The sequence below is a fragment of the Streptomyces sp. NBC_01515 genome, from assembly GCF_045040345.1.
Lineage (GTDB): Bacteria > Actinomycetota > Actinomycetes > Streptomycetales > Streptomycetaceae > Streptomyces.
The window spans coordinates 4,853,195-4,910,055 of sequence record NZ_CP109416.1; the positions used below are offsets into that span (position 1 = coordinate 4,853,195).

General features: G+C 70.2%; 52 protein-coding genes (1 of these 52 cut by a window edge). 22 read left to right on the forward strand and 30 right to left on the reverse strand.

All coding sequences use genetic code 11. The annotated features are described in order from the left end of the window. Nucleotides 1-46: 46 nt before the first annotated feature. Entirely contained in the window at nt 47-496 is a 450-nt protein-coding gene (locus OG407_RS21545; protein WP_033286654.1) for a metallopeptidase family protein, read from the forward strand. Nucleotides 497-525: 29 nt separating this feature from the next. On the opposite strand, the gene OG407_RS21550 is transcribed toward OG407_RS21545, so the two are convergent. The 3 genes from OG407_RS21550 to OG407_RS21560 all read right to left on the reverse strand — a co-directional run bounded on the left by OG407_RS21550 (nt 526) and on the right by OG407_RS21560 (nt 6,230). Beyond that, the gene (locus tag OG407_RS21550) at nt 526-2,016 is read right to left on the reverse strand and encodes a DUF5719 family protein (protein ID WP_405860319.1); all 1,491 of its coding nucleotides are present in this window, start codon (nt 2,014-2,016) and stop codon (nt 526-528) included. Further along, nucleotides 2,013-5,756, reverse strand: coding sequence for a glycosyltransferase (locus OG407_RS21555; RefSeq protein ID WP_405860321.1), 3,744 nt, complete (start codon nt 5,754-5,756; stop codon nt 2,013-2,015). Before OG407_RS21555 ends, OG407_RS21550 begins: the two co-directional genes overlap by 4 nt. 210 nt (nt 5,757-5,966) lie before the next feature. After that, entirely contained in the window at nt 5,967-6,230 is a 264-nt protein-coding gene (locus OG407_RS21560) for a WhiB family transcriptional regulator (RefSeq protein WP_003975777.1), read from the reverse strand. A 607-nt stretch (nt 6,231-6,837) separates the two neighbouring features. Between OG407_RS21560 and OG407_RS21565 the strand changes: the two genes are divergently transcribed. From OG407_RS21565 to OG407_RS21580, 4 genes are all read left to right on the forward strand, one after another. Then, entirely contained in the window at nt 6,838-7,347 is a 510-nt protein-coding gene (locus OG407_RS21565; protein WP_405860323.1) for a cysteine dioxygenase, read from the forward strand. A 101-nt stretch (nt 7,348-7,448) separates the two neighbouring features. Continuing rightward, nucleotides 7,449-8,408 carry a 2-phospho-L-lactate transferase gene (cofD, locus tag OG407_RS21570; RefSeq protein WP_403603350.1) on the forward strand — a complete coding sequence of 320 codons (960 nt, stop codon included), beginning with the start codon at nt 7,449-7,451 and terminating at the stop codon, nt 8,406-8,408. Then, nucleotides 8,405-9,721: a coenzyme F420-0:L-glutamate ligase gene (locus OG407_RS21575; RefSeq protein ID WP_405860326.1), complete on the forward strand. Its 1,317-nt coding sequence runs from the start codon at nt 8,405-8,407 to the stop codon at nt 9,719-9,721. Before cofD ends, OG407_RS21575 begins: the two co-directional genes overlap by 4 nt. 142 nt (nt 9,722-9,863) lie before the next feature. Then, a complete protein-coding gene (locus tag OG407_RS21580; RefSeq protein ID WP_405860328.1) occupies nt 9,864-10,871 on the forward strand; it encodes a DNA-3-methyladenine glycosylase family protein in 1,008 nt (335 codons plus the stop codon). 155 nt (nt 10,872-11,026) lie between these two features. Here OG407_RS21580 and OG407_RS21585 read toward each other — a convergent pair whose 3' ends face one another. Together OG407_RS21585 and OG407_RS21590 are read right to left on the reverse strand one after the other, a co-directional pair. Further along, a complete protein-coding gene (locus OG407_RS21585; RefSeq protein ID WP_405860330.1) occupies nt 11,027-12,109 on the reverse strand; it encodes a sugar phosphate nucleotidyltransferase in 1,083 nt (360 codons plus the stop codon). 92 nt (nt 12,110-12,201) lie between these two features. Beyond that, nucleotides 12,202-13,533: a peptidoglycan recognition protein gene (locus tag OG407_RS21590; RefSeq protein WP_405860332.1), complete on the reverse strand. Its 1,332-nt coding sequence runs from the start codon at nt 13,531-13,533 to the stop codon at nt 12,202-12,204. A 138-nt stretch (nt 13,534-13,671) separates the two neighbouring features. On the opposite strand from OG407_RS21590, the gene OG407_RS21595 reads away from it, so the two are divergent. The 3 genes from OG407_RS21595 to OG407_RS21605 all read left to right on the forward strand — a co-directional run bounded on the left by OG407_RS21595 (nt 13,672) and on the right by OG407_RS21605 (nt 17,741). After that, complete coding sequence (locus OG407_RS21595; RefSeq protein ID WP_405860333.1) at nt 13,672-14,409, forward strand: TIGR03089 family protein; 738 nt, start codon at nt 13,672-13,674, stop codon at nt 14,407-14,409. Nucleotides 14,410-14,614: 205 nt separating this feature from the next. After that, a complete protein-coding gene (locus OG407_RS21600) occupies nt 14,615-15,799 on the forward strand; it encodes an LCP family protein (RefSeq protein WP_405860335.1) in 1,185 nt (394 codons plus the stop codon). A gap of 214 nt (nt 15,800-16,013) precedes the next feature. After that, complete coding sequence (locus OG407_RS21605; RefSeq protein ID WP_405860337.1) at nt 16,014-17,741, forward strand: LCP family protein; 1,728 nt, start codon at nt 16,014-16,016, stop codon at nt 17,739-17,741. A 53-nt stretch (nt 17,742-17,794) separates the two neighbouring features. On the opposite strand, the gene OG407_RS21610 is transcribed toward OG407_RS21605, so the two are convergent. Continuing rightward, on the reverse strand, nt 17,795-18,013 hold the full coding sequence (locus OG407_RS21610) for a hypothetical protein (RefSeq protein ID WP_405860339.1): 219 nt from the start codon (nt 18,011-18,013) through the stop codon (nt 17,795-17,797). Here OG407_RS21610 and OG407_RS21615 point away from each other — a divergent pair. Then, a complete protein-coding gene (locus OG407_RS21615; protein ID WP_405860341.1) occupies nt 18,003-19,448 on the forward strand; it encodes an LCP family protein in 1,446 nt (481 codons plus the stop codon). The two genes, OG407_RS21610 and OG407_RS21615, sit on opposite strands and share 11 nt — an antisense overlap. Nucleotides 19,449-19,475: 27 nt before the next feature. On the opposite strand, the gene OG407_RS21620 is transcribed toward OG407_RS21615, so the two are convergent. Further along, a complete protein-coding gene (locus tag OG407_RS21620; protein ID WP_405860343.1) occupies nt 19,476-20,525 on the reverse strand; it encodes a glycosyltransferase family 2 protein in 1,050 nt (349 codons plus the stop codon). A gap of 126 nt (nt 20,526-20,651) precedes the next feature. Here OG407_RS21620 and OG407_RS21625 point away from each other — a divergent pair, with 126 nt between their 5' ends. After that, nucleotides 20,652-22,109, forward strand: coding sequence for an LCP family protein (locus tag OG407_RS21625; protein WP_403603370.1), 1,458 nt, complete (start codon nt 20,652-20,654; stop codon nt 22,107-22,109). A 33-nt stretch (nt 22,110-22,142) separates the two neighbouring features. Here OG407_RS21625 and OG407_RS21630 read toward each other — a convergent pair whose 3' ends face one another. Further along, nucleotides 22,143-22,667, reverse strand: coding sequence for an acyl-CoA thioesterase (locus OG407_RS21630; RefSeq protein WP_328682873.1), 525 nt, complete (start codon nt 22,665-22,667; stop codon nt 22,143-22,145). Nucleotides 22,668-22,787: 120 nt separating this feature from the next. Here OG407_RS21630 and OG407_RS21635 point away from each other — a divergent pair, with 120 nt between their 5' ends. Beyond that, nucleotides 22,788-24,083 (forward strand): LCP family protein, encoded by a 1,296-nt coding sequence (locus OG407_RS21635; protein WP_403603372.1) that lies wholly within the window; start codon nt 22,788-22,790, stop codon nt 24,081-24,083. Nucleotides 24,084-24,105: 22 nt separating this feature from the next. On the opposite strand, the gene OG407_RS21640 is transcribed toward OG407_RS21635, so the two are convergent. Both OG407_RS21640 and OG407_RS21645 read right to left on the reverse strand, forming a co-directional pair. After that, a complete protein-coding gene (locus tag OG407_RS21640) occupies nt 24,106-24,876 on the reverse strand; it encodes a class I SAM-dependent methyltransferase (RefSeq protein WP_405868527.1) in 771 nt (256 codons plus the stop codon). Nucleotides 24,877-25,059: 183 nt separating this feature from the next. Beyond that, on the reverse strand, nt 25,060-26,217 hold the full coding sequence (locus OG407_RS21645) for an acyl-CoA dehydrogenase (protein ID WP_405860346.1): 1,158 nt from the start codon (nt 26,215-26,217) through the stop codon (nt 25,060-25,062). Between the two features lie 178 nt (nt 26,218-26,395). Between OG407_RS21645 and OG407_RS21650 the strand changes: the two genes are divergently transcribed. Beyond that, nucleotides 26,396-27,739, forward strand: coding sequence for a UDP-glucose dehydrogenase family protein (locus OG407_RS21650; RefSeq protein WP_405860348.1), 1,344 nt, complete (start codon nt 26,396-26,398; stop codon nt 27,737-27,739). 124 nt (nt 27,740-27,863) lie between these two features. On the opposite strand, the gene OG407_RS21655 is transcribed toward OG407_RS21650, so the two are convergent. Beyond that, on the reverse strand, nt 27,864-28,373 hold the full coding sequence (locus OG407_RS21655) for a CGNR zinc finger domain-containing protein (RefSeq protein ID WP_405860350.1): 510 nt from the start codon (nt 28,371-28,373) through the stop codon (nt 27,864-27,866). 101 nt (nt 28,374-28,474) lie between these two features. On the opposite strand from OG407_RS21655, the gene OG407_RS21660 reads away from it, so the two are divergent. Then, nucleotides 28,475-28,864, forward strand: a complete 390-nt coding sequence (locus OG407_RS21660) for a VOC family protein (RefSeq protein WP_405860352.1) — start codon at nt 28,475-28,477, stop codon at nt 28,862-28,864. Between the two features lie 52 nt (nt 28,865-28,916). Then, nucleotides 28,917-29,300, forward strand: a complete 384-nt coding sequence (locus tag OG407_RS21665) for a VOC family protein (RefSeq protein WP_403603396.1) — start codon at nt 28,917-28,919, stop codon at nt 29,298-29,300. Nucleotides 29,301-29,327: 27 nt separating this feature from the next. On the opposite strand, the gene OG407_RS21670 is transcribed toward OG407_RS21665, so the two are convergent. The 4 genes from OG407_RS21670 to OG407_RS21685 form a co-directional block, all read right to left on the reverse strand. Next, nucleotides 29,328-30,470 carry a dipeptidase gene (locus OG407_RS21670; protein WP_403603398.1) on the reverse strand — a complete coding sequence of 381 codons (1,143 nt, stop codon included), beginning with the start codon at nt 30,468-30,470 and terminating at the stop codon, nt 29,328-29,330. 119 nt (nt 30,471-30,589) lie between these two features. Then, nucleotides 30,590-31,768 carry a dipeptidase gene (locus tag OG407_RS21675; RefSeq protein WP_405860355.1) on the reverse strand — a complete coding sequence of 393 codons (1,179 nt, stop codon included), beginning with the start codon at nt 31,766-31,768 and terminating at the stop codon, nt 30,590-30,592. Between the two features lie 5 nt (nt 31,769-31,773). Beyond that, nucleotides 31,774-32,313, reverse strand: a complete 540-nt coding sequence (gene purE, locus OG407_RS21680) for a 5-(carboxyamino)imidazole ribonucleotide mutase (protein WP_405860357.1) — start codon at nt 32,311-32,313, stop codon at nt 31,774-31,776. Next, nucleotides 32,310-33,449, reverse strand: a complete 1,140-nt coding sequence (locus tag OG407_RS21685; protein ID WP_405860359.1) for a 5-(carboxyamino)imidazole ribonucleotide synthase — start codon at nt 33,447-33,449, stop codon at nt 32,310-32,312. Before OG407_RS21685 ends, purE begins: the two co-directional genes overlap by 4 nt. A 163-nt stretch (nt 33,450-33,612) precedes the next feature. On the opposite strand from OG407_RS21685, the gene OG407_RS21690 reads away from it, so the two are divergent. Continuing rightward, nucleotides 33,613-34,158, forward strand: coding sequence for a GtrA family protein (locus OG407_RS21690; RefSeq protein WP_405860361.1), 546 nt, complete (start codon nt 33,613-33,615; stop codon nt 34,156-34,158). Between the two features lie 22 nt (nt 34,159-34,180). On the opposite strand, the gene OG407_RS21695 is transcribed toward OG407_RS21690, so the two are convergent. Next, complete coding sequence (locus tag OG407_RS21695; RefSeq protein WP_405860363.1) at nt 34,181-35,458, reverse strand: ATP-binding protein; 1,278 nt, start codon at nt 35,456-35,458, stop codon at nt 34,181-34,183. A gap of 164 nt (nt 35,459-35,622) precedes the next feature. Next, nucleotides 35,623-36,300, reverse strand: coding sequence for a response regulator transcription factor (locus OG407_RS21700; RefSeq protein WP_174447603.1), 678 nt, complete (start codon nt 36,298-36,300; stop codon nt 35,623-35,625). A 459-nt stretch (nt 36,301-36,759) separates the two neighbouring features. On the opposite strand from OG407_RS21700, the gene OG407_RS21705 reads away from it, so the two are divergent. Beyond that, complete coding sequence (locus tag OG407_RS21705; protein WP_405860365.1) at nt 36,760-38,256, forward strand: oligopeptide:H+ symporter; 1,497 nt, start codon at nt 36,760-36,762, stop codon at nt 38,254-38,256. 1,777 nt (nt 38,257-40,033) lie between these two features. Here the strand turns inward: OG407_RS21705 and OG407_RS21710 are convergent. The 6 genes from OG407_RS21710 to OG407_RS21735 form a co-directional block, all read right to left on the reverse strand. Continuing rightward, nucleotides 40,034-41,374 carry a hypothetical protein gene (locus OG407_RS21710; protein ID WP_405860367.1) on the reverse strand — a complete coding sequence of 447 codons (1,341 nt, stop codon included), beginning with the start codon at nt 41,372-41,374 and terminating at the stop codon, nt 40,034-40,036. Beyond that, nucleotides 41,371-42,483: a hypothetical protein gene (locus OG407_RS21715; RefSeq protein ID WP_405860369.1), complete on the reverse strand. Its 1,113-nt coding sequence runs from the start codon at nt 42,481-42,483 to the stop codon at nt 41,371-41,373. Before OG407_RS21715 ends, OG407_RS21710 begins: the two co-directional genes overlap by 4 nt. After that, nucleotides 42,480-43,349: a hypothetical protein gene (locus tag OG407_RS21720; protein WP_405868529.1), complete on the reverse strand. Its 870-nt coding sequence runs from the start codon at nt 43,347-43,349 to the stop codon at nt 42,480-42,482. The genes OG407_RS21715 and OG407_RS21720 overlap by 4 nt, the downstream gene beginning before the upstream one ends. A 33-nt stretch (nt 43,350-43,382) precedes the next feature. Then, the gene (locus OG407_RS21725; protein WP_405860371.1) at nt 43,383-44,129 is read right to left on the reverse strand and encodes an LPXTG cell wall anchor domain-containing protein; all 747 of its coding nucleotides are present in this window, start codon (nt 44,127-44,129) and stop codon (nt 43,383-43,385) included. A gap of 590 nt (nt 44,130-44,719) precedes the next feature. Continuing rightward, nucleotides 44,720-45,247: an ATP-binding protein gene (locus OG407_RS21730; RefSeq protein ID WP_366497067.1), complete on the reverse strand. Its 528-nt coding sequence runs from the start codon at nt 45,245-45,247 to the stop codon at nt 44,720-44,722. 229 nt (nt 45,248-45,476) lie between these two features. Next, nucleotides 45,477-45,854, reverse strand: a complete 378-nt coding sequence (locus OG407_RS21735) for an STAS domain-containing protein (protein ID WP_033284379.1) — start codon at nt 45,852-45,854, stop codon at nt 45,477-45,479. Nucleotides 45,855-46,179: 325 nt separating this feature from the next. On the opposite strand from OG407_RS21735, the gene OG407_RS21740 reads away from it, so the two are divergent. From OG407_RS21740 to OG407_RS21750, 3 genes are all read left to right on the forward strand, one after another. Next, the gene (locus tag OG407_RS21740) at nt 46,180-47,061 is read left to right on the forward strand and encodes an RNA polymerase sigma factor SigF (protein ID WP_329350575.1); all 882 of its coding nucleotides are present in this window, start codon (nt 46,180-46,182) and stop codon (nt 47,059-47,061) included. A gap of 199 nt (nt 47,062-47,260) precedes the next feature. Then, nucleotides 47,261-48,751: a ricin-type beta-trefoil lectin domain protein gene (locus tag OG407_RS21745; RefSeq protein WP_405860374.1), complete on the forward strand. Its 1,491-nt coding sequence runs from the start codon at nt 47,261-47,263 to the stop codon at nt 48,749-48,751. 104 nt (nt 48,752-48,855) lie between these two features. Beyond that, nucleotides 48,856-49,698 (forward strand): DUF5995 family protein, encoded by an 843-nt coding sequence (locus tag OG407_RS21750; RefSeq protein ID WP_405860376.1) that lies wholly within the window; start codon nt 48,856-48,858, stop codon nt 49,696-49,698. Here OG407_RS21750 and OG407_RS21755 read toward each other — a convergent pair. Both OG407_RS21755 and OG407_RS21760 read right to left on the reverse strand, forming a co-directional pair. Continuing rightward, nucleotides 49,682-50,581, reverse strand: coding sequence for a hypothetical protein (locus OG407_RS21755; protein WP_405860378.1), 900 nt, complete (start codon nt 50,579-50,581; stop codon nt 49,682-49,684). The genes OG407_RS21750 and OG407_RS21755 overlap by 17 nt on opposite strands. 42 nt (nt 50,582-50,623) lie before the next feature. Continuing rightward, nucleotides 50,624-51,037 (reverse strand): ATP-binding protein, encoded by a 414-nt coding sequence (locus OG407_RS21760; protein WP_405860380.1) that lies wholly within the window; start codon nt 51,035-51,037, stop codon nt 50,624-50,626. Nucleotides 51,038-51,233: 196 nt separating this feature from the next. On the opposite strand from OG407_RS21760, the gene OG407_RS21765 reads away from it, so the two are divergent. The 3 genes from OG407_RS21765 to OG407_RS21775 are packed head-to-tail and all read left to right on the forward strand — an operon-like array spanning nt 51,234 to nt 52,530. Next, on the forward strand, nt 51,234-52,085 hold the full coding sequence (locus OG407_RS21765) for a helix-turn-helix domain-containing protein (protein WP_405860382.1): 852 nt from the start codon (nt 51,234-51,236) through the stop codon (nt 52,083-52,085). Between the two features lie 8 nt (nt 52,086-52,093). Beyond that, the gene (locus tag OG407_RS21770; RefSeq protein WP_405860384.1) at nt 52,094-52,291 is read left to right on the forward strand and encodes a DUF397 domain-containing protein; all 198 of its coding nucleotides are present in this window, start codon (nt 52,094-52,096) and stop codon (nt 52,289-52,291) included. Between the two features lie 38 nt (nt 52,292-52,329). Continuing rightward, the gene (locus OG407_RS21775) at nt 52,330-52,530 is read left to right on the forward strand and encodes a DUF397 domain-containing protein (protein WP_405860386.1); all 201 of its coding nucleotides are present in this window, start codon (nt 52,330-52,332) and stop codon (nt 52,528-52,530) included. Here OG407_RS21775 and OG407_RS21780 read toward each other — a convergent pair. The 5 genes from OG407_RS21780 to OG407_RS21800 all read right to left on the reverse strand — a co-directional run. Continuing rightward, entirely contained in the window at nt 52,517-53,482 is a 966-nt protein-coding gene (locus tag OG407_RS21780; protein ID WP_405860388.1) for a CehA/McbA family metallohydrolase, read from the reverse strand. The two genes, OG407_RS21775 and OG407_RS21780, sit on opposite strands and share 14 nt — an antisense overlap. Further along, on the reverse strand, nt 53,472-53,828 hold the full coding sequence (locus OG407_RS21785) for a hypothetical protein (RefSeq protein ID WP_405860390.1): 357 nt from the start codon (nt 53,826-53,828) through the stop codon (nt 53,472-53,474). The genes OG407_RS21780 and OG407_RS21785 overlap by 11 nt, the downstream gene beginning before the upstream one ends. A 125-nt stretch (nt 53,829-53,953) precedes the next feature. Beyond that, entirely contained in the window at nt 53,954-55,159 is a 1,206-nt protein-coding gene (gene hutI, locus OG407_RS21790; RefSeq protein WP_405860392.1) for an imidazolonepropionase, read from the reverse strand. Nucleotides 55,160-55,194: 35 nt separating this feature from the next. After that, nucleotides 55,195-56,541 (reverse strand): formimidoylglutamate deiminase, encoded by a 1,347-nt coding sequence (locus tag OG407_RS21795; protein WP_405860394.1) that lies wholly within the window; start codon nt 56,539-56,541, stop codon nt 55,195-55,197. After that, nucleotides 56,538-56,861 carry the final stretch of an allantoate amidohydrolase gene (locus OG407_RS21800; protein WP_405868531.1) on the reverse strand. It continues 891 nt past the right edge of the window, so only the last 324 of its 1,215 coding nucleotides appear in the window; its start codon lies beyond the right edge, outside the window; it ends in the stop codon at nt 56,538-56,540. The genes OG407_RS21795 and OG407_RS21800 overlap by 4 nt, the downstream gene beginning before the upstream one ends.

Consider the following 56,861-nt stretch of genomic DNA (forward strand, 5'->3'; position numbering starts at 1 on the left):
GTGGAGTCGGGCGGCCGGACCCAGCGGGGACTACGCTTCACCAGTGATGGACACCCCCGTACCGCCCTCTGCCGCCGGCCCCGGGCCCCGCCGCCGCGATCGCCACGGCCGGGGCATGCGCGGCCCGATCGCGCCGCCCCAGGTTCCGCTCGCCGCGAGCCGCGCCGACGCGTTCGCGGATCTGGTGCAGGACTCCGTGGAGCGCCTGGAGCGGCGCTGGCCGCAGTTGTCCGACATCGATTTCCTCGTCCTGGAAGTCCCTCGACTGGGTGGTGCGGGCGAGGGCTGGAACGACGAGTCGGTGCCCCTGGGGGGCACGATCGCCGCCCGCGAGGGACAGCCCGCGCGCGTGGTGATCTACCGGCGCCCGGTCGAGATCCGCACGAAGGGGCGCGACGAACGGGCCGCCCTCGTCCACGAGATCGTCGTGGAGCAGGTCGCCGAACTGCTGGGGCTCACCCCGGAGACGGTCGATCCGCGCTACGGGGAGGACTGAACCCTCCCCACGCGCGCGTGCCCCGGCTCCTACTTCTTCTGCAGCACCGACAGGTCCTCGTCCGTCTGGGGCACCAACACCGTTCCTCGGTCGTCGGGCAGCGTCTGGATGGTGAAGCCCGGTACGCCCTCCTCGGTCGCCGACAGCGTGCGGGCCGCGTACACCGGGCCGCCCGACTGCGGTTCCACCGTCAGCGCGTAGGTGCCCTTCAGGCCTGCGGGGACCGGGAGTTCGACGTCCTCGGTGGTGCCGGCCTTGATCGTGTACGTCTTCGAGACCGGCGTACCGCCGCCGCTGCCCGCGGACGCGGTGACCTTGACCGTCGCGGTGCGGGTGGGCGCGACCAGCGACAGGGTCGAGCCCTTGGCGCTGTTGTCGGCGGACGTCGCGCGCGTGCCGACCGCGCTCGTCGCCGGGATGAACGCCGTCTCCTGCTTGCTGCCCTTGCCCCGTACGACCTTCAGCGCGGCGACGATCGGCACGGACTGGTCGGTCGGTGTCAGCACCAGGGAGCCCGGGTCGCCGCGCGTGACGTCGCCCAGGTCGACGGCGGTCGTCATGCCCGCCTTCACGTGCACGGTCTCGTGTCCGGCCGGCGTGATCATCCCCGTGGGTGACGACAGCCGCACCTTCAGGTCGGCGTCCGAGTCGCCCGGCGTGAAGGCGATCAGCCGCACGGAGGTGGCGTCCTTCGGGATGCCCGGCATGACCAGGCTGCCCGCCGGGTCGGTGGACGCGGCCAGCCAGTCGCCGCCGAGCTTGGAGTCGAGGGCCTGCACGGACGCGCCGACCCGGCCGCTGCGCACGCTCACGTGCACGGTCAGGTCGGTCTCCGGGTCGTCGGTGAGCGTGGACAGCAGGATCGGCTCGCTGGCGTGCGGCTCGACCGTGATGCCCTCCCCCACCGTCGACTTGAGGTCGCCGTCCTTGCCGTAGAGCTCGATGTCGACGACGGCTGCGGAGTCGTCCGGGTTGGTGAGGTGCACATAGTCGGTGCGGCCGGTGGCGGTGCTGGCGCCCGGGAACCAGAACTCGGTGTCCGGGGCGGTGCAGTTGACGCCCTGGAGGCCGCGTCCGTTGCCCGCGGCGACCTCGGTGGTCTCCTGGACGGACCAGCCGGGCGCGTACTTGCCCTCGGCGGTGCCGAGCAGCGCGGGCGCGTCGGCTCCGGAGCTGTCGCCGGTGGCCGGGGTACCGGGGGCCTTCGGTTCCAGGACGGGTTTGACGGGCTTCTTCTTGCTGCTCGTGCCGTCGCCCGACTCCTCGGTGGCGGACTGGAGTTCGGCCTTGCCGCCGCTGTCCGTGCCCGTCGTGACGGGCGTGAAGGACGTGTACGAGGTGTCGGCGAGGTCGGAGGTGCTGGGTGCCGGGCAGAGCAGGCTGGTGCGCTCCACGGGCAGCCGGGCGGCCTCCTTTGCGGTGCCGGTGCCGGACGCGGCCGGTGCCTTCATCTCGGCGAACCCGGTGACGGCGGCGAGCGCGACCACGCCGGCGAGGAGGGACAGGGTGGGGCGGTTCACTGCTGGCTCCCGTCGGGGCGCTCGTTGCCGTGCGGTCGTTGCTGCTGGTCCGGGTCGTACGTCGGGTCGTAGGCGGGGTCGTAGTTCGGGTCGTAACCCTGGTTCTGACCCTGGTTCTGCCCTTGGTTCGGGTCGTAGCCCGGGTCGTACGTCGGGTCGTACGCCGGTGTCGCGGGCTGGCCGCCGTACGCGTACGGGTCGTACTGGCCGCCCTGACCGGTCTGGTAGGGGTCCGCCTGGTACGACTGGTCGTAAGTACCCGCCGGGTACTGCTCGTTGGCCTGGTACTGCTCGCCGCCGTAGGTGCCGTACTCGGCGCCCGCGTAGCTCGCCGCGTCCCACTCGCCGTAGGACTGCTGCTGCGGGATCGCGGCGACGGCCTCCTCCTCCGGAGGAGGCGTGGTGTTCGTCGCGAAGGCGTCGAACTGGCCGGTGTCCGCCGGGTCGTCGGTCTCGTCGGTGGTCTCGGCCTCCGCCTGGGCGCGCAGGCGGCGGGCCCGGCGGCCCTCCCCCGCGACCGCCTGGGCCGGGATCAGCTCCTCCTCGGGGAGGTCGTCGTCGATCTCGCGGCGGCGGCCCGGGAGGGCGAGCACGACGAGGACGAGGGCGAGCGCGCCCTGGGTCCACAGCCAGGCGGTGTGCCCGATCGGGTCGTCGTAGGTGACGTCCAACCTGCCACCGGAGGCGGGGAGTTCGAAGCCCTGGGCCCAGCCGTCGACCGTGGTGCGGGTGAGCGGCTTGCCGTCCAGGGTGCCTGTCCAGCCCGCGGCGGCGGAGTCGGCGAGGCGCAGGACGCGGCCGGTGGCGCCGGACGGGATCGTGGTGTGGATGTCGACGGGTCCGGCGGCGACGGGCTTCGGGGTGGCGGAGCCGGTGACGATCGCCGCGCGGGAGACCTCCTCGTCCACCTGCCACAGGGCACTGCCGTCGGCCTGGCTGAGCCTGCTGAGGCCGGGGGTGGCGTCCAGGACGCGGCTGACCTCGCGGGGCGCGCCCTTGTGGACGAGGACGTAGCGCACGGCGAAGCCGCCGAGTTCGTCGGCCTGGTCGGCGCCGGAGCCGGCGACGAGGTTGGCGACGACCTTGTCGAGCTTGGTGTTCTCGCCGTCCGCCGCGGCGAACTCGCCGTCTCCCATGCGGGTGCCGGAGCCGCGCACCAGCATGTAGCCGACGTGCGCGGCGGAGTCGCTGTCGAGGACGAGGGTGCGGGCCTGGTCCCGGGTGCCGCTCTCCTCGGCGACGAACGCGGGCACCTGGGTCGGGTCGTGGCGCTCCAGGGGGCCGTCGGCGCCGCGGATCATCCAGCCGGCGGCGACGAGCAGCGGGCCCGCGGCCGAGGCGAAGGCGATCAGGACGGCCACCGGCTGGCGCCAGCCGAAGCTCTGCTCGGCCACACGCGCGCGTGCCCCGTCGGCGCCGAGCGCGGCGGCGGCGAGGAGGGCGAGGCCGTAGACGAGGGTCGCGGGGCCCGCCCAGGTGGAGCTGTTGGACAGGACGGCGAAGACGAGGCCCACCAGGGCGACGCCCCAGGCCGTCCAGATTCCGAACTGACGCTCACTGCGCAGCAGGGCGGCGAGCGCGGCCAGGACGATGCCGATGAGCATCAGGCCGCTGACCGTGCCGGGGCCGCCGGGGCTGGCGCCGAGCAGGTCGAGGGGGGACGCGGACCCGGAGCCGTACTCCAGGCCCGCCTGCTGGAAGAAGCCGAACGGGAGCAGGGTCAGCGACCAGGGCGCCAGGATCAGCAGCGGGGTGCCGTACTGGGCCAGGAAGCGCGGACCGTAGCCGACGAGGTCGCCGCGGCGCACGGCCAGCAACGCGACGCCCAGGAGCAGCGTGATGGGCCAGATGATCGGCGTGAAGGCCGTGGTGACCGTCAGGAGCAGGGCGTACGCCCAGGTGGCGCGCCAGCTGCCGCGAGCCCCGGAAGCGTGCGTGAGGCCGCCGGCCGCGATGCCCGCGCGGGCCATCAGCGGGAGCAGTACGGCGAGCACGGCGGTGCCGATGTGGCCGCCCGCGAGGGCGCCGGTGGCGGCGGGCAGGAAGGCGTAGACGACGGCCGCCCACGCGCGCAGCAGACGGGACTCGACGAGCGGGCGGGACGCGAAGTAGGCGGTGAACCCGGCCAGCGGGACCGACGCGACCAGCAGGACCGTGACCGCGAGGCCGGTCGAGCCGAAGAGCAGCGAGGAGAGCATCGCGACGAACGCGAGGTACGGCGGCGCGGACGGGGTGCCGCCGACGCCCACCGGGTGCCAGGAGTCCAGGAAGCGGGACCACAGCTCGCTGGAGTCGCCCGGGGCGGGCAGCAGCGCGCCGCCCGTGAGCGCGCCGCTGGCGAGCAGGCCGCGGCAGGCGACGAGGGAGACGAGCAGCAGCACCAGGAACAGCACCGGGCCCGGCTTGCGGGCGATGCGCTTCACGCGCGCGAACTGCTCGATCTCCAGGAAGTCCGCGTCGTCGCCGCCGGGTCCGGACTCGACAGCACCGCCGTGCCGGCCCGCCCCGGAGGTGATCTCGGGGTCGGAGGTGTCGACGAAGCTTCCGGCGACCTGTTCGAAGGTGGCCCGCACGGTCGCGCCCGGCGGCGGGAACAGGGGCCGCAGTTCGGCCTTGTCGATCTGGGCGCCGGCGCGCCTGCGCCGTCCGGCGAGGATCCGCTCGGGGCGCAACAGGGTCCCCAGGAGGCCGCGGATCTCGTCGAGCGCCTGTCCGGGGACCTTGCCGACGAGGTTGGCGACGGTCCGCAGCAGTGTGCCGACGACGACCCTGAAGAGGACCCAGGGCAGCACGGCCGTACGGCTGTTGACGAGCAGGGTGTAGACGGCGCCGGCCTTGTCGACCTTGTGCGGGGAGGCGACGGTGCGGCCCGCGCAGTCGACGGCGCGGCGCTCGCGGGAGGCCGCCTCGGCGTGCCGGACGACTGCCTCGGGGGCGACCAGGACGCGGTGGCCGACGGCGGTGGCGCGCCAGCACAGGTCGACGTCGTCGCGCATCAGGGGCAGCCGGCGGTCGAAGCCGCCGAGTTCGTCGAAGACGTCGCGCCGGACGAGCATGCCGGCGGTGGACACGGACAGCACGGGCCGTACGTGGTCGTGCTGGCCCTGGTCCTGTTCGCGGCGGTCGAGGCCGGTCCAGCGGCGGCCGGAGTGGGCGATGGTGACGCCGACCTCCAGCAGCTGCCGCCGGTCGTACCAGCCGCGCAGCTTGGGGCCCACGACGGCCACGTCGTCGCGGCCCAGTTCGTACTCCTGGTCCACGACCCGCAGCAGTTGCGCCAGGGCGTCCGGCTCCGGGGCGGAGTCGTCGTGCAGCAGCCACAGCCACTGGACGGGCTCGCCGTACGGGAGTTCGGGCATGTCGTAGGCGTCGTCGCGCCACGTGCGCGTGACGGGGTCCCAGCCGCTGGGGCGCTTCAGGTACGGCAGCTCGTCCGGGGTCAGCAGGGGCGCGGTGCGGTTGGCCTCCTCGACGGCCTGGCCGAAGCCGGTGCGCCGGGCGAGGTGGAGCACGCGGTCGGCGCCGAGGGCGTCGGTGACCAGCTGGGCGGAGTCGTCCGCGCTGCCGGTGTCGGCGGCCATGACGCTCTGCACGGGGCGCTCCTGGCCGAGCAGCCCGGCGAGCGCGTCGGGCAGCCAGCGGGCGCCGTCGTGGGAGACGAGCACCGCGGTCACCACGTGACGCGGGAACTCAGGAGTGGCAGCGTCGTGTTGGCCTGCCGTGTGGCTGTGCACGGACATCGAGGTACGGGCCCCGGTTCGATGGACTGCGGTGGACGCCCGTGTCCCGAGGGGACCGCGGTACGTCTCGGACGAGCGCCCACACTATCGGCTGGGCATGACGACGGCCCGCCGCCTGTGGATAACCCAGCTGCGACGGGCCGTTCGGTACGTCCCGAGGTATGTCCCGAGGTATGTCCCGAGGTATGTCCGGAGGTGTGCTGTCCGGCTTCAGACGGCGGCCTTCTTGAGCCGACGGCGTTCCCGCTCGGAGAGGCCGCCCCAGATGCCGAAGCGTTCGTCGTTGGCGAGGGCGTATTCGAGGCATTCGGAGCGGACCTCACAGGCCAGGCAGACCTTCTTGGCCTCGCGGGTGGAGCCGCCCTTCTCGGGGAAGAAGGACTCGGGGTCGGTCTGGGCGCACAGCGCGCGCTCCTGCCAGCCGAGTTCCTCGTCCGCGTCGTCGACCAGCAGTTGCTGCACCAGCTCGGTCATGTGCGCCCCTCGTCTGTCTTTCGCGTCCCCGTGATGTGGCCGTTACCGATGTCGGCTGAACGACACGAGTGAAATTACAAGTGTGCTGCTCCGGGCGAGTCAAGCCGAGATCTGCTATTGGGCCCCTTATTCACTCTGCGGAACCAAGGGCTAGCGGAAAGTGTTCAAATCGGCATAAACCTTGACAAGCAGAAGAGACCCCCCGAGCGCCTCCTACCCCGGGACGGAGCCTGTACGGGGGAGGACGCCCAGGAGTTCGATCTCGTTCCACTGGGGTTTGTGCGCCCGGTTGTGCGCCATGTGTCCCGGTAGACACCTGAACAAACCTTTCACCTCGGAGATGAACCGGATGAGGTGAAACATGTCCCACATACCGGGCGTCGAGTTGACAGTGCGGGTGTGAACCGCTGTCCTTGTGGGCATGCTCGCGAACTTGGCATCCACCTCGACCCGCACCGCCGGGTCCCTCGGTGCTGCCCACGCTCGCTGTAGCTGTTGTTGCTGTTCCGGCTGTTGAGCCCACGCGCTCCGGCCCTGCCTGCTTTCTTCATTGGTGACACCCAGCCCCCCGCCGTTACTTCTTACGCCGAGGAACTACCGCACCCCCATGAACAGCGACAGCGACCTCCAGATCGCCGGCGACATCCTCGAAGTCCCGCACCTCCTCCAGCCGCCGCGCGAACACCCCGCCACCGTGGCCGAGTTCGTCGGCCTGGCGCGCTCCGTCGCGGCCGACCGCGCCCAGTGGGAGCACCTCGTCGAGTTCGACGCGACGACCCGCTGGTACCACCGGCTGCGCACCGGCCCCGGCTATGAGGTGTGGCTGCTGTCCTGGGTGCCCGGACAGGGCAGCGGGCTGCACGACCACGGCCCCTCCTCCGGTGTGCTGACCGTCCTGGACGGCACGCTGACCGAGCGCACCGAACGGGGCACGCGCGCGTTGGGGGCGGGCGCGCAGCGGGTGTTCGCGCCGGGGTACGTCCACGAGGTCGTCAACGACACCCTCGAACCGGCCATAAGCCTGCACGTCTACTTCCCCGGCCTGACCGAGATGCCGATGCACACGGCGTGCGCGCGGCGCACCGGGTCCGAGCCGGTCGACGCCGTGACCGCCTGACGCGACGCGGTGACCGCCGGGCGCGCGCCACGACGACCGCCCGGCCCTCGATCCGGCGACTGCCCGCCGCGTTGTCGGACCCGCCTGCAAGACTTGTCCCCATGCGCATTGTGGTTCTGGCAGGCGGTATCGGTGGTGCCCGGTTCCTGCGCGGTCTCAAGCAGGCCGTGCCGGACGCGGACATCACGGTGATCGGCAACACGGGGGACGACATCCACCTCTTCGGGCTGAAGGTCTGCCCGGACCTCGACACGGTGATGTACACGCTCGGCGGCGGCATCAACGAGGAACAGGGCTGGGGTCGGGCCGACGAGACCTTCCACCTCAAGGAGGAGCTCGGGGCGTACGGGGTCGGGCCCGAGTGGTTCGGGCTCGGCGACCGGGACTTCGCCACGCACATCGTGCGGACGCAGATGATCGGCGCCGGGTTCCCGCTGAGCGCGGTCACCGAGGCGCTGTGCGACCGCTGGCAGCCGGGAGTACGACTTCTCCCCATGACGGACGACCGCGTCGAGACGCATGTCGCCGTCGAGGTGGACGGCGAGCGCAAGGTGATCCACTTCCAGGAGTACTGGGTACGGCTGCGCGCGTCCGTCGCCGCCGAGGCCGTCGTGCCGGTCGGGGCCGAGCAGGCCAAGCCCGCGCCCGGCGTCCTGGAGGCGATCGCCGAGGCGGACGTCATCCTCTTCCCGCCGTCCAACCCCGTCGTCTCCGTCGGCACCATCCTCGCCGTGCCCGGCATCCGGGAGGCGATCGCCGAGGCCGGGGTGCCGGTGATCGGCCTCTCCCCCATCGTCGGGGACGCGCCCGTGCGCGGGATGGCCGACAAGGTGCTCGCGGCGGTGGGCGTGGAGTCCACGGCCACGGCGGTGGCCGAGCACTACGGCTCGGGGCTGCTCGACGGCTGGCTCGTCGACACCGTGGACGAAGCCTCCGTACCGGAGGTCGAGGCGGCCGGCATCCGCTGCCGGGCCGTACCGCTGATGATGACCGACACCGAGGCGACCGCGCGGATGGCGCGGGAGGCGCTGGCGCTGGCGGAGGAGGTGCGGGCGGTATGAGCGAGGTGGCGCCGGTGGAGGGGTACCGGGTCTGGGCCGTGCCCGGGATGCCCGAGGTGGCGGCCGGGGACGACCTGGCTAAACTGATCGCCGCGGCCGAGCCCGGGCTGGTCGACGGGGACGTACTTCTCGTCACCTCGAAGATCGTGTCCAAGGCGGAGGGCCGGATCGTCGAGGCGGCCGACCGGGAGGCCGCGATCGACGCCGAGACCGTACGGGTCGTCGCGCGGCGCGGGGCCCTGCGGATCGTGGAGAACCGGCAGGGGCTGATCATGGCCGCGGCCGGCGTCGACGCCTCCAACACCCCTGCCGGAACCGTGCTGTTGCTGCCCGAGGACCCGGACGCGTCCGCGCGCGCGATCCGCGACGGGCTGCGGGACGCGCTCGGCGTCGACGTCGGCGTCGTCGTCACCGACACCTTCGGGCGACCGTGGCGCACGGGGCTCACGGACGTCGCGATCGGCGCCGCCGGGGTGCGCGTGCTGGACGATCTGCGCGGGGGCACGGACGCCTACGGCAATCCGCTGAGCGCGACCGTCGTGGCTACGGCCGACGAACTGGCCGCCGCCGGTGATCTCGTCAAGGGCAAGGCCGCGGGGCTGCCGGTCGCCGTGGTGCGGGGGCTGCCGCATGTCGTGACCGCCGAGGACGACGGGTTGGGGGCGCGGGCCATCGTGCGGGGCGGGCGCGACGACATGTTCCGGCTCGGGACGTCGGAGGCGGTACGGGAGGCGGTGACCCAGCGCCGTACGGTACGGGCCTTCACGGACGAGGCGGTCGACCCCGGTGCCGTACGACGGGCCGTGGCCGCGGCGGTGACCGCGCCGGCGCCGCATCACACGACGCCGTGGCGGTTCGTGCTGCTGGAGTCCGCCGAGTCTCGGGGGGCGTTGCTGGACGCGATGCGGGACGCGTGGATCGCGGATCTGCGGCGGGACGGGAAGTCCGAGGAGTCCATCGCGAAGCGGGTGCGGCGGGGGGATGTGCTGCGCGGGGCGCCGTATCTCGTGGTGCCGTGTCTCGTCATGGACGGGGCGCACACGTACGGGGATGTGCGGCGGGACGGGGCGGAGCGGGAGATGTTCGTGGTGGCGGCGGGGGCGGGTGTGCAGAACTTCCTGGTGGCGCTTGCCGGGGAGCGGTTGGGGTCGGCGTGGGTTTCGTCGACGATGTTCTGCCGGGATGTCGTGCGGGGGGTGTTGGGGTTGCCGGAGGGGTGGGATCCGATGGGGGCGGTGGCTGTGGGGCATGCGGCGGCGTCGCCTGCGGCTCGGGCTGAGCGGGATGCGGGGGCGTTTATTGAGGTGCGGTGAATCGCCGTTGGGGCTGGTGTCCGTTGCGAGTGCGGGTCGCCTGTGGCTGGTCGCGCAGTTCCCCGCGCCCCTAAAAAAGGGGCGCTACGACCTAGGTTCGTAAGACTCTTCAGGTATCTCACATCACCCCCTGGATCTCACTGTGGCCGGACGTTTTGCTCCTCGGCCCACTCGTACGACTGTGCGAGGCGGGGATGTCGTCGTGCCCGGGGGTGTGCCTCGGCAGGGTGTGGAGGCCGGGCGGGTGCGGAGGTGGGTGTCGGACTGGCCGGTTGATCTGGGGCTGGTGCTTGGGCCCTTGCGGCGGGGGCCCGGGGATCCGACGTTTCGGGTGGATGTGGACGGGGCTGTGTGGCGGGCCAGTCTTACGCCCGTGGGGCCGGGGACCTTGCGGGTGTCCGCGCACGGGGGTGAGGTGCGGGGGGAGGCGTGGGGGCCGGGGGCGGAGTGGTTGTTGGAGCGGTTGCCGGAGATGCTTGGGGCCGGTGACGATCCTGAGGCGTTCGTGCCTCGGCATCGGCTTGTGGCGGTGGCTCGGCATCGGCGGCCGGGGTTGCGGTTGACGCGGACCGGGCTGGTGCTGGAGTCGTTGATCCCGTCGGTGCTGGAGCAGAAGGTGACGACCGACGAGGCGTATCGGGCCTGGCGGTTGTTGGTACGGAAGTTCGGGGTGCCGGCGCCCGGTCCTGGTCCTGTGGGCGGGCGGATGTGGGTGATGCCGGCGCCGCGGGCGTGGGCGTTGATCCCGTCGTGGGAGTGGCATCGGGCCGGGGTCGACGACAAGCGGGCCTCGACGATTCTGCGTGCCGTACGGGTTGCCGCGCGGCTTGAGCAGGCGGGGGCGATGTCCGCGGAGGATGCGCGGGCTCGGTTGGAGGTGGTGCCGGGGGTGGGGGTGTGGACGTCCGCGGAGACCGTGCAGCGGAGTCATGGGGCGGCGGATGCGGTGACCGTGGGGGATCTGCATCTGCCGGGGATCGTGGGGTGGGCGTTGGCCGGGGACCGGGACGCGGACGACTCGGTGATGTTGTCGTTGCTGGAGCCGTATGCGGGGCAGCGGCATCGGGCGGTTCGGTTGATCCTGCTGAGCGGGCGGACTCCGGCGAGGCGGGCGCCGAAGATGCCGCGGGGTGACATCGGGGCGTTGTGAGGTGCCGGGGGCTTCACTTGGCGTCCCTGGGGGCTCCGTCCCCAGACCCCCAGGCCTGTGCCCATCCACCACCCGACTCGGTAGGCGAAGAAGCGCACCCCCGACCCCCTACGCCCAGAAGCCACCCACCCAGGCACCCCCGGCCCCCGGCCCCCTCACTGATCCGAGGAGAACCGGACCGCCCCCGCCGGAATCCGCGCATCGCACCACACCCGCATGCCGTCCCGGAGTTCGTTGTCGGCGCCGATGATCGCGCCGTCTCCGATGACCGTGCCGGTGAGGACGGAGCGTTCGCCGACTCGGGCCCGGGTGCCGATGAGGGAGTCGGTGATGACGGCGCCCGGTTCGATCACCGCGCCCGGGAGGATCGTCGAACCGAAGACTCTCGCGCCCTCTGCCACGAAGGCACCCTCGCCGACCACCGTGCCGCCCGTCAGCTTGGCGTCGGAAGCCACCCGGGCCGTGGGGAGGACCAGGCGGTCGCCGCAGCGGCCCGGGATCGCAGGAGAGGGGGCTCGGCCCAGGACCAGGTCCGCCGAGCCTCGGACGAAGGCCGCCGGGGTGCCGAGATCGAGCCAGTACGTCGAGTCGACCAGGCCCTGGAGGTGGGCGCCGGCGGCCAGCAGGTCCGGGAAGGTTTCCCGTTCCACCGACACCGGGCGGCCCGCCGGGATCGTGTCGATGATCGAGCGGCGGAAGACGTACGCGCCCGCGTTGATCTGGTCGGTGACGATCTCCTCGGGGGTCTGGGGCTTCTCCAGGAAGGCCAGGACTCGGCCCGTCTCATCGGTGGGGACCAGGCCGTAGGCACGCGGGTCCGTGACCTTGGTGAGGTGGAGGGAGACGTCCGCGCCCGTTGTCTCATGGGTGTGGACCAGGGCCCTGATGTCCAGGCCCGTCAGGATGTCGCCGTTGAAGATCAGGACCGGTTCGTCGGGACCCGAGTGGAGCCGCGAGGCAACGTTGCGGATCGCGCCGCCCGTGCCGAGGGGCTCGTCCTCCGTGACGTACTCGATGTGGAGGCCGAGGGACGAACCGTCACCGAAGTGCGGTTCGAACACCTCCGCCAGATAGGAAGTGGCCAGGACGATGTGGTCCACGCCCGCCGCTCTCGCTCTCGCCAGCTGATGCGTGAGGAACGGCACCCCCGCCGCCCTGACCATCGGCTTCGGGGTGTGCACCGTGAGCGGGCGCAACCGGGTGCCCTTGCCGCCGACCAGGAGGATCGCTTCTGTCACCTGTCGTCTCTGCTTCCTGCCGGGACCGGCCGAGGTGTCGACTCGGCCGGCCAGTGTGTGCAGACCACGGCCCCCCTGTCGGCCCGCCCCTGTCAGCGGCCCTGGTACCGGGCCGACGTGGAACGGGCCGAGCCGAGCTTGCCGTAGAGCTGCCGTCCTGGGCACTCCGTGGCGAACCCGTCCCGATGGCCGGAGATCACGTTGAGTCGTACGTTCTTTCCTTTTCGGTAGAGATTGCCACCACCGGACTTCAGGTATGTCTTGCCGCGCGGATTGACCCCGTAGAGCCCGAGCTTCCATGCGGTGAGCTTGGCGATGGCGGTCACTGCCGCCGAGGACGGTTTGGCGCTGCCGAAGGTTCCGAGGACCGCGATCCCCATGCTGTCGGTGTTGAAACCGAGGGTGTGGGCTCCCATGACCGCCTTCGCGACTCCCCCGGCGCGGCCCTCGTAGATGGTCCCGCACTTGTCGACGAGGAAGTTGTAGCCGATGTCGCGCCAGCCACTGCTCTTGACGTGGTAGCGGTAGATACCGCGAATGACGGAAGGCGCTTGCGAGCAGCGGTAGTTGTTGCCGGTCGCGGTGTGGTGCACGAAGGCCGCCTTGACCTTCTTCGTGTACACGAACCCCTTCTCCCGCAGCTTCTCGTCGGCACCCCAGCCGTGCCGGGTGACGATCCGCGGGCGCGGGCCGATGTACGGCTGCGCCTTGGCGCCCAGGGCGACCATGTCCCGTTCCGTGGCCTGCCTGCTCAGCGCCGGAAGCTCGGTGGCGGCGAGGCGGGGGGTGGCGGTGCGGTTGGCGGTCGCGGGGCGAGCGCCCGCGGACGGGGCTTGTGCCGCGCCCGGGTCCACCAGTTCCAGGTGCAGGCCGGTGGGGAGGAGGGACGGCTGTTCGTCGGTGTTTCCTACGGTCCGTGTCGCCGCGGTGTTCGCTCTGACGCGTACGTCCACTCCGTCCGAGTCGCCCACCCACAGCGGGGCCGTGGAGCCGTGGACGTGGCCCGAGTCGCGTTCGGCGGTGCCGGGGTCGGCGCCGTGGTCCTCGTTGTGGGTGTCGACGTCCTGCCAGCCGGACCACGCGCCGGTGCCGGTGGCCCGGGTGCGGACCTGGACCTGGCCGCGCAGTTCGGTGTCGGGGTCGGACCAGGTGACGCCGACGAGGGAGAAACGGTGGACGTCGGCGCGGGTCAGGCCCTGTTCGGGGGCCGCGCCCAGGGTGCGGTCGCGGGTACGGGGGGTGAGGGGCAGCGACTGGGTGCTGCCGGGGAGGTCCGGTGCGGCGGTCGTCGACGCGGTTCTCGCGCCGCTCGTCGACCACGCCGCCGATGCCGGCGCCGGCGCCGCGGCCGCGGGCAGGGTGAGCGGGAGGGCCAGTGCGGCCGCGCAGGTGACGCCGATCGAGGAAGCAAGGAATCCACGCATGCCCCTGATTCTGAACATAGCCATACATATCCGCCCATCCGGGAATTGACGGACCGTCGGCTGCCGTTCGTCCGAACCGGTGGTCCGGCGCCGGACGCGGGGGCGTGCGGCGGTGGGCGCCCGCGTACGCTTGCGCGGGTGAACGCCACCGATCGCACCCCTGCCGACCTGCTGCGTTCCGCGCTCGCCGCGGATCCTGGCCGCCCCCTGGTGACCTTCTACGACGACGCCACGGGGGAACGTGTCGAATTGTCCGTGGCCACCTTCGCCAATTGGGTGGCCAAGACCGCGAATCTCCTTCAGGGGGATCTCGGTGCCGGGCCCGGTGATCGGGTCTCGGTGTTGTTGCCGGCGCACTGGCAGACGGCGGTGTGGTTGCTGGCGTGTTCGTCTGTGGGGGTGGTCGCTGACGTGGGGGGCGATCCCTCCGGGGCCGATGTGGTGGTCAGCGGGCCGGAGTCCTTGGAAGCGGCTCGGGCGTGTGGTGGGGAGCGGGTCGCTCTTGCCTTGCGGCCGCTCGGGGGGCGGTTTCCGCAGACTCCGGCCGGGTTTGTCGACTATGCCGTTGAGGTGCCGGGGCAGGGGGATCGGTTCGTGGCGTTCTCGCCGGTTGATCCTGGGGAGCCCGCGCTGGTCGTGGGTGGGGTGGAGTTGACCGGGGCGCAGGTTGTTGAGCGGGCCCTTGCCGAGGGGGATGCGGGGGCTCGGGTGTTGTCTGGGCTCCCGTACGACTCGTGGGAGGGGTTGAGCGTGGGGTTGTATGCGCCGCTTGCCTCCGGAGGGTCCGTGGTCCTGTGTCGGAATCTGGCGGAGTTGAGCGAGGAGTCGTTGGCCAAGCGGGTTGAGAGTGAGCGGGTGACCGTTTCGCGCCTCTGAAGGGGGTGGCGAGGGTTGTCTGGCGAGTTGCGGCCGGTGGGGGCTGGTCGCGCCGTTCCCCGCGCCCCTAAAAGCAGAAAAGCACCAGTCACCCGAATGGACCCCCACCGCCCGCCTCCCCCACCCCATCCACGCCATGGTCGTAAGAGCAGAACCGCACGCAGGACCACGCGCTCTTACTCGGCCATGAGGGGTGGAACCGCACGTGTTCGACGACACCGTAGGAGGCGTTCTCGGGCCGGGTGCGGGGGCTTCCGCTTCCGGGGCGGGGCTCATACGGCGGCGGCGTCGGCGGTGGGTGCGGTGGGTCGGGGCCGGGGTGGGAGTGGTCGTCGTAGGGGCCGCCGGGGTCGGGTGGGGGGTCTACGCGAAGCTGGACGCCAACATCACGCCCGACAACGCCGCCGCCGCCGAGCTCGCCCGGTACGAGAAGGAGCGGCCCACCGCCCTCGTGAAGGGGGCGCAGAACATTCTGCTGATCGGGTCCGACTCGCGGTCGGGGGACGGGAACGCGGAGTACGGGCGGGACTCGGGGACCGAGCGGTCGGACACGACGATCCTGTTGCATCTGGCGGCCGACCGGCGCAGCGCGACCGCCGTGTCGTTGCCGCGGGACCTGATGGTGGACGTTCCGGGGTGTCTGCGGCCGGACGGGACGCGGACCGAGCCGATGTTCGCGATGTTCAACTACGCGTTCCAGGTGGGGGGTTCGGGGTGCACGATCCGGACCGTGGAGAAGCTGACGAACGTGCGGATCGACCATCACATGGTGGTGGACTTCCATGGGTTCAAGGACATGGTCGATGCCGTGGACGGGGTGCAGGTCTGTCTGAAGCGTCCTATTCGTGACAAGGCCGCGAAGTTGAGGCTGCCCGCGGGCAGGGTCACGCTCGACGGGGAGCAGGCGCTCGGGTACGTGCGGGCCCGGAAGTCGCTCGGGAACGGTAGTGACACCGATCGGATGGACCGTCAGCAGGGGTTTCTGGGGGCGCTCGTCAACAAGGTGCAGAGCGACGATGTGCTGTTCAATCCGGTGAAGTTGTATCCGGTGCTGGACGCGGCCACCTCGTCGCTCACCACCGATCCGGAATTGGCGAATCTGCGCGGTTTGTACGAACTGGTGCGCGGACTGCGGAACATCCCCACCGAACATGTGCAATTCCTCACCGTTCCGCGGGAGTCGTACATTTACAACGCGAATCGCGACCAGCTCGTGGAGCCCGAGGCCGAAAAGCTGTTCGCCCGGCTCCGGGCGGACGCGACCGTCGCGGTGGCGGAGGAAGTTCCGCAGGATTCTGTCGCAAACTCCCGTAATACGGCGCCCGGTTCGGGGGTCTCGCCCGCGCCCACGTTTCGCGGTAACACCGCCGCCGAGGACACCTGCGGGTAAAGCGATCGCCAAGCAGACGAACTTTTGTTCCGAAAAATAGGACGGATTGACCGGTTGTAGGGACGTGGAATTTGTCACCGCAGTCACTTGACGCTCAACTGGACGGATAGTGTGAGCGATCCGGTGTGCCGTGTGCTTGCGCACCGGATGAACGAGACCCGAGCGCCTGGAGGGGGAAGGCGCCGCGTGGCCCCGACGGAGGATTCGGTAAACCGTGGACGCGCAAGGCCGTGGGCGGGCGGGCGACATCGACCCCGCAGACCAGTGGGTACTCAATCCGAACACTGGTGAATACGAACTGCGACTGACTCCTTCCACACCGCAGTCAGCGGTGCCGGGGCCCCGTAGAGCCACTGCGCAGAACCGCAGTGTGGCGGCGCCGGAGCGGGAGACGGTCCCGAAGAGTCCCGGGCGTGAGGTGCCGCCGCCGCGCAGACGGCGGGGCGCGCCCGAGGAGCCACCGGGGCGGCGCGGGCGCCGGCCGGTGAAGAAGAAGGCCAAGGGCAAGAAGATCCTGATGTGGACCGGCGGCGGTCTGGCCTTCGTGCTGGTCGCCGTCTCCGCGGCCGGGTATCTCTACATCAAGCACCTCAACGACAACATCACGGCCGTCTCCGACGACGGCGCCAGCACCGGCGGCTTCAGCAAGGGCAAGGCCATCAACCTGCTGGTCATCGGCACCGACAAGCGCACGGGCTCGGGCAACGAGGGCTACGGCGACGCCGGGAGCGTCGGCCACGCGGACACCACGATCCTGCTGCACGTGTCCAAGGACCGCTCGAACGCGACCGCGCTGAGCATCCCCCGTGACCTGATCACCGACGTCCCGGACTGCCAGACGGCGCAGTCGGACGGCACGACCAAGGTCATCCCGGGCACGACGAGCGTCCGTTTCAACACCAGCCTCGGCCAGGACGGCCGTACGGCGAGCTGCACCGTGCGGACGGTCACCGAGCTGACCGGGATCCAGCCCGACGACTTCATGGTGGCCGACTTCAACGCCGTGAAGAATCTGACGGACGCGGTCGGCGGGGTCGAGGTCTGTCTGGCCAAGAACATCGACGACGCCGACTCGCATCTGAAGCTGTCCAAGGGCACGCACAACCTCTCGGGCGAGCAGGCGCTGGCCTTCGTGCGGACCCGGCACTCGGTCGGCTTCGGCGGTGACCTCAGCCGGATCACGCTGCAGCAGCAGTTCCTCAGCGCGCTGATGCGGAAGCTGAAGTCCAACTCCACGCTCACCAACCCCGGGAAGATGCTGAAGCTGGCCGAGGCCGGCACCAAGGCGCTGACCGTCGACGACAACCTCGACTCCATCGGCAAGCTGAAGGACCTCGGTCTGGAGCTGGGCAAGCTCAACCCGAAGAACCTGACCTTCACCACCGTGCCGGTCGTCGACAACCCGGCGGAGAAGACCCCGGTGACGGTCGTCCTCAACAGCACGACCGCCCCGCAGGTCTTCTCCCTGATCAAGAGCGACACCTCCTTCACCGCGGTCAAGAAGGAGGCGGCGAAGGAGAAGGCCGCCGTGGCCGCCCGGCTCAAGGGCACCAAGTCCGCCGCCTCCGCGGTGCGGGTGCGGATCCTCAACGGAGGGGCCGTCGCCGGCAGCGCACAGGAAACTCTTACGTGGCTGCAGAATGATGAGGGCGTACTCAAGTCCGAGAACGCGGGCAACGCTCCGGCGGCGCTCGCGAAGACGACCCTTGAGTACGCACCCGACCAGGCGGACCAGGCTCGACGGCTCGCCGCCATCATGGGCCTCTCGGGGTCCGCGATGAAGCCGGGCAAGAGTGTGCAGAACTCCCAGGGACTGCCGGCGATGACGCTGACCCTGGGCAAGGACTTCAAGGGAGCCGGCGTCCCGCTCACCTCGACCGCGGGGTCGACGCCGGAGGGGGTCCAGAAGTCCACGGCGGACAAGGTTGAGTGCGCCAAGTAAGTGACCACACGGGTCCGTTCCGCGTCTAACGGGGCGCGGGGCGGACCCGTGCGTCAGGGCGCGTCGTGGAGGGGTGGGGACTTGACTCGGAGCAGCGTGCGTGGGGAGGTGCCGGCGGTTGAGGACACGATGTCGCTCACGCCGGCGGACGGGAAGAGACCAGCGACCGGGAAGGGATCGTCGGACGGGAAGGGGCCGTCGGACGGGGGCAGGCCCAAGGGCCGTAGCCGACGGGCGTTGCGCTGGTCGGCGAGTGTCCTCGTGCTGGTCATACTCGGGACGGCCGGCGCCGGATTCCTGTACTACCAGCACCTCAACCACAACATAAAGAAAGACCCCCTGAACATCGGGGACGAGAAGGACCGGGCGGCCGAGTCCCAGGCCAACGCGGCCGGGCAGAAGCCGCTGAACATCCTGCTGATCGGTTCGGACGCGCGGGACTCCGCGGAGAACCAGAAGCTCGGCGGCGCGAAGGACACGTTCGACACCCCGGCCCGTGCCGACGTCCAGATGCTGCTCCACGTCTCGGCGGACCGCAGCAACATGTCGGTCGTGAGCATGCCGCGCGACACGTTGACGGACATTCCCAAGTGCACGGATCCGGACACCGGCAAGACGTACTCGGCCGAGACGGACGTCATCACGAACGACTCGCTGGGCCGCGGCGGCCCCGGGTGCACGGTGGCGACCTGGGAGAAGCTGACCGACATCCACATCGACCACTTCATGATGGTCGACTTCGCGGGTGTGGTGTCGATGGCGGACGCGATCGGCGGGGTGCCGGTCTGTGTGGACGCCAACATCTACTCGCACACCTCCTCCGGCAAGGGCTCCGGCCTGAAGCTGAAGAAGGGCACCACTGCGGTGAAGGGCACGCAGGCCCTGCAGTGGCTGCGGACGCGCTACGGCTTCGAGGACGACACCGACATCGCCCGGACCAAGGCGCAGCACCAGTACATGAACTCGATGGTCCGGCAGTTGCGGGAGAACGCCACGCTGAGCAATCCGACGAAGCTGCGCGGCCTCGCCGAGACGGCCACCAAGTCGCTCACGGTCGACAACGGCCTCGGGACCGTGGCCAAGCTGTACGACCTGAGCAAGGAGCTGAAGAAGGTTCCGACGGGCCGGATCACCATGACGACGATGCCGTGGGAGTACTCGGGCAGCAGCGGCCGGGTGGTGCCCAGGACGACCGACGCCGACCAGTTGTTCCGGCTGGTCCGTGAGGACATCGCGCTGGACGGCAAGGACAAGAAGAAGACGACCCCGGTGAAGACGTCCACCGACCCGGCCGCCGCCGACGACAAGATCGCCGTACAGGTGGAGAACGGCACCCGCACCGACACGACGGGCGCGGTCCGCGGCCGGGCCACCTCGATCGCCCAACTCCTCGTCGACAAGGGCTTCAAGGAGGCGGTCGCCGACTCCTCTACGACCCCCAGCCAGGCCACGACGCTCGTCCGCTACCCGAGCGCCGACCTGGAGGGCGACGCCCAACGCGTCGCCAAGGCCCTCGGCATCCCGACGAGCGCGGTGAAGAAGTCCACGAGCGTCTCCGGCGTCACCCTGGTCGTCGGCGCGGACTGGACCACCGGCACCAAGTACAAGGCCCCGGCCGAGGACGACAAAACCCCGACCTCGGCGGACGCCCTCAACGGCTCGGACACGACGGCGTGCATGCACGTCGACCCGAACTACGTCTGGTAGCAGTCCGGGTCGTCGGTGTGGCGGTACTCAGCTGCTGGTAGAGCTGAGTACCGCGGGCCGCCTGGACGCGATCACCCTGCGGGCAAGGGACTTGGGGCTGGTGAGGAAGCCGTAGCCCCAGGACATGTGCATGGTGGCGAGGGCTACCGGGATCTGGAGGCGGGCCTTGAGGGAGAGGCCCTTGCCTGCGGGGAGGGAGCCGAGGGTGATTGCGGCCAGGTAGCCGGCGGGGATCAGGAAGGCCCAGGGCGTCAGTGCCGCGCCGACCACGATGCCCGCCGCGATCGCGCAGACCGCCGTCGGCGGGGCGAGGTAGCGGAGGTTGATGGAGCCCTCGTGGTAGCGGGCGACGACGTGGCGCCAGCGGCCGTAGTCCTTGTACTGCTTGGCGAGGGCCTTCACCGACGGGCGGGGGCGGTACGAGACCCGGAGTTCGGGCGAGAACCAGATCAGGCCGCCGGCCTCGCGGATGCGGAAGTTCAGCTCCCAGTCCTGGGCGCGGATGAACTCCTCGTTGTAGCCGCCCTGTTGCTCCAGTGCCTCGCGACGGAACACCCCGAGGTAGACCGTCTCGGCGGAGCCCGCCTCCCCTCCCGTGTGGAAGGCCGCGTTGCCCACGCCGATCTTCGAGGTCATCGCGGCGGCGACCGCGTCCTCCCAGGCGTTCTCGCCCTCGGCGTGCATGATGCCGCCGACGTTCTGCGCGCCGGTCTCCTCCAGGAGCCGTACGGCGGTGGCGATGTAGTTCGGCGAGAGGATGCCGTGGCCGTCGACGCGGACGACGATCGGATGGCGGGATGCCTTGATCGCGGCGTTGAGGGCGGCGGGCGTGCGGCCGGTCGGGTTCGGGACGGTGTGCACGCGCTTGTTCTCAGAAGACGCGGTTTCGGCGACGAGCTCGGCCGCGATCTCCTCCGTACGGTCCTTCGAGGGACCGATGGCGATCACGACCTCCATCTCGCCGTCGTACTCCTGAGCAAGGATCGCTTGGACGGCTCCGCGCAGATGCCGCTCCTCGTCGAGGACGGGCATGATCACAGAAACGGCGGGGAGTCGCACGTCGGGCTTGGCGTTCATAGGGGGCTCACGTTACCGCGAACGGGGGACACGGACGCGCCCCGCCCGGGCGTCTGCCGTCGTATCAGATCGTATCGGCCTACGGTGCTCAAGATCCCACGTACGGCCCTCGCGGAGGTGTCCCCCATGCCCACGCCGCCCCGCCGCTCGCCCGCCGCCCGTCCACCGCAGCGGCGCCCACGGCCCCCCGTACGACCGAAGAGGAAGCCGCGCTGGGCCATGCGGGCGGCGACCACGCTGTCCGTGGTGGTGCTCGCGTCCGCCGGGATCGGGCACGCGGTGGTCACCAGCCTCGACGCCGACATCGCCCGCGTCGACCCCTTCAAGGACATGAAGAACCGCCCGCGCGCGGGCCACGGCATGAACGTCCTGCTCGTCGGCACCGACGGCCGCGACAAGATCACCGAGCAGGAGCGGCGCCAGTACCACCTCGGCGGCGCGCCCTGCCACTGCACCGACACGATCATGATCGTGCACATCTCGGAGGACCGGGAGCGCGCCAGCGTCGTCAGCCTCCCCCGCGACTCCTACGCCGAGACGCCCCCGCACGTCGACCAGACCACCGGCGACCACCACGGCCCGCACCCCATCAAGCTCAACGCGGCGTACGCGGAGGGCGGCCCCAACCTCACCGTCCGGACGGTCGAGTCCATGACCCACGTGAAGATCGACCACTACCTGGAGGTCGACTTCACCAGCTTCATGAAGACGGTCGACGTCCTGGGCGGCGTGAAGATCTGCACCGCCGAGCCGCTCAAGGACTCGTACACCGGTCTCGATCTGCCCGCCGGTTCGCACACCCTGATGGGCGGGCAGGCCCTGCAGTACGTCCGCTCGCGGCACGTCGACGGCGCCTCCGACCTCGGCCGGATGAAGCGCCAGCAGCGTTTCCTCGCGGCGCTGATCGACCAGGCCACCTCCTCCGGGGTGCTGCTGAACCCGCTGAAGTTCCGTGACGTGACCCGCGCGGTGCTCGGCTCGGTCCGCGCGGACAAGGGCTTCGGCACCGATGAACTCCTCGACCTGGGGCGGGCGATGCGCACCTTCTCCCCGTCCTCCTCCGAGTTCACCACCGTCCCGATCGGGCAGATGGGATACGTCGTGAAGGGCATCGGCTCCACCCTGAAATGGGACGAGCCGAAGGCGGCCAAGCTCTTCCAGGCCCTGCGCGACGACAAGCCCCTGACCGTGCACAAGGCGGCGCACGCCAACGCCGTGAAGGTGGACGTGGCCCCGCAGCAGATCCAGGTCCAGGTGGAGAACGGCACGGCGGCGGGCGGTCTCGGCAAGCGCGTCGACGCGGCGCTCGCGGCGACCGGCTTCCGCACGACGCACCAGCCGACGAGCGCGGCCGATCACGCCGTACGACGGACGGTCGTGGCCTACGACCCCCGCTGGGACCGTTCCGCGAAATCGCTCGCGGCGGCGCTGCCCGGGAGCGAGCTGCGCGCGGTGAAGGGGCAGGGGCCGGTGCTGAAGGTGATCGCCGGGAGTGACTTCAAGCAGGTCACGCGGGTGCGGGCGACGGATGTGCAGCAGGGCGAGTTCGGTGTGGTGACCGGGGACGAGGTGGGGTGTTCCTGAAAATGTGACACTCGGGGGGCCGAGTGTCACATTTCAGAAATCGAGTCCCTCCGCCGCCCGCTTCTCGCGCAGTTCCATGATGGCGCGGCGGCGGGCCAGGCGGTGGGTGCGGCGGATCTGGGCCTCCTGGTAGCGGCGCTCGTCGCGCTCCGTCTCCGGGAGGACCGGCGGCACCGCGCGGGGCTTGCCGTCGGCGTCGACGGCGGCGAAGACGAGGTACGCGGAGCCGACCTGGGTGGCCGGGGTCGACTCGTTCCACCGCTCGGCCATGACCCGCACGCCGACCTCCATGGAGCTCCGCCCGGTCCAGTTGACCTGGGCCTTCACATGGACGAGGTCGCCGACGCGGACCGGTTCCAGGAACGCCATCTCGTCCATCGACGCGGTGACGGCCGGTCCGCCGCTGTGCCGCCCGGCGACGGCGCCCGCCGCGTCGTCGACCAGCTTCATGATGACCCCGCCGTGCACCGTGCCCAGCAGGTTCGTGTCGGCGTTCGTCATGATGTGGCTGAGGGTGGTCCGGGAGGCGGACGTCGGCTTGCCCGGCAGGTCTGTCATGGACGCCACCCTATGCCGGGGTGGACATCTGCGGACTTTGTGTTGGCTTCGCAACAGCAGTGCCCTGATTTTCCTACGACCCTTGTAAACGACATGGCAGCTACCTGCACACTGGGCCCCATGAACGATTGGCCCGAGGGATGGTCCGGCGGCAACCGCGGCAACGAGTACGGACGCGGTAGCGCGAACGCACAGCCGGAGAGCGCACGTGTGATGCGCCAGGTACGACGCGGCCCGCAGGCCCCGCCGTACGGCGCCGGAGTCCCGCCGCAGCCGTCGTACACGGACGGCCAGGGCTATGACGAGGGCCAGAACGGCTACGGCCAGGGCGGCTACGACAACAACGGGTACGACGGCTACAACACCGGCCAGGTCTACGGCGGTGGCGGGCCGGGCGGACCGCAGGGGCCGGACGGCGGGCGTGGCCCGCGCCGGCCGCCGAACTGGCGCCGTCGTATCAAGTGGACCGCGATCACCCTGGTCACCGTGCTGGTCGTGACCTCCGTGGCGACCTACTTCTGGGCCGACTCCAAGCTGAACCGCGACGTCGACCTGTCGAAGGTGATCGACCGGCCGGAGGCGGGCGACGGCACGAACTACCTGATCGTCGGGTCCGACAGCCGCGAGGGGCTGACCGCCGCCGAGAAGAAGAAGCTGCACACCGGTTCCGCCGCGGGCAAGCGCACGGACTCGATGATGATCCTGCACGTGGGCGACAGCGGCGACACCCTGGTCTCGCTGCCGCGCGACTCGAACGTCACGATCCCGTCGTACGTGGGATCCAGCTCCGGCAAGACGTACCAGAACACGGGTCGGCAGGAGAAGCTCAACGCGGCGTACGCGGAGGACGGGCCGACGCTGCTGGTCCGGACCGTCGAGTACAACATGGGCCTGCACATCGACCACTACGTCGAGATCGGCTTCAACGGCTTCGCGGACATCGTGGACGCGGTCGGCGGGGTCACCATCGACATCGACAAGGGCTTCAAGGACTCGTACTCGGGCGCCGACTTCAAGGCGGGCAAGCAGACGCTGAACGGTGAGGAGGCCCTGGCCTTCGTCCGTACCCGGCACGCGTTCGCCGCCTCCGACCTCCAGCGCACGAAGAACCAGCAGAAGTTCCTGTCGGCCCTGGCCCACCAGGTGGCGACCCCGGGCACCCTCCTGAACCCCTTCAAGCTCTACCCGACGCTGGGCGCGGGCCTGGACTCGCTGAGCGTCGACAAGGACATGTCGCTCTGGGACCTCGCCTCCATGTTCTGGGCGATGAAGGGCGTCAGCGGCGGCGACGGCACCTCGATGAACATGCCGATCTCCGGCTCCACGGGCGGCAACCTCGTCTGGGACAAGGCGAAGGTCAAGACGCTGGTGAACGAGCTGAACAACGACCAGAAGGTCACGGTCTCGGGCAACTGAGAGACCGGGCGACTGGTAGTCGTCAGGCCCTGCCGCACGCCACCAAGGCGATGTGCGGCAGGGCCAACTCGTCTCCCCCTGCGGCGAATTCACCGGCCAGCCGCTCGTACTCCCGCCTGATCCGTACAACCGTCCACTCGTCCTGCGAGGTGACGATGAGCCCGGCCGTGGCGACACCGGCGGCGGGTCCGCCCCACCACTCGTCGACGGTCGTGCGGTGGTCCCACTCCAGTTCGTCGGCCCGGGCGTCCGTGAAGCCGGCCTCGCGGAGCAGCTCCGCGAACCCGGCCGTCGTACGCGCGAAGTCCTCGGCAGGGTCGAGCCGCGGCAGATCCGCGGGGATCACGGCCCCCGCCGCCGCGAACGCCCGCCCGAACAGCTCCTGCCCTGCGCCCCTCCGCGCACCCCAGAGGGTCAGCGCGACCCGGCCGCCCGGCTTCAGCACGCGGCGCAGTTCGGCGAGGGCGGCGCGGGGGCGGCCGACGTGGTTGACGACGAAGTTGCCTATGGCCGCATCGAACTCGCCGTCCGGGAAGGGCAGTTGGGGCAGTGCGGCGACCCATGCCGCCACCCCCGCTTCCCGCGCGGCCGACACCATCCCGGCATCGGCGTCCACGGCACACACCCGCGCGCCCCGCGCCAGCGCGGCCAGGGCCGCCGTACCGGTCCCGGTGCCGGCGTCGAGGACGTACGTCCCCGTCTCGATGCCGGCGGCGTCCAGGAGCCGCTCCACGGGGTGTGCGCAGAGCCGGGCGAAGCTGGCCGCGTAGGCGTCGGCGCGGCCGGACCACATCGTGCGTTCGGCGGTGTCGAAGGCGGTCTGCGTCTGGGGCTGGGTCTGTGTCTGGGGCTGGGTCTGGGGCTGGGTCTGGGGCTGGGTCGGGTCGGTCATGGCCGCAGCATGCCCGACGGGACGGCGAGGGCACCCGCCGGGAGACCGGGGGTGCCCTCGATACCGCTCGTAACTGCTCGTCGGCTACGGCAGGTTGCGGGCCATGACGATGCGCTGGACCTGGTTGGTGCCCTCGTAGATCTGGGTGATCTTGGCGTCGCGCATCATGCGTTCGACCGGGTAGTCACGGGTGTAGCCGTAGCCGCCGAGGAGCTGGACCGCGTCGACGGTGACCTCCATGGCGACGTCCGAGGCGAAGCACTTGGCGGCGGCGCCCTGGAAGGTGAGGTTCTTGTCGCCGCGTTCGGATGCGGCGGCGGCCTGGTAGGTGAGGGCGCGGGCGGCCTCGATCTTCATGGCCATGTCGGCGAGCATGAACTGGATGCCCTGGAAGTCGGCGATCGGCTTGCCGAACTGCCTGCGTTCCTTGACGTAGCCCTTGGCGTAGTCGAGGGCGCCCTGGGCGATGCCGAGGGCCTGGGCCGCGATGGTGATGCGGGTGTGGTCCAGGGTCTTCATCGCGGTGGCGAAGCCGGTGCCCTCCGCGCCGATCATGCGGTCGGCGGGGATGCGGACGTTGTCGAGGTAGACCTCGCGGGTCGGGGAGCCCTTGATGCCGAGCTTCTTCTCCGGGGCGCCGAAGGAGACGCCCTCGTCGGACTTCTCGACGACGAACGCGGAGATGCCCTTGCTGCGCTTCCCGGGGTCCGTCACCGCCATCACCGTGTAGTACTCGGAGACGCCCGCGTTGGTGATCCAGCGCTTCACGCCGTTGAGGACGTAGTGGTCGCCGTCGCGGACCGCTTTCGTCTTCATGCCGGCCGCGTCGGAGCCGGCGTCCGGCTCGGAGAGGGCGTACGAGAACATCGCGTCGCCCTTGGCGAGCGGGGTCATGTAGCGCTTCCTCAGGTCCTCGGAACCCGAGAGGATCACCGGGAGCGAGCCCAGCTTGTTCACCGCCGGGATGAGGGAGGAGGACGCGCACACGCGGGCCACCTCCTCGATCACGATCACCGTGGCCAGCGCGTCCGCGCCGGTGCCGCCGTACTCCTCGGGCACGTGGACGGCGTGCAGGTCGTTCGCGACGAGGGCGTCCAGGGCCTCCTGCGGGAAGCGTGACTCCTCGTCCACCACGGCGGCGTACGGCGCGATCTTCGCCTCGGCCAGTGAACGGATCGCGTCGCGGAGCATGTCGTGCTCCTCCGACGGGCGGTACAGGTCGAAGTCAGCCGATCCGGCCAAGATCTCTCACGCTCCAAGGACGCTGTGATCACAGTGCTAATTACCGTTAAGTAACCCAAATTTTAGGGGCCCGCCCACGGGAGGGATACGTGAGCTTGGCGACAGGGGGAAAGGTGCCCGGTGAGAGCGCCGGTTATGCTCGGGCGCGCATCGCCCCCGTACCCCTTCTGGAGCACTCATGGCCCTCAAGATCACCGTGATCGGCACCGGCTACCTGGGCGCCACGCACGCCGCGGCCATGGCCGAGCTGGGCTACGAGGTGCTGGGACTGGACGTCGTCCCCGAGAAGATCGAGATGCTCCAACGGGGTGAGGTCCCGATGTACGAACCGGGGCTTGAGGAACTGTTGCGCAAGCACGTCGCCGGGATCGAGGGTTCCACCGGGCGGCTGCGCTTCACCATGGACTGGGCCGAGGTCGCGGAGTTCGGCGACGTCCACTTCATGTGCACGAACACCCCGCAGAAGCACGGCGAGTACGCCTGCGACATGTCGTACGTCGACCGGGCCTTCGAGCTGCTCGCCCCGCACCTCACGCGCCCCGCGCTCGTCGTCGGCAAGTCCACCGTGCCGGTGGGCTCGGCGGACCGGCTGGCCGCGTATCTGGCCGCGCACGCGCCCGTCGGCGAGGATGCCGAGCTGGCCTGGAACCCGGAGTTCCTGCGCGAGGGGCTGGCCGTCGAGGACACGCTGCATCCGGACCGGATCGTGGTCGGCGTCCGCAGCGAGCGGGCCGAGAAGCTGCTGCGCGAGGTGTACGCCACCCCGATCGCGGCCGGGTCGCCGTTCGTCGTGACGGACTTCCCGACCGCCGAGCTGGTGAAGACGGCCGCGAACTCCTTCCTCGCCACGAAGATCTCCTTCATCAACGCGATGGCCGAGGTGTGCGAGGCCGCGGACGGCGATGTCGTGAAGCTGGCGGAGGCGATCGGGCACGACGAGCGGATCGGGAAGAAGTTCCTGCGGGCCGGGATCGGCTTCGGCGGCGGCTGCCTCCCGAAGGACATCCGGGCGTTCATGGCCCGCGCCGGTGAACTGGGCGCCGACCAGGCGCTGACCTTCCTCCGCGAGATCGACTCCATCAACATGCGCCGCCGCGGCCAGATGGTCGAGATGACCCGCGAGGCCCTCGGCGGCGGCTCCTTCCTCGGCAAGCGCGTCGCCGTCCTCGGCGCGACCTTCAAGCCGGACTCCGACGACGTACGCGACTCCCCCGCCCTGAACGTCGCCGGCCAGATCCACCTCCAGGGCGGCCAGGTCACGGTCTACGACCCGAAGGGCATGCCCAACGCCCTACGGCTGTTCCCGACCCTGGGCTACGCCGACACCGCCGTGGAGGCCGTACGCGGCGCCGATGTCGTCCTGCACCTCACGGAGTGGCGCGAGTTCCGCGAACTGGACCCGGCGACCCTCGGCGAGGCCGTACGCGCCCGCGTGGTCCTGGACGGGCGCAACGCGCTCGACCCGGTGCTGTGGCGCAAGGCGGGGTGGACGTTCCGGGCGATGGGGCGTCCCACGGCATAACGCACGGTCGGGCGGACGACGCCGGTCCGGCCGAGGCTCAGTCGGCCGGACCGGCGTCTGGCTGCATTCTGCACCACTGGGCCGTCCTGGGCGTCGGGACCACTCAAGTCGCCTTCCGTGAGGGCTACTTGGCGCGGTAGCGGCGCATCTTCGCGCGCGAACCGCAGACCGCCATCGAGCACCAGCGGCCCCGGCCGGCCGGGCTGCGGTCGTAGTACGCCCAGTGGCAGGTCGGGGCCTCGCAGGCTTTGAGGCGGGGCCAGGTGCCCGCGACGAGGGACCCGGCGATCGCGGCTGCCACGCGGGAGAGCAGAGGGTTCGCGTCGGCGGGGGTGAGGCGGGCGGAGCCGTCGCGGGCGTCGAGTTCGATCAACAGCGGGGCCCGTGCGAGGAGTTCACCGAGCGGGGTCACGTTCTGGTGCGCGGGGTGGCCCGCGTGGGCCAGCAGGGTGGCGCGCAGGGATTCGCGGAGTTCGCGGGCCGCCTCCGTCTCCCCCTGGGTGATTTGGGTGATTCCGAAGCGGGTCCGGCCGTCCTCCGTGTCGAGCGCGTCGGCTCCCGCCTCGATGTCCAGCGTGTTCACCAGGGCCTCGATCAGGGCCAGGTCGCCGGGGGCGGGACCTCGTTCACTCATGGCTGCGACCACTTCATGCTTGCGACGTTACCCCCTATGCGGGAGCATGCAGTAACCGTTACCTCCTAACGGCATGTATGGGTAACCCGAAGGAGTCCGTCATGACCGTCCCCACCCCCACCCCCACCCCCATCGCCGAGCTGGGTGCCGTCGTCCTGGACTGTCCCGATCCGCGCGCGCTCGCCGCGTTCTACGCCGGGATCCTGGGCGGCACCGTCGAGGACGAGGACGGCGGCGACTGGGTGGACCTGAAACTGCCGGGCGGGCGGACGCTGGCGTTCCAGGAGGCCCCCGGGCACACACCGCCGGAGTGGCCCGCGCAGGGCGGCTCGCAGCAGTTCCATCTCGACCTGACCGTCACGGACCTGGACGCGGCCGAGAAGGACGTCCTGGCGCTGGGCGCGACGCCGCTGGACACCGACGATCACTCGCGCGCTTGGCGTGTGTACGCCGACCCGGCGGGCCACCCGTTCTGCCTCTGCGCCTGCTGAGACCGCCGACACCGCCCACACAGCCGACACAGCCGACACCAGGGAGATCACCATGACCGCCGTGGCACGTTTCCGTTCCACCGTGCTCGACTGCCCCGACCCGCTCGCACTCGCCGAGTTCTACGCCGGGATTCTCGGGGGCACACCTCACGTCGCCCACGACGAGTGGGTCGTACTCGACATTCCGGACGGGCCTCGGCTCGCCTTCCAGCGGGTGACGGACTACATCCCGCCGGAGTGGCCGCGCGCGGACCGGCCGCAGCAGCTCCATCTCGACTTCGACTCCGGGCCGACCTGGGAGGAGCTGGAGGTCGCGGAGGCGAAGGCGCTGGCGCTCGGCGCGCGGCCGCTGCACCAGGAGGACAAGGAAAACTTCCGGGTGTACGCCGATCCGGCAGGGCATCCCTTCTGCCTCTGCCGGATCGACCACCCGTAGGACCCGTAGAACCTGCAGAACCGCGTGTTACCCGTCCAGCTCCGCGATCTTCGCTGTCGACGGCTCGCGGCGCTGCTGTGCGGCGCGGGCCGTGAAGTCGGCGCTGCGCAGGGCGCGTTGGACGTTGCCCCAGCTGAGCAGGGCGAGGTCGGGCTCGGACCAGCCGCGGTGGAGGAGCTCGGCGATGAGGTTCGGGTAGCAGGAGGCGTCGGCGAGGTCCTGCGGGTGGGCCGTACCGGCGTCGTACGTGCCGGACAGGGCGACGCACTCGCGGCCCGCGACCTCGTGGACGTGGTCGAGGTGGTCGGCGACGTCCCGGACGGACGGCCCGGTCTGCTCGGCGGTGAGCGGCACCATGCACAGGCCCTTGGCGGCGCCGACCGCGGCGAGGAGTTCGTCGGAGAGGTTCGCCGGGTGCGGGCGCAGCGTGCGGGCGGCGGAACGGGTGAACAGCACCGGCGCCTTCGAGACCGCCAGCGCGCGGCGGATCGTGCCGTCGGAGGCGCCGGAGAGGTCGGCGAGCACGCCGAGCCGGTTCATCTCGCGCACGACCTCCTCCCCGAACCGGGTCAGCCCGGCCTCGCTCGCCCAGGACACCCCGGACAGCGTGAGGACCCGTAGCCCCAGCGCGTGCAGGGAGCGCAGGATGCCCAGGGAGTCGCCGAGCGCGGTGGCTCCGGCGGGGCCGAGCAGCACGGCGATACGGCCGCAGTGGCGTACGTCGGTGGTCTCACCGGCGGTGTACGCCAGGCGCAGCCCCTCGGGGTGGGCGCGGACCACCGTGTTGACCAGATCCAGCTGCTCCAGGGTGGCGCCGACCGCCCGGTCCCCGGCCAGCCCCTCAGGCAGGTGCAGCGACCAGAACAGCGCGCCGACATGCCCCTCGCGCAGCCGCGGCACATCGGTGTCCACGGAACTCTCGCCCAGCTCCAGGTCGAACCACGGCAGGTGCCGCAGCGCCCACGGCAGCCCGCTGTAGCCGTCCGCGACCGGGTGCGCGGCGAGGATGGCGTGCGCGCGCTCCAGCGGGGCGGCGGCCGGGTCGGAGACGGGGTCGTACGGTTCCGCGGTGTCCGGCGGGAACGGCCCGCCGGGAAAGGGCTCGTGGACCAAGTCGTCGAGCTCGCCGACCTCGGTCGGCGCGTGCAGTTGGTCCTGGAGGTCGGCCATGGCGGGCTCCGTACGTCGTTACGGCAGTACGGTCACCGTCGCACGCCCGCAAGGGGGCCACCCGGTGGGCGGGGCGTTCGGGGTACGGCGCGGGAGTGGGCGCTCCCGCGCCGCGCCGGTCAGCCGTCCAGCGACTCGATCGTCGCGTTCGACGGCCCCCGCGTCGCCCGGATCCCGCGCGCCACGTCCTCGGCCGCGCCCAGCACCCGTACCGCGTTCTTCCAGGTCAGCTTGGCGAGGTCGGCCTTGGACCAGCCGCGGTCGAGGAGTTCCGCGATGAGGTTCGGGTAGCCGGAGACGTCGTTCAGGCCGTCCGGGGTGAAGGCCGTGCCGTCGTAGTCGCCGCCGATGCCGAGGTGGTCGACGCCGGCGACCTCGCGCATGTGGTCGAGGTGGTCGGCGACCGTGGAGACGGTGGCGACCGGGCGCGGATGGAGCTCCTCGAAGGCGTGGTGCACCTTCATCGCCTCTTCGGTGGTCTCCAGGTGGTGCAGCCCGTGCGCGCGCATGTTGTCGTCGGCCGCGGCCGTCCAGTCCACGGCGGCCTGGAGCACGAACTTCGGTACGAACGTCACCATCGCCATGCCGCCGTTGCCCGGCAGCCGCTCCAGCACGTCGTCGGGGATGTTGCGCGGATGGTCACAGACGGCCCGCGCCGACGAGTGGGAGAAGATCACCGGAGCCGTCGACGTGTCCAGCGCGTCGCGCATCGTCGTCGCCGCCACGTGCGAGAGGTCGACGAGCATGCCCTCGCGGTTCATCTCCCGCACGACCTCACGCCCGAACGCCGACAGCCCGCCGGCCCCCGGCTCGTCCGTCGCCGAGTCCGCCCACGCCACGTTGTCGTTGTGCGTGAGCGTCATGTAGCGGACGCCGAGCGCGTACAACCCCCGCAGCGTGCCGAGGGAGTTGGCGATCGAGTGCCCGCCCTCCGCCCCCATGAGGGAGGCGATACGGCCCTCCCCGCGCGCCGACTCCATGTCCGCGGCGGTCAGCGCGGGCGCCAGGTCCTGCGGGTAGCGGGCGAGCAACTGCCGTACGCAGTCGATCTGTTCGAGCGTCATCGACACCGGGTCGGGCAGGTCCGAGCGCACGTACACCGACCAGTACTGCGCGCCGACGCCACCCTCGCGCAGGCGCGGGATGTCGGTGTGCAGATGCGCGTTCTGCGCTACGGCGATGTCGCGGGCGTCGAGGTCGTAGGTGACCTGCTTGCGCAGCGCCCAGGGCAGGTCGTTGTGCCCGTCGACGACCGGGAACTCGCGGAGCAGGTCCCGGGCTTGGTCCAGTGACGTCATCGCCGTCACTTCCCGAAGCCGAAGCCGCTGGCGCCGCCGCCCTCGACCTTGGCCCGCAGCCGCTTGCCCTTCTCGGTGGCCTGGTCGTTCAGCTCCTGCTGGAACTCCCGCATACGGACGAGGAGTTCGTCGTCGTGCGTGGCCAGGATGCGTGCGGCGAGCAGCCCCGCGTTGCGTGCGCCGGCGACCGAGACGGTGGCGACGGGGACACCGGCCGGCATCTGCACGATGGACAGCAACGAGTCCATGCCGTCCAGGTACTTCAGCGGCACGGGGACGCCGATCACCGGCAGCGGCGTCACCGAGGCGAGCATGCCGGGGAGGTGGGCGGCGCCGCCCGCACCCGCGATGAGCACCTTGAGGCCGCGGCCGTCGGCCCGCTCGCCGTACGCGATCATCTCGCGCGGCATGCGGTGCGCGGAGAGGACGTCGACCTCGTACGCGATCTCGAACTCGTCGAGGGCCTTCGCGGCACCCTCCATGACGGACCAGTCGGAGTCCGACCCCATGACGATTCCTACGACGGGTCCTGCGACGGAGCTCATTCGGTGATCGTGCCTCTCAGATAGCCGGCTGCGTGGCGGGCGCGGTCCAGGACGTCGTCCAGGTCGTCGCCGTAGGTGTTGACGTGGCCCACCTTGCGGCCGGGCTTCACGTCCTTGCCGTACATGTGGATCTTCAGCTGGGGGTCCCGGGCCATGCAGTGCAGGTACGCGGAGTACATGTCCGGGTAGTCGCCGCCGAGAACGTTACACATGACGGTCCATGTGTCACGTGCGCGCGGATCACCCAGCGGGAGGTCGAGGACCGCGCGGACGTGGTTCGCGAACTGGCTGGTGATCGCGCCGTCCTGGGTCCAGTGACCGGAGTTGTGCGGGCGCATGGCGAGTTCGTTGACGAGGATGCGGCCGTCGCGGGTCTGGAACAGCTCGACGGCGAGATGGCCGACGACCCCGAGTTCCTTGGCGATGCGCAGCGCCATCTCCTCGGCCTGGAGGGCGAGGGACTCGTCGAGGTCGGGGGCGGGTGCGATGACCGTGTCGCAGACGCCGTTGACCTGCTGGGACTCGACGACCGGGTAGGCGACGGCCTGGCCGTGCGGGGACCGTACGACGTTCGCCGCCAGCTCCCGTACGAAGTCGACCTTCTCCTCGGCGAGGACGGGGACGCCGGCGCGGAAGGGGTCGGCGGCCTCCTCCGCGGAGTCGACGACCCACACGCCCTTGCCGTCGTAGCCGCCGCGGACGGTCTTGAGGACGACGGGGAAGCCGTCCCCCTCCGCCGCGAACGCGACGACGTCCGCCGGGTCGCTGACGAGGCGGTGCCGCGGGCACGGCACGCCGATCTCGACGAGCTTCGCGCGCATCACGCCCTTGTCCTGGGCGTGCACGAGCGCGTCCGGGCCGGGGCGCACGGGGATGCCGTCCGCCTCCAGAGCGCGCAGATGCTCGGTGGGTACGTGTTCGTGATCGAAGGTGATCACATCGCAGCCCCGCGCGAAGTCACGCAGCGTGTCGAGGTCGCGGTAGTCGCCGATGACGACATCGCCGACGACCTGCGCCGCGGAATCCTGAGGGGTGTCACTGAGGAGCTTGAATTTGATGCCGAGCGGGATGCCCGCCTCGTGTGTCATACGAGCGAGCTGCCCCCCGCCGACCATGCCGACTACCGGGAACGTCACTCCCCCAGGGTATCGGTCACGCCAGGGCGGCCTGATTTCCGTACCTCTTACCGTTCTTTTCCGGGTCTCTTCCCGACCTGTGAGCGGCTTCACGGGCGCCGGGGGAAAGCGGTGGTTAGCATGGCTGGGTCGAGAATCCGAGAAGATGGGGGCCTGCACAACCATGGAGCCTGGTTCCGAAGGGCCTTTCAAACGGCTCGCCCGCGAGGTCGCCAAGTTCGGCGCGGTGGGCGTGGTGGGCACCGTGGTGAACTTCGCGGTCTCGAATCTGCTGTGGCATCTGACCAGCCTGCAGGCCGTGCGCGCCAACGTGATCGCGACGATCGTCGCCATCGCGTGCAACTACGTCGGCTTCCGGTACTTCACCTACCGTGACCGCGACAAGAGCGCCCGCACCAAGGAACTGGGCCTGTTCCTGGCGTTCAGCCTGGTCGGCCTGGTGATCGAGAACGGCATCCTGTTCGCGGCGATCTACGGCTTCGGCTGGGACAGCTCGCTGCAGCGCAACGTCTTCAAGGTGCTCGGCATCGGCATCGCGACGCTGTTCCGCTTCTGGTCGTACCGCAGCTGGGTGTTCAAGGCACTGCCGGCGGAGGACGAGGATGAGGCCGAGGGCGGAGCCGGGGAACCCGTCGCGAAGGCGGACGCCCCCCTCATCGAGCCCCAGCGTGGTGAGCCGCGGCCCCGCCCCAAGCAGCACGTGAGCTGAACCCACCCGCTCCCTCCGGTCCCTAGCGGACCGTGGGCTCGTCGTCGTCCACCGGCGGCCGCTTCGTCGGCGGCGTACGCGACAGGAACAGCCCGAACACCGGCGGCTGCGCCTGCAGCATCTCCAGCCGCCCGCCGTCCGCCTCCGCGAGGTCCCGGGCGACGGCCAGCCCGATCCCGGTGGAGTTACGACCACTGATCGTCCGCTCGAAGATCCGGGCGCCGAGGTCGGTCGGAACACCAGGCCCCTCGTCCGTGACTTCTACGACGGCCTGGTTGCCGGTGACGCGGGTGCGCAGGGCGACCGTCCCGCCGCCGTGCATCAGGGAGTTCTCGATCAGCGCGGCCAGCACCTGCGCGACGGCGCCCGGGGTGCCGACGGCCTGGAGATGCCGCTTGCCCGAGCTGACGATCGCGCGGCCCTCGCTGCGGTAGGCGGGGCGCCACTCGGCGAGCTGCTGCTGGATGACCTCGTCGAGGTCGAAGGAGACGGCGGATCCGGTACGAGGGTCACGCGCATTGGTGAGCAACCGCTCCACGACATCTGTGAGCCGCTCGACCTGCGTCAGCGCGATCGTCGCCTCCTCCTTCACCGTGTCCGGGTCGTCGGTGAGGGTGATCTCCTCCAGCCGCATGGACAACGCGGTCAGCGGCGTACGCAGCTGGTGCGAGGCGTCCGCGGCGAGCCTGCGCTCGGCGGTGAGCATGCGGGCGATGCGCTCGGCGGATGAGTCGAGGACATCGGCGACCCGGTCCAACTCCGGGACGCTGTACCGCTTGTGCCGGGGCCGCGGGTCACCGGAACCGAGCCGCTCCGCCGTCTCCGCGAGGTCGGTGAGCGGCGAGGCGAGCCGGTTGGCCTGCCGTACGGCGAGCAGTACGGCGGCGACCACGGCGAGCAGGGCGACGGCGCCGATGATGAGCAGCGTCCGCCCGACCTCACGGGTGACGGTCGAACGGGGCTCCTCCACGGTGACCGTCTCGCCCTCCTCGCCCTTGGCGGTGGAGCGGATGACGTCACCGGTCGGCTTGGTACCCACCGCGATCACCGGGTCGCCCGGGATGCGGATCACGGCGTAACGGTCCTCCGTGACCTGCGTGCGCAGCACCTCGGAGTCGACGATCTCCGCCCCGAGAATCCGGCTGTCCACGATGCTGGCCAGCCGGAGCGCCTCGGAATCCACGCGTTCCTGGGCGCTGTTGCTGATGGTCCGCGTCTCGACGATGACAAGAGACACACCGAAGACGGCGATGACCACGAGCACCACGGCGAGCGTGGACTGAATAAGACGACGACGCACGGGACCCTCCGGGCGGTGACTTTTAGAGAACCGGTGTGTGCGGCGCCCTCAGGGGCGTGGGACCGTGTCGATCTTCGGCTCCGCCGCGTGGGCGCGACCAGCCACAGCCGGCCCGCACCCGCGCACCCACACAAGCCACCACGGCGATGTCGCGCGTAGACCGGCTAGCTCTTCTCGAACCGGAACCCGACACCCCGCACCGTCGCGATGTACCGGGGGTTGGCCGCATCGTCACCGAGCTTCTTCCGCAGCCAGGAGATGTGCATGTCGAGGGTCTTGGTCGACGACCACCACGTCGTGTCCCACACCTCGCGCATCAACTGGTCACGGGTCACCACCCGCCCGGCGTCCCGCACTAGCACCCGCAGCAGGTCGAACTCCTTGGCGGTGAGCTGGAGTTCCTCGTCGCCCATCCACGCGCGGTGGGACTCGACGTCGATACGGACGCCGTGCGTGGCGGGCGGCTGCGCGGGCTCGGCCGCGCCGCGCCGGAGCAGGGCCCGGACGCGGGCGAGCAGTTCGGCGAGCCGGAAGGGTTTGGTGACGTAGTCGTCGGCGCCCGCGTCGAGGCCGACGACGGTGTCCACCTCGTCGGCGCGTGCGGTCAGGATGAGGATGGGGACGGTGTGGCCCTCGGCGCGCAGTCGGCGGGCCACTTCCAGGCCGTCCATGCCGGGCAGGCCCAGGTCCAGGACACACAGGTCGATGCCGCCCTGGATGCCGGCGTCGAGGGCTGTCGGTCCGTCCTCGCGCACCTCGACCTCGTAACCTTCCCGTCGCAAAGCGCGGGCCAGCGGCTCCGAGATGGACGCGTCGTCCTCGGCGAGCAGTACACGGGTCATGAGGTGATGGTAGTCCGCCTCGGACAGCGGTCGGGGTGTGATCGCCACGAGTGATTCTTACCTTGGGGCAAGTCGGATCCGCAGCGGTGAAGAATCTGGTCCGTACCTGTGCCTGTGGGATGTGATCCTTGTATCCACCTTCGAAAAGGCGACCACGGTTCCACTTCACCCTGTGATCGATGTCTCAAGTCCTTCCATTTCCGGCGGTGTCCTGCCGTATGGTGACCTGAAGGCCTGTAGCAACACCGGGGACCTTTGGCGAGCATTTACTGCTGAAGGTCTCTTTTGTGTGCGGGCTGGCTGTCGCCAGCCTTGAAAGGAATGACCTGTGGCCGGGTGACCCGGGGCGGACTCCCCGAGGGCGTGGGGACGGACGTGCCGATCCCGCCGGTGCCGGCCGCCCCCCACCGGGCGCGCGACCGCTCTTGCACGCGCGTCCCGAACCAGCAAGGAACGACCATGGCGTCCAGCCTGACGAAGGACTCGGTGACTCCGGGCACCCCCGGTTCCGAGACGACCTTCTTCGGCCACCCCCGCGGACTGGCCACTCTCTTCATGACCGAGATGTGGGAGCGATTCTCCTACTACGGCATGAAGGCCCTCCTCCCGCTGTACCTGGTGGCACCGGGCGGCCTGCACATGAACGCGGCCACCGCGACCGCGATCTACTCGGTGTACCTGTCGCTCGTGTACCTGCTCGCCCTCCCCGGCGGCTGGTTCGCGGACCGGGTCCTCGGCCCCCGCAAGACGGTCGCCGTAGCCGGCGTGATCATCATGCTCGGCCACCTCACCCTGGCCCTCCCGTCCTCGGGCACGTTCTTCGCGGGCCTCGGCCTGGTGGCGATCGGCTCGGGTCTGTTGAAGGCCAACATCTCCACGATGGTCGGCCACCTCTACGAGGGCCCGGACGACCCGCGCCGCGACGGCGGCTTCACGCTCTTCTACATCGGCATCAACATCGGCGCCTTCGCCGCACCGCTGATGATCGGCACCGTCGGCGAGAACTACAACTGGCACCTCGGCTTCGCGCTCGCCGCGGTCGGCATGGCCATCGGCCTCGCCCAGTACCTGCTCGGCACGCGTCACCTCAGCTCCCGCTCGGACATCGTCCCCACGCCGCTGTCCGCCGAGGAGAAGGCGGCCACGCTGCGCAAGTCGGCGCTGTGGGCCGCCGTCGCCGTCGTCTTCTACGCGATCGTCGGCATCTCCGGCCACTACACCCTGAACTGGCTGCTGGTCCCGATCACCATCGCCGGCCTGCTGATCCCGGTCCTGGTCATCGCCCGCATCAAGCGCGACAAGGACCTCGACCGCTCCGAGCAGTCGAAGATGTCCGCGTACATCTGGTTCTTCGTGGCCGCGGCCGTCTTCTGGATGATCTACGACCAGGGCGGCTCGACGGTGTCCCTGTTCGCCGACTCCTCCGCGAAGAACACCGTCTTCGGCTGGCACTTCCCGGTCTCCTGGTACCAGTCGGTCAACCCGGTCCTCATCATGGCCCTGGCCCCGGTCTTCGCCTGGGCCTGGCTGGCTATGGCCCGCCGTGGCAAGGAACCGAGCACGGCGACCAAGTTCGCGATGGGCCTGGTCCTCATCGGCGCGTCCTTCTTCCTCTTCCTGGCCCCGCTCGCGATCGCCGACGGCGGTCACAAGGCGGCGGCGATGTGGCTCGTGGCGATCTACTTCGTCCAGACGGTCGGCGAACTGACCCTCTCCCCCGTCGGCCTCTCCGTCACCACGAAGATGGCCCCGGCGAAGTACGCCTCGCAGATGATGGGCGTGTGGTTCCTCGCGGTCACAGCAGGCGACGCCACAACAGGCCTCCTGTCCATCGCCGGCGTCAACCTCAACAAGACAGGCATCGTCACCCTCGAAGCGGCCCTCGCGGTCCTCGCGGGCGCAGCGGTCTGGATGTACCGCAAGAAGGTCAGGGAACTCATGGGCGACGTCCACTGACGTCCGTCTACGGCAACGCGCCAAAGGGCCGCTGAATCCTTCGGGATACGGCGGCCCTTTCCCATCCCCGGCGCTTCCCAGTGGACGTTGGGCCACTCGCTTCTTGGCCAGTGTCGTGCTTCCGCGGCCCGAGTAAAGGGCGCTCCCTGCGGTCGCGTCGGCTACGCCGATTCCGCTGCGCTTCACCCTTGACTAGGGCCGCTCCAGCCCGTTGGAGAAGCGAGCGAGCGGCCCGGAAGGATGGGTGGCCAAGGTGGGCGGGCCCCTGCCTGTACTGGGTCGCGGTCCGGAGTGGAGGGGCGCGCTCGCGTCTCGCCTGCACGCCGGGTCGGCTCAGCGGCTATCCGCCGGTGGGGTGGAAGGGTGCGGTAGGGACTGCCCCCTGGTTTGATCCGGGCCGGTGCAAGGGGACGCGTCCGCGTCTCGCCTGCACGCCGGGCTGGCTCAGCGGCTATCGGCCGGTGGGGTGGGAGGCGCGGTGAGGGCTGCCGCCTCGTGGTTAGATCCGGGCCGGTGCGAGGGTACGTGTCTGCGCCTGGCCAGCGCGCCGGGTGGGCTCGGCGGCTGCCCGCCGGTGGGGTGGGAGGTGAGGTGGGGACTGCTCCTTCATGGTTAGATCCGGGCCGGAGCGGAGGAGCGCGTTCGCGTCTTCGTCTGCACGTCGGGTGGGCTTGGCGGCTACCGGCCGGTGGGGGTGGAGAGAGCACAGGGGCACGAGGCATGGGGGCGCGCTGCCGTCTCGCCAGCACGCCCCGCCCTGGTTCAGCGGCCGACGCCGGGTGGGTGGTTGCTGGAAGCCGGGGGTAAATCTAACCACCGTCGCGACCTTTGGCCGGTTAGAAGAGGCCCCAGCCTCCCGAGGAGGGCAGGACCGAAGGCCGGGGCGAGGACGGGGGAGGTGGGTCCGCGAAGTGTGACACTTTCGCTTCGACTGTCACATTTCTGCGGACCGGGTACCCCAGGCCCCGGGGAGAGCCGACCGACGGACGGGGAGCCACCGACCAGGCCACACCCAGAGCACCGCCCGGGCCGCCGCCCAGAACCAGCCCGGAATCTCCCTCTGCCCATGTCCGTGGCCCGGAACTGCCCATCACCCACTGCCTGTTGCCCATGACTCGATGCTTGTGACGTTGGTCCCCGCCCGCACTCTCCCCCCACTGGCCGGTAGTCGCCGGCCCGACCTGGCGGGCAGGCGAGACGCGAACGCCTACCCTCGCCCAGGCCTGGGCTTGGAGTCCTGATGTACGCCCGAGGTTCAGATCCGCCCATCACCCTCTCCCCCGGCCATGGACTCCCCAGCGCTTCTTGCCACTTGGCCTGCTGTGCAGCGAGTCCCCACCGGCCGGCAGCCGCTGAGCCGACCCGGCGTGCAGGCCAGACGCCAACGCGCCGCCCTTGCCCCGACCCCGCCCTTCTCCAGAAGCCGGGGTCATTTCTAACCAGTCAAAGGTTATGACAGTGGTTAGATTCACCCCAGGCTTTCCGCAACCAACCAACCACCCACTCACCGTTGGCCGCTGAGCCGGCCCGGCGTGCAGGCGAGACGCGAACGCGCCCCCACACCCCGGCCCCGAACGCAGTACCGGCACGGGGATGCGTACCTGGCCACCCATCCCTCGGGGCCGCCCGCTCGCTTCTCACAACGGGATTGCGGGAGACGAGTCAAGGGTGGAGCGCAGCGCAATCGGCGCAGCCGACGCGACCGCAGGGAGCGCCCTTTACTCGGCTCCCGCAATCCCGACACTGACCAAGAAGCGGGCGGCCCGACCCGTACTTGTCAGCGCAGTCGCTTCCGTCCCGGCATGAACGTGAACACCGCCACGCCTAGCAGGATCGCCGTACCGGATACCAAGCCGAGCGCCTTCAGACCGCCGTGACTGTCCGAGCCCGTCTCCGCCAAGCCTCCGGAAGTCGAGGTCGACGTTGATGTACCGCCTGACGTGGACGAGCCGCCTGACGCGCCGCTTGCCTGTTCCGTTGTGTCGAGGGTCAGGGAGACCTCCGACTTCGTGGGGGTGCAAGTCGTTGTCGTGCCAAGGGCGTTGACCGTGAGGACGCCGGGGGAAAGAGTCGACGTACCGCTCGCGCCGGGCTTGTACGTGCCCGTCAGGTCCGGGATCTCTATCGGGTCGCCGGACTTGATGGTGGCGGAGTTGGTCGGCCCCTCCACGTGGACCGTGCCCTTGTCGGCGCCGCCCAGGACCACCTCCATCGACGGCTTCACGGAGTCCGCAGGAATGTCCGCCGGACTGTCCATCACCGAGCCGTTGAACTTCACGGTGAGGTCGTAGCTCCCGCCGTCCTTGGTGGCGTTGATCTGCACGGGCGAGGTCGCGTTCTTGTCACCGATCGGCGTCTTGCACGCGTACGGGACGGAGACCTCCTTGCCGGTGAAGTCCGTTTGGCCGGTTCCGGTGCCGTCGCTGGCACTCGCGGATGCCGATGTCGATGTCGAGTCACTGGGCGACGCGGACTCCGAGGCTGATTCCGATGCGGAAGCCGACGTCGAGTCCGATGGGGTTGGGGACGTGCTGGACGAACTGCCGTCTCCCGCCGTCACATTGATCGTCGCCGAAGGCGAAACCGTCGCCGTCGGTGTGCACTTCGTGTCCGTCGAGAACGCGTTGACCGTGTACGCGTCCGGTGTCAGCGTCACCGACCCCGCCGTCGTCAGCTTCAACGTGCCCTTCATGTCGGACAGGGTCATCACCGCGCCCTTGGGAATCGCCGGGTTCGTGCGCGGGCCCAGCATCGCGATGTCGGCGGTCTGTGCGCCGCCGGCCTTCAACGTCCCGGACGGCTGAACCGAGTTGGCGGGCAGGTCGATGATGTCGGGGTTCTTGGACGCGGCCTGGGTGAACTTCCAGACGACGTCGACCGTGTCACCCACCTTCGCCGTGGCGGGCGCGGTGATCTGGACCTTGGTGGTGCCGTCGACCGGGTCGATGCCGGCGGGCGGCACGCAGTGGGTGGCGTAGGACACCTCGGCGGCCTGCGCGGTCCCGGCGGTCAGGCCGAGCGCGAGGCCCGCACCGCCGAGGACCAGCGCGAACGTGGCCGCGCCCGCTCTCCGTACACCGCCTCCGCCGGCCGGTATGACTCTCCTTCGCTTGCTCACGTAAGTCCCTTCCTGGTGGGAGTCGTCGGACTCGTCGGGCTGTCGTCGTGCGGTGCGGAGAGTGGACCGGCCGCCGTGCCCGGATCCGAATCCGGGGTGAACCACGGCAGGGTCGAGGTCGTAGGGGCGGCCGCTTCCTGAGAGGCGGCCGGCTTGCCGAACTTCGGCATGCGCAGGGTGACTTGGGCAGGCACGTGCAGGCTCCGGTGCCGGGGCGGGCCCATGCTGCGGGCCGCCTTGCGTGGCCGTAGGCGGTCCACCACGGCCATCCCGATGCGGAACACCGCCGCCGGTACGACCACGCAGACCAGGATCCAGAACAGGGTCACGCCCCAGGGGCGGCCGACTCCCCATGGTTGTTCGGCCAGTACCCGGCCGCCGTACTTCATCGAGACGGTGTAGTCGCCGTGCGCGCCGGCCGAGAGTTCGACGGGGAGTTTGATCTCCGCCTTTCCGCCGGGCGCGATCGTGCCGCCGAACTGCTGGTCGTCCCACTGCGGCGCGAACACCCCGTGGGAGGTGCCGACTTGGAACACGGGGTTCTTGACGGGGGACGAACCTGCGTTGCCCACCGTGAAGACCAGCGTGCGGGACGGTGGTGCCCCGAACCAGGTCAGCAGCCCGCTCGAACCGTCCAGCCGGGTGTCCGACAGGACCGACAGACGTCCGGCGGAGGACTCCGCGGGTAGTGGTTCGATCGCGTGGCCCGCCACCTGGAAGACCGTGTCCGCCGACGCGCTCGCGCCCGTCACCGTCGCCACATGCACCACGCACGGGCACGGCACCGGCGGTTCGGACACCGGCAGCTTCTTGCTGAAGACGCCCTTGGCGTCCGTCGTTACGGCTCTGCCGTCCGCGTTCGCACAGGAGTTGGTGCCGCCGATCACCCCGCGTGCGGGCGTCGCCTGTCCGCAGATCAGCATCATCAGCAGGGCGTGCGCGCGCCAGCCGCTCCCGGAGACGGTGATCGAACCGCCCGCCCCCGCCTGCGACTTGGAGAGCTTCACACTCGGGCCGCCCGCCGCCGCGGCTGACGTCGCTCCCGCCAACGGCAGCAGAAGCAGCGCGAGTACCGCCACCAGCGCCGGAATCCGTACCTTGCCGCTCACATCGCCGCTCCCGTCAACTCGGTCTGTGTGTACGGGTGTTCGGCCGTCGCATCGTCCTCATCCGTACGGCACCGTCGACGTCGTAGGCGTAGGCGGAGGCGGAGGCGTACGAGAAGCAGCGCCGCCCCGGCCGTCAGCGCGGCCCCGGCACCCGCCACCACTTCCCACGGCACGAACCGTGTCGACGCGTTCGCGGTGTCGTGCGCGCCGCCTGTCGCCGTGACCGTGAGGCGTAGGTCGACCGCGTCCAGGGTGGGGTGGTCGGGCCAGGGTTCGGTGAGCTTCAGGCGCTGGCCGGGCGGGAGTTGGACGGGGAGGGTGCGGGGGGTGCGGTTCAGGAGGGTGCCGAAGAGGCCGGTGGCGTGGACGGCGAGGTTCGGGGTGAGGAGTGTGGTGCCGCGGTTGACCAGGTCGTAGGTGATGCGGTCGCCGTGGACCGCCACGTGTTCGACGGTCAGGGCTGACAACGCCGGGCCGCGTACGTGGAGTTGGAGCCGTACCCTCGCCTCTCGGCCCTTCGTGTCGCGTGCGGTGATCGTGGCGGTGCGGTCGCCGGGGGCCGCGGTCGCCGGGACGTTCACGGTGAAGGGGATGTCGGCTCGGGTGCGGGCGGGGACCCCAACTCCCGTGTCGGCGAAGGTGATCGGGACGCCCGTGGCGTGCAGTCGTACGGTGACCGGGTGGGTGGTGGGGTTGGTCACGGACAGCGTGTCCTGGAGGGTCGTGCCGGGCTCACCCTCGGCGTAGAACGTCGGGCGTCCGCCGCCCGCGGGCGCAACGGTCCATCCCCCGGCGGCCGTTGCGGTCGGTGTGGCCGCCAGGAGGGCTAGGAGGGACAGGCACAGGACGCGGGCGGTCGACGGCAGCATGGGCGGCTCCAGCGGGCTTGCGGGGGGCTGTCAGCGGCGGGCGCGGGCCGTCTGGTTGCGCCGGGTCAGCCACAGGGTGCCCGCCGCGCCCGCGAGCAGGACCGTGCCGCCGAGCGTGCCGAGGGCGATGACCGAGTCGTCGGGGCCGGTCTTCGGGAGCGTGCCGCTGGAGTCGGTTCCGGTACCGGAACTGGTGGAGCCCGTCGAGCCCGTGGAGCCCGTCGAGCCCGTCGAGCCGCTGGATCCCGACGAGCCGCCCGCCGCCGTGACGTCGAGCGTGAGGGACGGGCCGGGGCTGTTGGTGGGGGTGCACGTCGTCGTCGTACCGAGGGCCTTGATGGTGAGGACGGCCGCCGTGAACGTGACCTTGCCGGACGCCTTCGGGGTGTACGTACCCGTCAAGTCGTTGATTTTGATGGGGGTGTTGGCGGGGATCGCGGCCTGGTTGGCGGGGCCCGACACCGCGACCGTGCCGCTGTCAGCGCCGCCCAGCTTGATGGTGGCGCTCGGGCTCATCGCCCCCTTGCCGAGTTCGACGGGGCTGGAGGAGACGCCCTTCTGCCAGGACATGGTGAGCTGGTAGCCGCTGCCGCTCTTGACACCCTTGATGTCGATCGGCGAGACGGCTGTCTTGACGCCGATGGGCGTCTGGCACTTGTAGTTGACGTCGACCACGTCGGCCCGGGCTGCGGGGGCGGCCATGAATACCGCCGAGCCGGCCAGGGCCGCGACGGACGCGACGGACGCGAGCGCTGCGGTTCGTTTCTGGTACGACACGGTCCCCTCATTCCTGACGGCACATCAGATCGGGCGTCAAGGTACGCCCGGGGTCGTGAGGAGGGAAGACAAGGCGCACGCCGGAGTTGTGACGATCCGGCGTGCGCGAAAAGGTCGACAAGTGGATGGGGTGACCGGAGGTAACCCAAGGTCGGCGTCAGCCGAGCCGGTCAGCCGAGCCGGTCGGACGGGCGGGCCCCAGCGGCACAGCACCTCGGACACCCACACCGCGCCGTCGGCCTGCTGGTGCCGTTCGAGGCGGGCACACGCATCGCCCCGGGGGTGATCCCTCGGGTCATGGGCGAGAGGGCGCTCGCGGTGCCACCACGCCTTCACCGATCCCGGGGTCGTACGGCCGTGAAAACGGTCGCGTACCGCCGTAGAACGGTCTCGTTCCGGCCCGATGACGGGGGCGGGCCGGCGGGGCATGGGGTCCGTCGGGGTGGTGGGCCGTTCCTCCCCGCGCTCGGGAGGGGATCCGCCGGGGGGGATCCGCCGGGAGGGGCGCCGGGGGGCGGGGAAACGAATTCCTCGGCCCCATGGAACAGCCGATCAGCTGATTCGCCGATCGGCTCCATGGGGGGGGCGGGCTAGGCGGGGGCGCCCAGCTCCGCCCAGACCGTCTTGCCGGTGACTCCCGGGGCGCGGACGACGCCCCAGTCCAGGCAGAGCCGCTGCACGATGAACATGCCGTGGCCGCCGGGGCGGCCCGCGCGGTGCGGGGTTCTGGGGGCGGGCTGGCCCGTGCCGCGGTCGGAGACCTCGACCCGGATCACCTTGTTCTCGCAGGTGATCCACATCTCGTCCGGGCCTTCGGCGTGCAGACAGGCGTTGGTGACCAGTTCGGAGACGACGAGGAGCACGTCCTCGGCGGCGGCGCGCCGGTCGGCGCCCTCGGCGGGCAGCCAGCCCCAGGCGTACAGGGCCTGGCGGGCGAAGTCGCGGGCCAGCGGTACGACCCCGCTCTCGCCCGCGAAACTGAGCCTGCGGGTGTTCCGGCCCGCGGCCGGTTCGGCGTCGTCCCCGACGGACGGCACGGCAGCGCCTCCGGCGGGCGCCTCCGCGGCGCCACCGGACTCCGGGCGGTCGCCCGGCGGGTAGGGCCGGGTGGTGCTCATCAGCGCTTCACCTCACCGATTCACCGGTTCACGATTCAAGAGTCGGTACGTGTTCAAGAATCAGTACTACGTGTTCAAGGGTCAGTACGTGGATCAGGAGCGATTTCGTCGCTCGGGGTCTCGACGGGTTCAGATGTTCTCCTGCCCGAGCGAACCGGCAAAACACCCCTTACTCGGCACGGAAGACGAGGCACGGGGAATCCGCCGGTCGCACGGGGGAGAACGGGACTCAGCCGGACTCGTCGGCGAGGGCGGCCCCAAGGGTGTCGTGGACGGTGAAGACCGCTTCCGCCCCGGTGATCTCGAACACGCGCGCCACCGCGGGCTTCATCCCCGCGAGGTGCACCCCGCCACCCGCGGCTTCCGCCTTCAGGCGCGCGCCGAGCAGCACGTTCAGGCCCGTGGAGTCGCAGAACTCCAGCCGTGAGCAGTCCACGACGAGCCGTGCGTACCCATGGGCGAGCAGGTCCTCCAGCGGCTCGCGCAACAGATCGGCGGTGTGGTGATCCAACTCACCCGCCGGTGTCACGACAGCGCTGAGGCCCTGTTTCCGCACCTCGACCAGAAGCCGGCCAGACTGTGCGCTGCCGACCGTCCCGCGGTCCATGCCGTCTCTCTCTCCCGAGGTCGTGGCTGTTGACGTTCGCCCTGGAACACTACGCCTTCCTCACACTCTCCGACACCCGAACAACCGCCCACAAGTGGACATATGGATACACAGCGCACTTGCGGCGAGCTCCGGAAAACGGGTAGGGCTAGTAGAGACAAGTATTTGGACATTCGACACGACGGACAAGTACCGGCCACCGACCGGCCCTCGCCCCGACTGTCGATACGACCGACCGACCGACACGACCGGCTTTGGAGGCGCCGCACTCCGCAGTGCACGCACCGGCTTCGGCAGCCATATGCCGAGAACGATGGAGGACGCCATGTCACCCCGGCTCGACGCATCGCCTACCCCGACAGCGACGTCGACACCCCCACCGGCACAACTGGATCCCAATCCCATCGAGGGGCTCCCCGAGATCCCCCCGTACGACGAGATCGGCGCCGTCGACGCACGGGCGCTCTCCAAGACCCTCTTCGAGCGGCTGGAATCGCTCGAAGAAGGCACGCACGAGTACTCGTACGTCCGCAACACGCTCGTCGAACTCAACCTCGCGCTGGTCAAGTTCGCCGCCTCCCGGTTCCGCTCGCGCAGCGAACCGATGGAGGACATCATCCAGGTCGGCACCATCGGCCTGATCAAGGCGATCGACCGCTTCGAGCTGAGTCGCGGCGTCGAGTTCCCCACCTTCGCGATGCCCACCATCATGGGTGAGATCAAGCGCTTCTTCCGCGACACCTCGTGGTCCGTGCGCGTCCCGCGCCGACTGCAGGAACTCCGGCTCGACCTGGCCAAGGCCGGCGACGAACTGGCCCAGCAACTCGACCGCGCCCCCACCGTGGGCGAGTTGGCGGCGCGCCTGAAGATCTCCAAGGAGGAGGTCGTCGAGGGCATGGCGGCGTCAAATGCCTACACGGCCAGCTCACTTGACGCGCAGCCGGAGGAGGACGACTCCGAGGGCGCGCTCGCGGACCGTATCGGCTACGAGGACCACGGGCTCGAAGGCATCGAGTACGTCGAGTCGTTGAAGCCGCTGATCGCCGAACTCCCGTCCCGGGACCGGCAGATCCTCTCCCTGCGCTTCGTCGCCAACATGACGCAGTCGGAGATCGGCGACGAGCTGGGCATCTCGCAGATGCATGTGTCGCGGCTGCTGTCGCGGACACTGGTGCGGCTGCGGAAGGGGCTTACGGTCGAGGAGTAGACCTCCCTTGGCTGTATGCCCGTATCGCCTGTACTGAGCGCGGCGCGCGTGTGTGCGCCGCGCTCAGGCGTTCCCGGACGCTCCCGTACCGCCCCCGGGGTTACTCACAGAAACCTCTTTCCCCGCCGGTCGCCTTCCACCACTATGGTCACCCGACAAACCGGCTGGTACGTCAGGACGGGCGCGAGGAGGCGGGTGAATGGTTCGCTCCGAGAAGGACGACGGCACACCCGGAGCGTCCGACGCCCGGCTCACGGAGTTACTCCGCGCCGACACGTCCACGGTCTACACGGCCCTGCAGGAACTCCGCTCCCGGCACCAGCCGTCCGTGCTCTCCTACGCCCGCCTGTGCACGACGAGCGAGCCGGCGGCCCGGCAGTTGGCGGCCCAGGCGTTCACCCTCGCGGCCCGCGAGACGGCACGCGGCGTGGACCCGTCCGTCCCCTGGCGGCACCAACTCCTGCTGCTGACAGGGCGGGTGGCCGCGTCGTGGTCCCGGGACGACCGCTCGACCGGCCTGGACGCCGGCCTCCTCCTGCTCCTGAACACGACGGACCCGGCACCTTCCATGCTCGCGGCGTTCCTCTCGCTCCCCTCCCGGACACAGGGCCTGGTCTGGTACGGCATCGTCGACCGGGAACCGGAAACCGTGACCGCCTCCTTCCTCGGCCTCACCCGTGAGGACGTCGTCCACGGCACCGGACCGGCTCTCCAGTCCATGGCCCAGGCCTGTCTGAAGTCCCGTCTGGCCGCCTCCGACGACCCGCGCTGTGGTGACTTCCGGCGTCTGATCGAGGAGTCGGTACGCCCCGACAACCCCCGCGACAGCGCCGACCTGCACGCGCACATGGCGCAGTGCGTCCACTGCACGGGCGCGTACGAGGAACTGACGGCGCTGCGGGACGCTCCGCGGGCGACGCTGGCGGAGGGGTTGTTGGCGTGGGCGGGGACGTCGTACGCGGTGCGGGGTCGCGAGGAGACGAGGAGCAACGCCCTTGGGAATCCGGCGAGTTGGGCACCTTCGCGTCGGCTGGTGCTGGCGTCGGCGGCGCTGGGGGTGACGTTGGTGCCCCTGCTGTTCTTTCTGCTGCGGCCGGGTGGGGCGACGTCGCATCCGGGTGCGGCGGCGGGCACGGTGGCGATTCCGTCCGGTCCGTCCGAGGTGACGGTGACGGCGACGGTCCCGGTGACGCCATCGGTGTCCCCTGCCAAGTCACCGTCTCCGACGAGGAGTTCGAAGCCGACGCGATCGGCGAGCCCGACGCCCTCCCCGTCCCCTGCCACGCACGCGCCCGACGGCACCTACGCGCAGGTCGTGAACGTCTCCACGGGCCGGTGCCTGGACATCCGCGACGGCGACCTGACGGAGGGCACGGATGTGATCACGGCCCCCTGCACCTCGTCCGACACCCAGCTGTGGCGCGTCGACGCCGCGCGCGGGGTGGTGCAGTCGTCCGCCGACTCCGACCTGTGCCTGGACAGCCGGGGGTCCGTGGACAAGGGCGTCGGCATCTGGGAGTGCGATTCGGTGGACGGGAGCCACGGCGACAATCTGCGGTTCACGGTGGACGCGGACGGGGTGATCCGCCCGGCGATCGCGATCTTGACGGGGATGGCGCCGGGCGGCGAGGAGGGTGTGTCGCTGGTGCCGCTGAGCGGGGGCGCGGAGCAGCGGTGGCGGGCGGGGTGAAGCGGGGCCCCGTCGGCCGGGTGAGGATGTGAGCCGTACCGGAGCTGTCATTTCCGGTGAGACTGAGTGGTCCGAACTGTGGCTCCGCCAAAGGGGAGTTGGGCATGGCTGCACAGGCACAGGCGCAGAACATCGACGAGGTCGTGGACGGGCTTGCGGGGATCGTGCGGGAGGCGATCCACGCCGGTGACCGGATCGGGTATTTCGCGGCCCTGTACCGACAGGTGACCGTCGAGATCCGTAAGGCCATCCACGAGGGGCAGTTCGAGGACGGCCCTCGGATGGACCGTTTCGACACGCTCTTCGGCAACCGTTACTTCGACGCGTACGACGCCTGGCGCCGCGACCGGAGCGGGCCGCGCTGCTGGCGCGAGACGTTCGGGCTGCTCGACGACGCCGACACGGTCATCGTCCAGCACCTGATCCTCGGCGTGAACGCGCATATCAACCTCGACCTGGCCGTCGCCGCCGCGGGGACCGATCCCGGCAAGGACATCCAGGCGCTGCGGCACGACTTCCTGCTGATCAACGACATCCTCGCGCGGGTGGTGCTGGTGCTGGAGGACTCGGTGGGGGCCGTATCTCCCCTCCTGTCCCTGCTGGACAAGGTCGGGGGCCGCACGGACGAGGAGATCCTGGACTTCAGCGTCGTCCAGTCCCGGCAGGAGGCTTGGTACAACGCGGTGCTGCTGGCCGGGCAGAGCGAGGTGGAACGCGCGGCCGCGATCGAGCGGCTTGACGTGCGGGCTGCGGTACTGGCGCGGTTGATCGCGCGGCCGGGCCTTCTCGTCCGACCGGCGCTGGAGCTGATCCGGGGGACCGAGAGCGGGGACGTACCGGCGGTCATCACGCATCTGGACGGGGCGGTGGAGCGAGCGTCCGCCGGGCGGGGGGACGACGGGGTGATGCCCGGCGGATCAACCCTCTGCTTCAGGGCCCCTCGGTGAACAACTCCCCCGCGTCGGCGACCTCGTGGGAGCGGTCGAACCAGGTGCCGAGTTCGTCCAGGTCGGTGGAGGCGAGGATGCGGTCGCGGACGGGGTCGGGGACGTCGATCTGACGCCGCTGGAAGGTACGCAGAATGGCAGCCGCCCACCCCTCGGCGCGCCCCTCCTCTCGGCCTTCCTCCCTGCCTTCACCTCGTACCTGCTCCGCCAGCGGGTGTCGCCAGAAGTACTGGATCGCCGTCATCAGGTCCCTCCACATCTGCTGGGCCTGGCGGTCTGCCAGGCATGAGTCGACGAACTGCACGAAGACCGCGGCGCTGTCCGGGTCGATGGTCCGCAGGGCGGTGGCCAGGTTTTCCAGTATGGCGGCGGCCTGCGGGCCACGGCCATGTGTCATGGCGGAAAGCACCGCAAGGGGTACGTCCCGTTCGGCCTCGCGCTCGTCCACGATCACCGGCACGTTGTCCGGGCCGAGGACGAAGGGGCGCACCGTCAGCGAGGGGCACCCGCGCACCCCGAGATGGATGGGTTCCGCCGCCCAGCGGGCCGTAGCGCTGTTCTGGGTGATGACGATGAGCACGGGTTCGCAGCGGTACTTCTCGTGCAGGTAGCTGAGGTAGTACGGCCAGCTGCCGCGTTTCCTGTCGTCCGGCTTGCCCTGTGATTCGACGACCAGGAGGTAGGCCCCGTCGTCGGTCTCCGCCCGGAGCAGCGTGTCCACGCGTTTCTCGACCGGTTCGATCTCGGTGAGGTCCACGTTCATGGCGGCGAACTCACGTGGTTCGGGGAAGGGGATGCGTAACACGCTCTGCAGGGCGCGGGTGAGGAGCGCGGGATCCTTCTGGAAGATCCGGTGCAGCGCCTCGTGCGACGAGCTGACCATCAACTCTCCTTTCTGTCCGATCTATTCGGGGTGATCAACGATCTAGGCGGCGTCCAGGTCACACCACACGTACTTGCCGCGCTGCCCGTTCCTCGACAACGGCTGCCACCCCCAGGAGTCGGCGCAGACCCGCACCAGCGCCAGCCCTCTCCCTGCCTCGGCGTCCAACAGGTTCGCCAACTGCCCCGGCGGTTCAGGGGGTTCGGGATCCGCGTCCCACGCCCCGACCCGCAACACCCCCGCCGACCACCGCACCCGGAGCATCACCGGCCCCTCGGTGTGCAGTACGGCGTTGGCCACCAGCTCCGTCGCGAGAAGCTCGGCGGCGTCCACGACCCGGATGAGGCCGTGCACGGTGAGGACCAGGCGCAGGGTGCGGCGACAGACGGTCACGGCACGGCGATCGTGCGGGACGGAGAGGGAGTACTCCCAGGGTTCGGGCTCGGTTTCGGGCATGGGGCAGCTCCGAGTGAGGTGAGGTGGTTGATGGGCGCGGGCGGTGGCATTGCCGCAGCCGTCATGGCAGGACGAAGCGGTGCGCTTCCGCAGCGTGTACGTCGCATCACCGACAGTAGGGTGTAAATTCATACCCTCGCAACCGCCTCGCGTAATCTGACCCCGAACGAGGAGTCCCAGAGAGGCAGTTACTCGGATGACCATGCGGAGCCAGCCCACCGCCCGACACGTGCGACTGGGTTCCGAGTTGCGCAAACTGCGGGAGGCCGCAGGCAAGCCGGCCAAAGAGATCGCCGGGCTCCTCGGGTCGAGTTCGGCGCACATGAGCCAGATCGAAGCCGGGAGTTCAGCGATCAGCGAGGAGCGCCTACGCAGGTTGGCGGCTCACTGCGCCTGCGCGGACGAGGAGTTGATCGAGGCCCTCGTGGCGATGGCGACCGAGCGCACACGCGGGTGGTGGGACGAGTACAAGGGAGTCCTGCCCCAGGTGAACCTGGACGTGGCCGAGGCGGAGCACCATGCGAAGTTTCTGCGGGAGGTCGTCATCACGCACGTCCCCGGGCTGCTCCAGACACCGGACTACGCGCGGGCGGTCTTCGGGTACATGCGCCCGGAACTGCCGGAGAGTGAGCTGGCGCCCCGCGTGGACCACCGGATGAAACGGCGAGCCGTCATCGAGGGCGACAACCCGACCCCGTACGAGACGATCATCCACGAGTTCGCCCTGCGTATCCGCGTGGCCGACCGCCAGGCATCCACCGCTCAACTCCGCCGCATCCTGGCCGAGATCGACCAGGGACACGCCACCGTGCGTGTCATCCCGACCGACCAGGACGGCTTTGGCGGTGCCGACGCCTCTCTGATGTACATGGGTGGCCCACTATCCCGACTGGATACAGGGCTCCTCGACGCTCCCACCGGAACGGTGTTCATCGATGCGCAGGCGGAGTTGAATCGACTCCGAACACTCTTCCGTAGGGTACAAGCGGCGTCGCTGGACCCCTCGGCGTCACGAGACCTCATCCACCGTTTGGTGAAGGAGCTGTGAGACGCGCCATGACCCATGCCCTGCACTGGCAGAAGTCCACCTTCTCGGGTGGCGGCGAAGGCAACACCTGCGTCGAACTCGCCGCTACCCCCACCACTCTCCACCTCCGCGAAAGCGACACCCCCACCACCGAACTCACCACCAGCACCGCCCCGTTGGCCCACCTCATACGCGGCATCAAGTCAGGCCGATTCACACTCGGCTGACCAGCGGCCCCCTGGCAGAAGGAACCGTGAGACCCCACATGCCCCAGCCCAGGCACTGGCAGAAGTCCACCTTCTCCGACGGCAGCGACGGCGACACCTGCGTCGAACTCGCCGCCACCCCCACCACCCTCCACCTCCGCGAGAGCGTCACCCCCGACGGGGAACTCACCACCGCCCGCGCCCCGTTGGCCCACCTGATACACGGCATCAAGTCAGGCCAGTACCTCAACCCAGAATGATCGGGTTGCTCAGAGCCGCCATGCCCCCTCCGGGGTGCCGCACCTCGACCCGGACGAACGCCGAGTCCATCGCGTCGACGTGCCACTCCACCTCGCCCACTCCCGTGCCCGGCAACGAAGCAACGTAGGTCTTCCCCCGCCCAGTGTGAAAACTGACCACCCCTGAAGGCACGCCAGTCACGCGCACCCGAGCCACCGCCGGTTCATCGCGGTGCTCCAACTGCCCGCCGATCCCCACCCGTTGCGCACCACCGGACACCGTGAACGACAACTCCACGGCGGCAGACTCAGCGATCCAACTCCGCCCGGCACGTATCCCGGCGAGCACCGCATCCGTACTCAACTCCTCGGCCCGCACGACCGTATGCGGAACACCGATCTGGCCCGACAGATGCGCGTCGCTGTTCCCCATCGCCGGCCGCCACCCGCCCTGCCGCCGGATGTCCACGTCAAGCCCCCGCCCCCACTCCGCCAACGCCGCCTCATTGTCCGCCTGCCAGGGCAGGTCCGAACTCCATGGCCCGTTCCAGACCTCCACCACGTCGAACCCTTCATACGGGTACAGGAACGTGCCCGAGTCGTACGGCGCGTGCGGATGAGCCGCCACGCACAACCCGCCGCCGCGATGGACTTCGTCGAGATGCCGGCCAACCGCCTCGTCCCGAACGCCGTACCGCCAGTCGACGACCTGCCCGGGCCGAACGCCCAGCGCGAGCCAGTGGCCGGTCCGGGTGGTGACCTCCTGCCCCAGAACCACCAGGAGATCGTCACTGGCATACCGGCCCCAAGTGCCGTGCGTGTCCGCGTTGTTGTGCTCGGTCGCCGCCAGGAAGTCCAACCCCGCCGCACGGGCCTCGTCGGCAAGATATTCCGGTGTCAGCTCACCGCCGTGCGAGCACACCGAGTGCACGTGACAGTCGCCGCGGTACCAGCCGCTTCCGCTACCGGACACTCGCTTCCGGTTCCTCTCCCCCACCCGCCCCGCCGTTGCCACGCTCTCCCCTCACAAGCGCAAGCAGCCGCACCCGGGAGTAGCGGAACCAACGGAAGCCGATCCACACGGCCAGTACCGGCCCGCCGATGGCGAAGTCGAGACGCGCCCTTGGCGACCAGTCCGTCTGGAACCACCACATGTCCGCCGCCAGCGCCAGGTTGAGGAGGACGAAGAGCGGGCCGTAGACGAAGCAGGTCCAGTCCTCCCAGAAGGCCCAACTGCCCCGGCGCTTGCTGGAGAACGCGATGGTCCAGTCCGTCAGGACAAGGGCCATCAGCATGCCCGCGAGTATGTAGAAGGCCATGCGTGGAGTATGTCCGCCCGAGTGCCCGAAGATCCTTAAAGGTTCAGAACCGGCCGACGCAAACCTGCACCCTCTGGACGCTGGGGTCTTTTCTAACCAGTCACAGTGCCTGACAATGGTTAGATTTAGCCCCGGCTTCCAGCAACCGCTCGCGTTCCCCGTCGCCACACCTCAGTCACCAACGGCACTCCCGGCCGATAGGCCAGGTGCACGTGGCTGGGCGCGTCCAGCAGGATCAGGTCCGCACGCGCGCCCACCGCAACCCGCCCTACGTCGTCCCGTCGCAACGCCGCCGCGCCGCCCGCCGTGGCCGCCCACACCGCCTCGTCCGGCGTCATCCCCATGTCCCGTACTGCCAGCGCGATGCAGAAGGGGACGGAGGACGTGAAGGACGAACCCGGGTTGCAGTCGGTCGAGAGCGCGACTGTGGCGCCCGCGTCCAGGAGGCGGCGCGCGTCCGGCCATTGCGCGCGCGTCGAGAACTCCGCGCCGGGGAGCAGCGTCGCGACCGTCGCGCCGCTCGCCAGTGCGTCCACGTCCGCGTCCGTGAGGTGCGTGCAGTGGTCCGCGCTCGCCGCGTCCAGTTCTACGGCGAGTTGGACGCCCGGGCCGTAGGAGAGCTGGTTGGCGTGGATGCGCGGGTGCAGGCCCTTCGCCCGCCCCGCCGTCAGGATCGCCCGCGCCTGGTCGCCGTCGAACGCGCCCTTCTCGCAGAACACGTCGATCCAACGGGCGTGCGGGGCGCAGGCGTTGAGCATCTCGCCGGTGACCAGGGACACGTAGGCGGCGGGGTCGTCGGCGTAGTCGGGCGAGACGATGTGCGCGCCGAGGTACGTCACCTCGTCCGTGTGCGCGGCGGCGATGCGGAGGGCGCGGGACTCGTCGGCGACCGTCAGGCCGTAGCCGGACTTCGTCTCGAAGGTGGTGGTGCCCTGGCGGAGGGCCTCGGTCAGGTAACGGGTGAGGTTCGCCTCCAGTTCCGCGTCGCTCGCCGCGCGCGTCGCCGCGACCGTCGTACGGATGCCGCCCGCGCTGTACGCCCGCCCGGACATCCGCGCGTTGAACTCCTGCGTGCGGTCGCCCGCGAAGACGAGGTGCGAGTGGGAGTCCACGAAGCCGGGCAGGACCGCCCGTCCACCGGCGTCGACCCGATTGTCAGTGGCGGGTGCTTTGCTTGTTTCACCGGTCCACGCGATGCGGTCGCCGTCGATGACGACGGCCGCGTCCTGGATCAGACCGAGGGGAGATCTGTCACCGAGGGAGGGGTCATTGGTGACCAGCGTGGCGATGTTGGTGATGACGGTGCTGCTGGTGCTGCTGGTGCTGCTCATTGTGTCCTCGTGGGTGCGGGGGGCGGCGGTCGGCTCTACGCGCGCAGGGCTTCGACGGCTGCGGCCAGCGCCTGCGGTACGTCCGGTACGAGCGCGTGCGTCCCGTCGCGTACGACGTGCCGGCCGCCCACGACCGTGTGCCGTACGTCCGCTGCCGTCGCCGCGAATACGGCCGTCTCGGCGCCGAGCCTGGGCACCGGCCCCGCCGTTCTGACCGAGTCGAGTGAGATCGTCGTGAAGTCGGCGAGGGCGCCCGGTTCGAGGGTGCCCGCTTCGTCCCAGCCCAGCGCCGCGTGGCCGTCCGCCGACGCTGCCCGGAGCAGGGCCGCCGCCGTCCAGTGACCCCTCGTGCGGGTGCGCAGGCGCTCGTTCAGCTCCATCGCTCGGGCCTCCTCCAGTAGGTCGATCACCGCGTGACTGTCCGAGCCCAGGGAGAGAGGGGAGCCGGCCCGTTGGAGGGCGACCGCCGGGCCGATGCCGTCGGCCAGGTCCCGTTCCGTCGTCGGGCACATGCAGGTACCGGTGCCCGAACGTCCCAGCAGCGCGATGTCCTCGTCCGTGAGGTGCGTGTTGTGGACGCCGGTGGTGCGGGGGCCCAACACCCCGTGGTCGGCGAGGAGTTGGGTCGGCGTGCAGTCGTGGGCCGTGCGGCAGGCGTCGTTCTCGGCGGTCTGCTCGGAGAGGTGGACGTGGAGCGGGGCCCGCCGCTCCTCGGCCCACCTCGCCACCGTCGCCAACTCCCGTGCGGGCACGGCCCGTACGGAGTGGATGGCGGCACCGATCCTCGCGTGATCCCGTTCCTTGAGAAGTGAACAGCGTTCGGCCCAGGCGTCCGCGCTTCCGTCGGAGAAGCGGAGCTGGTGGCGGTTGGGGGGCTGTCCGAAGCCGGAGGAGAGGTAGGCGGTGTCGAGGAGGGTGATGCGGATACCGGCTTCGGAGGCGGCGGCGACGAGGGCCTCGCCCATGGCGTTGGGGTCGGCGTACGGGGTGCCGCCGTGGGCGTGGTGCACGTAGTGGAACTCGCCGACCGCCGTGATCCCGGCCAGTGCCATCTCGGCGTACACCGCGCGGGCCAGTGCGTGGTAGGTGTCCGGGGTGAGCTGGTCGGCGAAGGAGTACATGACCTCCCGCCAGGTCCAGAAGGTGCCGGAGCCGACCTGGACGGTGCCGCGCAGGGCGCGGTGGAAGGCGTGGCTGTGGGCGTTGGCCAGCCCGGGGAGGGTGAGGCCTCGGAGGGGCTCGGCGCCGGGGGGTGGGGTGTCGACTCCGGTGCGGACGGATGCAATTCGCCCGTCCCTCACCTCCAGGGCGACGCCCGGCTCGACGTTGGTGTCGAGCCAGGCGTGTTCCAGCCAGTACGTCCGCGTGGTGGGGTGCGTCACCTGCAGGCCAGCCCTTCCAGTACGTCGGCGAGTGCGGTCACCCCGGCCACGCAGTCGTCCTCAGCCGCGAACTCGGCCGGGGAGTGCGAGACGCCCGTGGGGTTGCGCACGAACAGCATGGCGGTCGGGATGCTCCCGGAGAGGATTCCGGCGTCGTGTCCGGCACCGGTGCCGAGGACGGGGACGGTCAGGTGCGTGTCCTCGCCGTTCGCCTTCCCCAGGACCCGGGCGAGTTCGTCGCGCAGGACGTGGTCGAACTCGACGACCGGGGTGAAGGACTCCCGGACGATGTCCAGGTCGACGCCGTGCGCCTCCGCGTA

Excerpts from the sequence above, each read along its gene's own strand:
- OG407_RS21545 (WP_033286654.1), top strand. The coding sequence starts at position 47 with ATGGACACCCCCGTACCGCCCTCTGCCGCCGGCCCCGGGCCCCGCCGC.
- OG407_RS21555 (WP_405860321.1), bottom strand. The coding sequence starts at position 5,756 with ATGTCCGTGCACAGCCACACGGCAGGCCAACACGACGCTGCCACTCCT.
- OG407_RS21560 (WP_003975777.1), bottom strand. The coding sequence starts at position 6,230 with ATGACCGAGCTGGTGCAGCAACTGCTGGTCGACGACGCGGACGAGGAA.
- OG407_RS21565 (WP_405860323.1), top strand. The coding sequence starts at position 6,838 with ATGAACAGCGACAGCGACCTCCAGATCGCCGGCGACATCCTCGAAGTC.
- cofD (WP_403603350.1), top strand. The coding sequence starts at position 7,449 with ATGCGCATTGTGGTTCTGGCAGGCGGTATCGGTGGTGCCCGGTTCCTG.
- OG407_RS21575 (WP_405860326.1), top strand. The coding sequence starts at position 8,405 with ATGAGCGAGGTGGCGCCGGTGGAGGGGTACCGGGTCTGGGCCGTGCCC.
- OG407_RS21590 (WP_405860332.1), bottom strand. The coding sequence starts at position 13,533 with ATGCGTGGATTCCTTGCTTCCTCGATCGGCGTCACCTGCGCGGCCGCA.
- OG407_RS21610 (WP_405860339.1), bottom strand. The coding sequence starts at position 18,013 with ATGACCAGCACGAGGACACTCGCCGACCAGCGCAACGCCCGTCGGCTA.
- OG407_RS21620 (WP_405860343.1), bottom strand. The coding sequence starts at position 20,525 with ATGAACGCCAAGCCCGACGTGCGACTCCCCGCCGTTTCTGTGATCATG.
- OG407_RS21625 (WP_403603370.1), top strand. The coding sequence starts at position 20,652 with ATGCCCACGCCGCCCCGCCGCTCGCCCGCCGCCCGTCCACCGCAGCGG.
- OG407_RS21630 (WP_328682873.1), bottom strand. The coding sequence starts at position 22,667 with ATGACAGACCTGCCGGGCAAGCCGACGTCCGCCTCCCGGACCACCCTC.
- OG407_RS21635 (WP_403603372.1), top strand. The coding sequence starts at position 22,788 with ATGAACGATTGGCCCGAGGGATGGTCCGGCGGCAACCGCGGCAACGAG.
- OG407_RS21640 (WP_405868527.1), bottom strand. The coding sequence starts at position 24,876 with ATGTGGTCCGGCCGCGCCGACGCCTACGCGGCCAGCTTCGCCCGGCTC.
- OG407_RS21650 (WP_405860348.1), top strand. The coding sequence starts at position 26,396 with ATGGCCCTCAAGATCACCGTGATCGGCACCGGCTACCTGGGCGCCACG.
- OG407_RS21655 (WP_405860350.1), bottom strand. The coding sequence starts at position 28,373 with ATGAGTGAACGAGGTCCCGCCCCCGGCGACCTGGCCCTGATCGAGGCC.
- OG407_RS21660 (WP_405860352.1), top strand. The coding sequence starts at position 28,475 with ATGACCGTCCCCACCCCCACCCCCACCCCCATCGCCGAGCTGGGTGCC.
- OG407_RS21665 (WP_403603396.1), top strand. The coding sequence starts at position 28,917 with ATGACCGCCGTGGCACGTTTCCGTTCCACCGTGCTCGACTGCCCCGAC.
- OG407_RS21670 (WP_403603398.1), bottom strand. The coding sequence starts at position 30,470 with ATGGCCGACCTCCAGGACCAACTGCACGCGCCGACCGAGGTCGGCGAG.
- OG407_RS21675 (WP_405860355.1), bottom strand. The coding sequence starts at position 31,768 with ATGACGTCACTGGACCAAGCCCGGGACCTGCTCCGCGAGTTCCCGGTC.
- purE (WP_405860357.1), bottom strand. The coding sequence starts at position 32,313 with ATGAGCTCCGTCGCAGGACCCGTCGTAGGAATCGTCATGGGGTCGGAC.
- OG407_RS21690 (WP_405860361.1), top strand. The coding sequence starts at position 33,613 with ATGGAGCCTGGTTCCGAAGGGCCTTTCAAACGGCTCGCCCGCGAGGTC.
- OG407_RS21700 (WP_174447603.1), bottom strand. The coding sequence starts at position 36,300 with ATGACCCGTGTACTGCTCGCCGAGGACGACGCGTCCATCTCGGAGCCG.
- OG407_RS21705 (WP_405860365.1), top strand. The coding sequence starts at position 36,760 with ATGGCGTCCAGCCTGACGAAGGACTCGGTGACTCCGGGCACCCCCGGT.
- OG407_RS21730 (WP_366497067.1), bottom strand. The coding sequence starts at position 45,247 with ATGAGCACCACCCGGCCCTACCCGCCGGGCGACCGCCCGGAGTCCGGT.
- OG407_RS21735 (WP_033284379.1), bottom strand. The coding sequence starts at position 45,854 with ATGGACCGCGGGACGGTCGGCAGCGCACAGTCTGGCCGGCTTCTGGTC.
- OG407_RS21740 (WP_329350575.1), top strand. The coding sequence starts at position 46,180 with ATGTCACCCCGGCTCGACGCATCGCCTACCCCGACAGCGACGTCGACA.
- OG407_RS21745 (WP_405860374.1), top strand. The coding sequence starts at position 47,261 with ATGGTTCGCTCCGAGAAGGACGACGGCACACCCGGAGCGTCCGACGCC.
- OG407_RS21750 (WP_405860376.1), top strand. The coding sequence starts at position 48,856 with ATGGCTGCACAGGCACAGGCGCAGAACATCGACGAGGTCGTGGACGGG.
- OG407_RS21755 (WP_405860378.1), bottom strand. The coding sequence starts at position 50,581 with ATGGTCAGCTCGTCGCACGAGGCGCTGCACCGGATCTTCCAGAAGGAT.
- OG407_RS21760 (WP_405860380.1), bottom strand. The coding sequence starts at position 51,037 with ATGCCCGAAACCGAGCCCGAACCCTGGGAGTACTCCCTCTCCGTCCCG.
- OG407_RS21765 (WP_405860382.1), top strand. The coding sequence starts at position 51,234 with ATGACCATGCGGAGCCAGCCCACCGCCCGACACGTGCGACTGGGTTCC.
- OG407_RS21770 (WP_405860384.1), top strand. The coding sequence starts at position 52,094 with ATGACCCATGCCCTGCACTGGCAGAAGTCCACCTTCTCGGGTGGCGGC.
- OG407_RS21775 (WP_405860386.1), top strand. The coding sequence starts at position 52,330 with ATGCCCCAGCCCAGGCACTGGCAGAAGTCCACCTTCTCCGACGGCAGC.
- OG407_RS21785 (WP_405860390.1), bottom strand. The coding sequence starts at position 53,828 with ATGGCCTTCTACATACTCGCGGGCATGCTGATGGCCCTTGTCCTGACG.
- hutI (WP_405860392.1), bottom strand. The coding sequence starts at position 55,159 with ATGAGCAGCACCAGCAGCACCAGCAGCACCGTCATCACCAACATCGCC.